This is a genomic window from Alteribacillus persepolensis, assembly GCF_900099605.1.
Taxonomy (GTDB): Bacteria; Bacillota; Bacilli; order Bacillales; family Marinococcaceae; genus Alteribacillus; species Alteribacillus persepolensis.
Genome location: NZ_FNDK01000004.1, coordinates 57,672 through 115,342, shown reverse-complemented (window position 1 = coordinate 115,342; position 57,671 = coordinate 57,672). Strand labels below are relative to the sequence as shown.

The window sequence follows — 57,671 nt, the reverse complement described above, 5'->3', positions numbered from 1 at the left end:
AAAGGAGCAAAAGCGAATACTTATTTATTTTAGCAAATTCAGGGAATTTTCTGCATTTACATAACCTGCTCCATAAATGTTGGGATTTTCATCTGACCACGTATCTGCTCCTTCCATTAACAATTTCTTTACGCGGTCTGGAGAGATGCTTGGGTCAGCTTCTAACAGCAAGGCACAAACTCCTGCAACAAGAGGACATGCCATCGAGGTTCCCGACATCGAAAAGTAATTCTTACCTACTCTATTTGTTTTCTGTAATTTATCCAGCGTGGAACGCGGAGAACGCAAAGAAATAATGTTCACACCTGGGGCAATAACATCTGGCTTTGTTTCTCCGTAAACAGTCGGACCTCTGCTTGAAAAATCAGCAGCCTCGTCGTCTTCTTTCACGGCCGTGTCTTGATCATCAAGAGCTCCTACCGTTATAATCTTTTCGCTAATACCTGGGCTGGCAATTGTTTGAGGCTCCGGCCCTTCATTTCCAGCAGCTGCGACGACGACAATTCCGTTTTCCCAGGCCTTTTCCACCATTTTGACCATCGGGTCATCCGTTGCTTCATCATATCGCTGTGCTGGATAACCTAGTGATAGATTAATAATGTCTATTTTATTTTCATGGTTATTATTGTATTCCATACACCACTGTAACCCTTGCATCATCGTTTCTAGCGTTCCTGCACCGTTTCTATCCAATACTTTTACTCCGACGATATTTGCTTTTGCTGCCGGACCTTGATATTGCCCAACGGAAGCCGCCCCGCTCCCTACCGCACAGCCAGCACAATGCGTGCCGTGGCCATTATCATCGTATGGGGCCGTTTTATTCTCAATAAAATCGACAAATCCTGCAATACGTCCTTGCAAATCTTCATGCGGATGAATACCTGTATCGACTACAGCAATTGTCACTCCTTTTCCCGTTAAATGATTATTGTTTCTTTGAAGATTATCTGCATTAACAGAAGGTACGGCTTTATCTAACAAGGCATGAACCGTACGATTTAAATAAACTTTTTTAATATGATTACATGAACGAAATACTTGATTTAAGGCATCCGGTGTAACATCAGCACTGCAGCAGGAAATAAGTGAAAATTGTTTACGCACACCACATTTTCTTTTGCCATTTATCACTTGGCATACTTGCCTGTATCCATCTTTATAATGATTCGGTTCGAATTCAATAACGACAGACAATTGCTTTGAACGCATCATACGATGTTCCATTGCTTTATGAAGAAAACAAGGTATTCGTGAAAATGATTTATTCAGCTGTAATATTTCATCCTTTAATGGTTTGTCAATATATGAACGGTATGATTGCACCATTTTTGTCATCGTTTGATGAAACATTCTACTCTTCCTTTCTCTACTAGATATGTCATACTCTATGAGAAAGAAAAGGTAGTAGAAACGGCAGTTTGTCTACTTCTTTGAAAAAAAGCTCATCGGGCTGACCTTCCCCGGTAAACTGAAAGCGCTGGCCGCAGCACATTCTCTTTAAGGTATATCCAGCCCAAAAGAATAGGTATAATGATAATCCCAACAAATATTGTAGAGCCAAAAAAAAGAATGCTCCAAAAGCGGAATAGTCTTTTAGAGCATTCTCATATTCCAGTATTAAGATGTTACTTTCTTAAATTCTTCTGTCAGTTTTGGAATGACGTCAAACAAATCTCCAACAATGCCGTAGTCCGCAACTTCAAAAATTGGTGCTTCAGGGTCCTTATTAATGGCGACAATAACCTTTGAATTAGACATGCCGGCTAAGTGTTGTATTGCCCCGGAAATACCTGCTGCTATATACAAATCAGGTGTGACAACTTTCCCTGTCTGCCCAATTTGCAGGGCGTAGTCACAATACTCTGCATCACAAGCACCTCGAGAAGCACCAACTGCTGCACCAAGCACTTCTGCTAATTCTTCTAATGGCTGAAACCCTTCTGCGCTTTTTACGCCGCGGCCGCCAGCAACAATAATTTTCGCTTCGGATAAGTCAACACCGCCGCTTGATTTTTTCACAACATCCTTTACAATACTGCGAAGGTCTTTGATATCGACATTCATAGAAGAGATATCTCCTGTTTTAGACGTATCTTCTTCTAATGGGGCGATGTTGTTCGGTCGTACGGTTGCAAAAATTCTGCCGTTTTCCATCACTTTCTTTTCAAATGCTTTCCCGGAATAAATCGGGCGCGTGAACACAGACTGTCCGTCTTCTATTTCTACCGTTACGGCATCTGTGACCAGTCCGCAGTCTAATTTCGCTGCAATGCGCGGCGCTAGGTCTTTTCCGCTGGATGTGTGACCCATTATGATGCCCTCCGGATTTTCCACATCACAAACTTGTAAAAGCGCCTGCTGATAAGCATCAGTGGTATATTGGCTAAGTTCTTCCTTTTCTGCAGTTATCACGCGATCTGCTCCGTAGTGCACCATTTTCTCAGCATGCTGCTGCAGGTTTTCACCAAACAATACTCCTACTACTTCGCCGCCATCAGCGACTGTTTTAGCAGCAGCTATTGCCTCAAACGTCACATTACGCAATTCGTTATCTTTCACTTCACCTAATACTAACATTTTCATTGCCATGCCAAAATCCCTCCATTATATGACTTTTGCTTCATTTCTCAATAGCTGGACCAATTCATCTACTTGTTCATCTACTTCGCCTTCTAATATCTTTCCTGCCTGCTTTTCAGGTGGAAGGAAGCGGTCTATTGTCTTCGTTTTTGCTTCCACATCCTCTTCTTCTAAATCCAAATCATCCAGGTCAATGGTATCAAGAGGTTTTTTCTTCGCCTTCATAATACCTGGAAGCGATGGATAACGCGGTTCATTTAATCCTTGCTGGCAAGTAACAAGCAGCGGAAGAGAGGTTTCAATTTTCTCGACATCTCCTTCCACATCTCTTTCGATGTTGACAGCTGTTCCATCTATTTCTAAGCTGGTAATCGTCGTTACTTGATTGATACCAAGCCCTTCAGCAACACGTGAAGCTACTTGGCCGGCACCATCATCAACAGCAACATTGCCCCCAAGAATAATGTCATATTCTTTCTTGCTGAAATATGCTGTCAATGCTTTGCTGATAGAGAAATGATCCAGTTCTTCATCAACATCTTCTACATCAATCAGTACTGCTTTGTCAGCCCCCATCGCTAGAGCTGTTCTTAATTCTTTTTCAGCATCTTCATCTCCTACGGTAACAACCGTAACTTCCCCTCCGTGTTCATCACGAAGTACAATAGCTTCTTCAATTGCATATTCATCGTACGGATTAATAATGAATTCTGCTCCATCCTCATCAATAACTCCATCATTAATAACAATCTTTTCTTCTGTGTCAAATGTTCTTTTCATAATGACATAAATGTTCATTGTTTTATAACCTCCTAGAGTATCCTTGTTTTCAGCTATTGTTCCAAAGAACAATCCCTTGTATCTAAAAATTAAAAATGTAGTACATACCAAGTTTTGAAGGTTTCAGTTATTCTGAAAATTAACAATTGTTTTTTGCCGCCCGGCAGGATGATAAGAAAATGAAAAACGGGCGGTATGAACATATACGATTTTAGTTATTCTCCCTTGTTTTAATGCCTAACAACAACATGTGATAAACTGGTTCTGCACAAGCAACTAAATCATGCTTGCAGTCGTTCATCACCCAATTTGTTATCACTTCATCCAATGCACCAAAAATCATTTGGCGGGCAATCTTCAAATGCAAATTCGAATCAAAAGCGCCGATGTCCACGCCTTCTTTAATAATGCCTTCAATCAAACGCAAATACTGCACCAATGATTCATTGATATGATAACGAAGTTCATTGCTCGACTGTCTTAGTTCAAGCTGAGTAACCACGGCGTATTCAGGATTGTTCGCCAGCTGCTTGAAATGAAGCGTCACCAATGTTTTTAGCTTTTCTTCCATTGTCTCCTGTTTTTCTAGTGCGTTCCGAATAATCTCAACGAAGACACTCATTTTTTCTTTAAATAAAGAAATGAGAATATCATCTTTATTTTTAAAATAAAGATAGATGGTCCCATCTGCTACACCAGCCTCTTTGGCTATTTGTGAGACTTTTGCATTATGGTAACCGTGTTGGGAAATCACTTTAATTGCTGCTTCGATGACTTGTTCATATTTTGCGCCTTTCTTTTTTCCCATTGTTCCCTTCCTTCCTTGAGCAATGAACCATAAATGAATGACCATTCATTCATATTATACATTCAGTGTATTCGAAACAATCATACCTGTCAATATGAATGTGGAAAAAAGATAACAAAACAGTACACAAAGAAAAGCGCAAGCATCGTGAAAGCCGGCACATGGAAAGCTGATCTTTGCTTTCCATGGACGGACCGAAGGAACCTCGAGCGAGCAGGTGCTTGCGCTGGACAATGAAAACGCCACGCTTTTATACTTTCTCACCTTATAAAAAAGCAGCATGCGCTGATTTTTGTCTTCCCTTCTGTTTTCATATCATTTATGGACTGAAACCTTTGAAATGCTGTATCATTACTATCCCATATTAATATACTGATCCTGTTATTGTGCTGGTGACGGTGCTGAAGCAGGGTCTTTGCAAACGCGGCATTTGGCAGCACTTGTAAATCATATATTTTCGATCAATGTAAAAAAACAGCACGTCATTGTGCTGCTTGGAAAAAGACGAATTACATGTGTTTATGCTCCATTACATTGTTTTGTTTGTTTTTTCTTCTGCTGCATTCTCTTCCTCGCTTAGTGTTCTTTTTAATACTTTGCCTATTATTGTTTTTGGCAGTTCTTTTCGATATTCAAACTGGTGCGGCACTTTATAGGCAGCTAAATACTTCCGGCAATGCTCTTCTAACTCCTCTTTCGTTACGTGTTGATGTTCTTTCAACACAATAAATGCTTTTACGGTTTCTCCACGGTACGGATCAGCTACTCCAATGACCGCTGTTTCTTGAACAGCCGGATGTTCATACAACACTTCTTCTACTTCCCTAGGATATATATTGAAACCTCCTGCGATAATCATATCTTTTTTACGATCGACAATGTAAAAATAGCCGTCTTCATCCATATACCCCATGTCTCCGGTTAACAACCATCCGTCTTTAAAAGCAGCTTTTGTATCCTGTTCTCTGCTCCAATACCCTTTCATCACTTGCGGCCCCTTTACGATAATCTCGCCAATTTCACCTGCTTCTGCGATGTTGCCGGTTTCTTGGGAAAGGATGGCAGCATCTGTATCAGGCCAAGGCAAGCCGATGCTTTTTGGCTTACGCTTTCCCCAGATTGGAGAACATATGACAACTGGTGAGGCTTCTGTCAGCCCATATCCTTCGACAATCTTTCCTTTTGTTAATTGTTCAAATTGCTCTTGTACTTCTAATGGCAGCGGAGCTGAGCCGCTTAAACATGCTTTGATTGATGATAAGTCATATTTTTTCAATTTTGGTTGGTGAGCCAATCCAACATACATGGTCGGTGCTCCGGGAAACAGCGTGACACGATGCTTTTGAATCGCTTTTAGCACTTGCAGGGGATCAAATTTTGGCAGGATAATCATCTTTGCGTCATGCATAACAGATACATTCATTACAGTTGTCATACCGTAGACATGAAAAAATGGAAGCGCAGCAAGCAGTACTTCTTTTCCTTTTTTCGTTTTTTCCATCCACGTCAAGCACTGCTTTGTGTTAGCTACTAAATTATAGTGTGTCAGCATAACTCCTTTCGCTCTGCCTGTTGTTCCGCCTGTATACTGCAGCAGAGCTAAATCTTCTTTTGGACGTATGTGATAGTCTTTAAGTTTCCCGGCCTTTGTGGACAATATCTCTTTCAGAGGATGTGTGATTTCATTATAGACAATATGAACGCGTAAGTTGTTTTTTCGCTTTTGTGTAAGAGGATAGATGAAATTTTTTGGAAAGGGGAGATAATCTTTGATACTTGTAACAATGACATGTTCTACATCCGTTTGTGCCCGTACTTTTTCTACACGAGGAAATAACAGATCGAGGCAGATCATTACTTTTGCTTGCGAGTCTTTTAACTGATGTTGAATTTCTTTTTCTACATATAGTGGATTAGTCTGTACTACCACTGCTCCTGCCATTAATACGCCGTAGTAACAAATAACAGACTGCGGAGTATTAGCAAGCATGACGGCGACGCGGTCTCCTTTTTTTACACCTAGCTGCTGCAGCCGGTACGCAAGTCTTCTTGCTTTTTCGTAAACGGTCTGATAGGTCATGTTTTTCCCCATAAAGTGAAGTGCTGTTTTGAAAGGATGTTTAGCGGCTGCTTCCTCTAAATACGAATGCAGTGATTTCTCTTCATAATGAAGGGACTTCGGAATGCCTTTTGGATAGTGCTGCAGCCAGACTTTCTCTTGTTTCATGGTTTTTCCTCCTTTAGAAAAACAATTCACCATCTTATGCGCCTACCCTATTTTATGCTTTTGTTTCCATATCATCCCTTCTGTGTTATTCTTTTCCTTTCCTTCTTTTTTTACAGCCGCATTCAAATATTTGAGGTTCCACCCCAACTGCCAGACTAAGTAAAAGAAAAAACATAGCGAATTCCACCAACGTTTACAAAAATATATATGGGTACGAAACATGGCTTCTCCTACGAATGTCAAGGTGAATAGATAGCACGAGCATGAAAGAATCACAAAAACGCAAGCAACCTGATAAGAGTCGGCTGGGAGGAGATGATGACTCTAATAAACGTTATAGAAAAAACAAAAAAACAGACAGCAAAACCTGCCGCCTGTTTCTATCTGTGTGATATATGCACTGCTGCTTTGAAAAGCTGCCTTACACAAAAAACAATAAATACACTGCTCCAGCTATAACAAATAAGATACAGCATGCAATTAAAATTTTAGCTAACCTCTCCACCCTTTTCGCTCCTTACGCCAATATTCCAGCTCCAATAACATATGATAAACCTATGGAAATAATAAACGAAATAAAACCAACTGCTCGATTATCCGCCGCCAGCTCTTCATCCACTTTAAACATCGGTGTTAGAAATTCAAACATCACATAACTTAACACTAATAGAAAAAAACCATATGCTCCCCATAAAATCACCGTTAAGATGGCATCGTTATGTTCAATCGAAAATCGAAGAATGTTGCTTACACCTAATAACTTACCGCCTGTAGCAAGGGCAACAGCGATGTTTCCATTCTTAATTTCTTCCCAATTTTTATAAGGAGTAATCGTTTCAAAGATTGCTAAAAAAACAATCAAAGACAAGACGGCTACACTAAAGTTCGCTGCCGTCTCAGCGAAAGTGTTTTGCATAATCACTTCCATATTTTCCTATTTCCCCTTCCATGACCCTCATTCACGCAGCTTTTACTTTAATTGCACCACGGTATTCCCCATGCCGCCTTCATTCATCCCGCCATCGCGCGTTTGATTGACACTAGGATGTTTTTTTAACAGCTCTTTAACACCTTTTCTCAGTGCTCCGGTGCCTTTTCCGTGAATAATATGAACTTGCGGATACCCTGCTAATACTGCGTCATCGAGATACTTTTCTACTTTATGCATCGCTTCTTCATAACGCATGCCGCGCAAATCAAGCTCTGGCTTCACATGAGTATTTCTAGAAACTGTTGTTACCGGCCGGGAAGGTTGTTTCACTGGCTCTGCCTTCACCTTTTCCATATCCTCTGCTTTTACATTGACTTTCATAATACCAAGCTGCACCTGATATTCTTTGTTGTTAACCTTTTCCAACACTTGTCCTTTTTGGCCAAAACTAAGTACACGCACTTCATCACCAGGGCTGAAGGACTGAGCTTTTTGCGCTTGTTTTTTAATTTGTTTTTGGCGTTTGGTGAGTTTAGGAGCCGCTTCATCTAGTCCTTTTTTCGCATCAATGAACTGGTGTTCTTTGACGTGGTATCCTTCTTTTTGCAGATCTCGCAAATCCCGGATAATGTCTTCTGCTTTCTGCTGCGCTTTTTTCACTTCCGCTTCTGCTTTTTCTTCCGCTTCTTTCATTAACTTTTCTTTTTGGTTATTCCACGCTTGTATTCTCTGCTCCAGTTCTTTATGAAGCTCTTCGGCCTGCTCTCTTATTTGTGCTGCTTCCGTCATTTCTTGTTCAGCGTCCCGGCGTTTTTCATCTAACGATGTAATCATTTTTTCCACTTGTCGGTTTTCTGCGTCAATCTCTTTTTCGGCATTTTGGATAATGTTTTCATCCAAGCCGAGACGGCGTGAAATCGCAAACGCATTACTGCGCCCTGGCACACCAATTAACAGACGGTATGTTGGACTGAGTGTATCGACATCAAATTCCACACTTGCATTCATTACACCTTCGCGATTATAAGCATACCCTTTTAGTTCACTGTAGTGAGTAGTAGCAATCAGTTTCGCACCGGTTTGGTACACGTAGTCAAGAATCGAAACAGCAAGCGCCGCTCCTTCTGTCGGGTCTGTTCCTGCTCCAATTTCATCAAACAAAACAAGACTTGTATGATTAATGTGCTGCAAAATATCAACAATGTTTGTCATATGGGAAGAAAATGTACTAAGATTTTGTTCAATCGACTGTTCATCTCCGATATCTGCAAACACATCGGTAAATACCGCTGCCTCTGAATCCTCGTCCACTGGCAGGAACAGGCCTGACTGTGCCATCATTGTCAACAGCCCCGCCGTTTTTAGCGTGACCGTCTTCCCGCCGGTATTTGGCCCCGTAATCACTAAGGAAGAAAAATCGTCTCCCAGTTCCACATCAATCGGAACGACTTCTTCTTGTGAAATAAGAGGGTGTCTGGCTTGTTTAAACCGAAACCGGCCTTCGTCGTTTAAACGAGGCTGCACGGCATCGATTGCTTTTGCGTAGTATGCTTTGCAAAAGAGAAAGTCCAGCTCGGCCAAATAGTCGCTGTTTTGGACTAGTTCGTCGGTATGTTCTTGTACATGAGCTGACAGCTCTTGTAATATTCTTTCGACTTCTTGGCGTTCTTTCACTCGTGCTTCTCTTAATTTATTGTTCATTTGTACAACCGATTGCGGCTCAATGAACAGCGTTGCTCCAGAAGAAGACTGATCATGGACAATACCGCCAAAGGAAGTTCGATATTCTTGTTTTACCGGAATCACATAGCGGTCATTTCGAATCGTCACGATGGCATCCGATAACTTCTTTTGCTGTCCAGACGAGCGAATCAGCTGTTCTAACTTAGAGCGTACCTCAGCTTCACTGGTTCGAATTTGCTGCCGAACACTTCGAAGAGCAGGACTGGCTCCATCCATCACCTCACCATGATCGTCAATGCATTGCTTGATGGCCCGCTCGAGATCTGTCAGCGGCACGATCTCTCTGACTAGTTCCAGCAAAAGTGGCAGCTCCACCTCTTCTTCGACCATTGTTTCAATAAAAGACTTCAATCGGCGGCTTGCATAAATGGTATCTGCTACCTCCATTAATTCATCAGGATGTAACATGCCGCCGATTTGGGCGCGCTTGACGTGGGCATAAATGCTCCGTATCCCCCCTAAAGGCGCCTGACCTTTTAGGCGGAGCACTTTTGTGCCTTCATATGTGCGCTCTTGTTCTTTTTTCGCAGCGGCTAAATCAGTATATGGTGTCAATGCATCAATTTTTTGCCGGCCTAACGAAGACGCTGCATGAGCTTTTAGCTGTTCTTTCATTTTGTCATATTCTAAAACACGTCTGACTCGTGCATTCATCCATTTCACCCTTTTTAAAAAAACTTGGCTTCTGCCAGCATCTCGTGACAAAAGCTTCGTCTTTCTATATCTTTCCTGTCTGTCATCATGTTCCTTTTTCTGCCAATGCCGATCTAGCTTGTATCACACTCTCCACCCGCCGGCAGACCGTTACGCTTTCAAGTGTGCTCGTTTCGTATGCAGAAAAGCAGCCAGATCTTCATACCGTTTCGTATTGATGATTTGTTCTTTTTTCAAGAGGGCTTTTCTAGCAATACCCGTCCCAACCTCCATGTCATCCAGCATTCCGGGGTGATGGGCATCCGTGTTAATTGTCACAAACGTCTCGTACTCTTGTGCTTTTCGCAGCCAACCGGCATTCAGATCAAGCCGGTTCGGATTCGCGTTTAATTCAACGGCTGTTTGTGTTTCACCTGCCCGTTTTAACAGCCAGTCTACGTTCACTTTATAACCTTCCCGCCTTCCAATCAGCCTTCCTGTAGGATGGGCGATGATATGGACATAAGGGCTGTTCAGTGCCGCCTCGAGACGCTGCATGATTTCCTCTTCGGTCTGTGAAAATGAAGAATGAATAGAAGCAATCACGACATCAAGCTCTTTTAATACGCTTTCTTCTAAATCAAGTACCGCATCCGGGCGGATATCCATCTCGATTCCCGCCAGCAGTTCCATGTCATCGAGAGATTCATTAACGCGGCGTATTTCTTCTATTTGACGAAGCACTCTTTCTTCATCAAGGCCGTGAGCTACTTGCAAAAACTTGGAATGATCCGTAACAGCCATCCACTCATAGCCGCGTTTTCTCCCCTCTTCGGCCATTTCCCGAATCGACACAGCCCCATCGCTCCATGTCGTGTGCATATGCAAGTCTCCGCGTATATCCGTTTTTTGAACGGTTTCAAACGGCTCTTTATACACATTGATCTCATCTCTGCCAATTCTCGCTTCGGGCGGAATGTAGTGCAAGCCGAAATGGTTATAAAAACCTTCTTCGCTTTCAAATGTAATCACATCACCCGTGTCTTGCTTTTCCACCCCGTACTCACTTACTTTTTCACCTTGTGCCTTCGCAAGTTGGCGCATCATAACATTATGTTCTTTCGAACCCGTAAAATGATGGAGCGTTGTAGCAAATGCAGCTTCTTCCACTAAGCGAAAATCTACCTGAATACTGTATTCAAAATCAAGTTCCACAGAGACTTTTGTTTCTCCATCTGCAACAATATCCGATATGAATGGCAGCTTTCGTAATTGGGCGCGTACAGCATCTCCTTTTTCGGTTGATATAATATAATCAAGATCTTTTACCGTCTCTTCCATCCGTCGTAAGCTGCCTGCTCTCGCATAGCGTTTCACATCTTCGAATTGATTTAATTCCGTTTCCACTTTTTGAGCCGCATCAAGCATATAACTGATTGGCAGCCTCTCGGGGCGTGTTCCTTGTTCTTGTACAGCTGCCAGTATCTTTTGTTCCGTTTTTGCTCCAAAACCAGGCAGCTGCTGTACTTGCTCTTGCTCACAAGCCTCTTTTAAAGAAGCAGCGTCTACAACATCTAACTCCTGATATAGTTTGGCTAGTTTCTTTCCGCCTAAACCAGGCAGCTTTAATAAAGGAATGAGTCCTGACGGAATTTCTTGTTTTAATGTTTCCAACAGTTCGGATTGACCTGTCTCACGCAATTCCTTTATAATCGCAGCCGTTCCTTTTCCAATGCCATTCAATGCCGCCGGATCATCAATTTCTCGTAAGGACCGCTCATCTTGCTCTAATGCTTGTGCGGCTTTACGGTATGCAGAAATTTTAAACGCATTTTCTCCTTTTAACTCGAGATACACCGCAATCGTTTCTAAATGTTTAATAAGCTCTTTCTTATTCATACAGGTTACCCCTTCCAACAAGATGCTTGTGCTGCAAAAGCAGAGCTGCCTGCCCAGCTGAATCTCATCTTGCCTGCAAATGTCTAAGCTGCCGGGCTCGATATAGACCATCGTGCCATCCATATGTATATTTTTTCTTGCCTGCCGACGAAAAAACTTCTCGATGATGAGAAGTTTTCCTTATACCCCTTCTGTCCATAAGGAATGCAGCCACTCAGACAAAAATGGAGTATGATAGATCATCAAGTTCGCAACCCAAGAACCTTCAAGCATCTGCTGAAGATTCTCAATCGGAATTAAAGCAGCCGTTATCAAAAAGACAACCAGCACAACGTATGTCTCCACAAACCCTAACAATCCGCCAAGCCATCTATTCACCATTTGCAGCACAGGAATGCGCGAAACAAAATCCAGCATTGATCCAATCATTTGCAGCAAGATTTTTGTCATAATAAACAGCAAGAAAAAAGAAATCCCTGCGTAATAAACGGCTTCATTGTTAAAAGACTCTACCATCATAGAAATGACCCCGTCTCCATCCGATTCTACTTTCGGATGAGGGAGCCACAATCGCAAATATTCCGCCGCCTCCCGATAAAAGAAAAAAGCAACAAACAGCGCGGCAAAAAAACTGACAAGATGAATAAGTTGTAAAATAAATCCCCGGCGCAAGCCGATGAAAAAACTCCCCAACAATATCACAATAATCAATAGACTAAGCATTTATCCTCGTTCCCCATCTACATCCGTTCGTCCTTCGTTTTCATAACGGTCTAATTTTTCCTGTAATTTAATATATTCGTCCACAACATTTAAAGCGGTTAACACAGCCAATCTTGTTGTATCTAAGTATGGATTATGCTCTTTGAACTCTTTCATTTTTTGATCAAGGTACTCGGCCACACCTAGCACGTGTTCTGGAGGTTCATCTCCTTTTATGGTGTATTGCTGGCCATATATTGTAACGGTTGTTCGTTTTTTATCGTTTTCCGCATCCACCAGACAAGCCCCTTTCATCTCCAAATACCTACCCATTATCATAACAAAATCACATCAGATTGGAAATCATTTTAATAAAAGCGTAACCGCCCACGTATTGCTCTGCATACTCTGCGTACTTGAAACGCTCATCCTGCTTCTCCACCTAAGCAGCAATATCACTACTTTCTTATACTATTTGCCAAAAAGGTAACAGCCATGCCTTATTGTGCAAAAAACATAAAAGCCAGCCAAGCCGCTCCGGGTATCTAGGGGCTCGTCTATGGAAAGCTGCCCTTTGCTTTCCATGAACAGACCGAAGGAACCTCGAGCAGCTAGGCGGTTGCACTGAACCATGAAAGTGCCAAACTTTTATACGTTCTTACCTTATAAAAAAGGCCGCCCGAAAGATCAACATTCACGACCTTTTGGACAGCCTCTTTCATCTATTATTGACGAAGAACCGCCTGAACTTTATCAGTCAACTCCGCAAGAACATGCTCGTGGGTTTTCGTTACTTCTTCATCGGTAAGCGTACGTTCCGGATCCAGATACACAAGGGAGAACGCTAATGATTTTTTACCTACTTCGAGGTTTTCCCCTTCATACACATCAAACAATGTTACTTGTTTTAACAATTCTCCACCAGCTTCTTCAATAACTTGTTTTACCTCACCTGCTGCCACATCTTCCCCAACGACCAATGCAATATCTCTCGAAATAGAAGGATACCTTGGCAGCGTTGCATAAGAGGTTGGTTCTTTGTCTGCAGATAGTAAAATGTCCAAGTCTAATTGAAAAACATACGTTTCTTTTATGCCCCATTCTTTTTCCACGTTCGGGTGAACTTGTCCGATAAACCCAAACGTTCTTCCATTAATGGATACATCAGCACTTCTTCCCGGGTGCAAGTCATTATGCCGCGACGGGGCGAACAATGCTTGATCACCAATGCCGACTTCCTTAAACAGCCCTTCAAGAATGCCTTTGACAACAAAGAAATCTGTCTTCTTCTTTTCTCCTTGCCATAAATGAACATCCCAAAGTCCTGTCACAGCACCTGCAAGCACCTTTTTCTCCTCAGGCTGCCTGCTTAAACTAGATTCCTCCCCGATAAATACAGAACCAAGCTCAAACAGTGCTGTATCGTTTATTTGGCGATTGCGATTATATTGCACAGTATCTAAAAGGTGAGGGATTAAACTTGTGCGCATCGTGCTGCGTTCTTCACTCATCGGCAATGAAACATCAACCGTTCCCGGCACATCAGACAACAAGAACCGTTTTACTCTATCAGGACTCGTTAAGGAGTAGGTAATAGCTTCGTGAAGCCCGCTTGTTTCTAAAAAGCGTCGAATCGTACGGCGGTCTTTTTGTTCTGTGCTCAAACCGCCCGGTGTTGTCGTTCCATGCGGAAGTGTCGTCGGAATATAATCATACCCGTACAACCTGGCCACTTCTTCTATTAAATCTTCTTCAATACGAAGATCCGGCCTTCGTGTGGATGCTTCTACTGCTATGTTCTCTCCGTCCACTTCGGTGTGCAAACGAAGACGGCGGAAAATGGACACGATATCATCCTGCGTGATGTCCATACCAAGCAATTGGTTCACACGGTTTGTGTCTGTTGTCATCACGTGTTTTTCCTGGACTCTGTGATCTTCTTCCACTGTTCCGTCAAGCACTTTGCCGCCTGCATAACGCTCCAGCAAATAAGCCGCACGCGCGGAAGCTTCTTCGACTCGATTTTGGTCGATTCCTTTTTCAAAGCGGATACTGGATTCACTGCGCAGCCCCGTATCCTTGGATGTTTTTCGGACACGTGCCGGGGTGAAATAAGCCGCTTCTAAGAGAATCGCTGTCGTATCTTCTTGCACTTCTGAGAAAGCACCGCCCATCACACCTGCGAGTGCCGTTGGCTCTTCTCCATTTGTAATAACCATATGTTCACTAGAAAGAGTGCGTACTTCCTCATCTAAAGTCGTTATCGTCTCTTCTTCTTGAGCACGCCTTACAACAATGCTCTCAGAACCAAACCGGTCCAAATCAAATGCATGAAGCGGCTGCCCATACTCGATAAGGACATAGTTGGTGATATCTACCACGTTGTTAATTGGACGAATACCAGCTGCTGTTAAGCGATTCTGCATCCATAACGGTGATGGTCCAATTGTTACTTCTTTAATAACCTTTGCACTGTAATACGGATTATCCTCTGGCACGTCCACACGTACAGACACTTTATTTGCTGCTGATTCACTCGCTGCTGTAAAGGATGCATCTGGCAGCTGTACACCTCGGTCCAACAGAGCAGCCATTTCATAAGCAATGCCAATCATACTCAAGCAGTCGGAGCGGTTCGGCGTCAGGTCCAACTCTAAAACCGTGTCGCGAAGACCAAGCTCATTCACTGCGTCCGCTCCTACTTCAGCATCTTCTGGAAAAACATAAATACCGTCCATAAATTCTTTGGCAACCAGCTTTTGTTCAATGCCAAGCTCTTGCAGCGAACAAATCATCCCTTCAGATGCTTCACCGCGAAGTTTTGCTTTCTTGATTTTCATCCCGCCCGGAAGAACTGCTCCCGGCTTGGCCACAGCCACTTTTTGGCCAGCTGCCACGTTGGGAGCTCCACAAATAATCTGTGCTGTCTCACTCCCAGTGTTCACCTGACAAATTCTCAATTTATCAGCATTTGGATGTTGTTCACACTCTTCAACAAAACCGACAACAATGTGATCGAGTCCTTCACTTCTCGGATGTAGCAAGTCTACTTCTACACCGCCGCGCGTTAATTTTTCTGCCGTTTCTTCCGCTGTTAAATCACTAATATCTACGTATTCTTTTAACCATTGATATGAAACAAGCATTCTTCAAGCCTCCTTAAACCCGTTTGAATTGTTCTAAAAAGCGGATGTCATTTGTATAAAAGTGACGAATATCATCAATGCCATATTTCAGCATCGCAAATCGTTCAACACCCATGCCAAATGCAAAGCCGCTGTATTTTTCCGGATCAAAACCGTTATATGTTAAAACATTCGGGTGCACCATGCCAGCTCCTAACACTTCAATCCATCCGGAATGTTTACAAATTCTGCAGCCATCTCCTCCGCAAATACCGCAAGACACATCTACTTCCACTGACGGCTCTGTGAATGGGAAAAAGCTTGGACGAAGACGGATGGTGCGATCCGGACCAAAGTATTCTTTTACAAAAGCTTCTAGCGTTCCTTTCAGATCGCTCATTCGCACGTTTTCATCTACATACAAACCTTCCATTTGCATAAACTGATGGGAATGTGTTGCATCGTCGTCATCACGGCGGTACACTTTCCCTGGACATACGATTTTTACAGGTCCTTTGCCTTTAAACTTTTCCATTGTTCTCGCTTGAACCGGCGATGTTTGCGTGCGAAGCAACATATCTGGAGTAACATAAAACGAATCCTGCATGTCTCTTGCCGGGTGATCAGGCGGTAAGTTTAACGCTTCAAAGTTATAATAATCTGTTTCCACCTCAGGTCCTTCCGTAACAGAAAAACCAAGTCCAATAAAAATGTCTTCCATTTCTTCGACCACTGCAGTCAGCGGATGACGAGCGCCACGTTTCACTTCTTTTCCAGGCAGCGTGACATCGATGCTTTCTTCCTGCAGCTTTTCTTCTAAAGCAATTTTTTCCAACTCTTCTGTTTTCTGCTCTAATTGCTGTTGAATTTCTTCTCGTACTTCATTTGCCTTCTGTCCTACTTTCGGGCGCTCTTCGGCGGACAATTTCCCCATGCCGCGCAGCACTTCTGTAATCGGGCCTTTCTTCCCAAGATATTTGACACGAACAGCATCTAACGCTTTTACGGTGTCTGCTTGTTTTATTTCTTCGAGTGCTTCTTTTCCTAACTCCTGAAGCCGATCAATCATGCGAAATCCTCCTTATTTTTTCATGTTAGCTGCCAAGTGTGAACGGCTGCCCTTGTACCGTGTATCATACGAAGTATCAAACACCTTGTTTTATATGTGACAACATAAAAAACCTCCGTCCAAAAAGGGACGAAGGTTCGCGGTACCACCCTTGTTAACGCCGCAAAATGCCGGCGTTCACTTCATTTCGGATAACGGACAAATCCGGAAACACCTTAACAATCATCCGTGACTGTTTTCCGGTGCCGGCTCCGGAGTGAATTCGACCAGTCCTGCCATAAGAATGCTTTCAGTCGGCGGCACTCCCTCCCTGTATGGTGGTATCTAGTGTACTACTCTCCTTCACAGCCTTTTGCTTTATTTTTATGGTTCACCTGCTTCAAGTTTGAAGCATTCACCTCTTAACCCTTTTAACGGTTTATTTGAAGCGGAAAGTTTTTAAAAACATATGAACGTTCTTCATCATCGTGTAGCCAGTTTATCTTGTCTTCGGTTAGACAATGGATGTTTATGTCTTCGGTTCATGATTTCTTCGCTTGCGGCAGACGACAGCCAAAAACAAGCTGCTATTTACGCAGCAGGCAATCATACTAGCATTTGCTCACAAATAGTTTAACACAAAATGCAAGCCCATGCCTAACCGACATTTACCTGTCCTCATCTCACTGAGATATCCACTTCCCATTTTTGAGAAATCTCCTCCGCTTGCAGGAAAAGTGAAAACATGCTGTCTGCTTTTCCCATCTCTTTTTTCTTTGCCAGGCCTTTAATGAGCTAACTTCAAATGATACAGCAAAATTCCGCTGGCAACGGATACATTCAATGATTCCGCATTTCCGTAAATGGGAACGTATACGTTTTGATCCGTTTGTTCAAGCCATTTTTCATCGACTCCCGCTCCTTCGTTTCCGACAATTAACGCAAACCCATCTTGCGCTTCAATCGCTGTATAGGTAGTTCCTTGCTGCAGCGATGTGCCAAATACGGGGATACGATTATCTTTACACGCTTGAATCCATTCTTCGAGATCTCCTTTTATTACCGGAAGATGAAACAAAGAACCTTGAGTCGCCCGAATTACTTTATCGTTATACACGTCTACGGTTCCTTCTCCTAAGATGACAGCTGTTACGCCGGCCGCATCCGCTGTTCGAATCATCGTCCCAAGATTACCCGGGTCTTGTACACCGTCAATCAGTAAATAACTGCCTTTCTTCGTTATCACGAAGCGTTCATCTTGAGGGAGGTGGCATAATGCAAATATACCTTGTGACGTTGCTGTTGTGCTGATTTCCTTTGCTACTTGGCTTGTGATGAGCGTCACATTTACTTTAGATACCCCTGTTGGAATGGACTTGCCATCTGTCACTAAGATATCCTGCACTTCCACCGCATGGTGCAGAGCTTCCTCAACCAAATGATAGCCTTCAATAACAAACAATCCTTCTTTTTCCCGTTGTTTTCGTTTTTGCAATCTTTTGATTTGTTTTATGAATGGATTTTTCACAGACTCGATTTTGTTCACGAACTTTCCCTTCCCTTATACATACCGTCCACATCGTTTGTTTTCTCCTGTCATCCCAACAGTATATAAATTCTTCAACTTCTCATACTACATATATCGACATATGTTGATATCACCATTTTAACACAAACAGGAGGGTACTTGAGATGTCATTTAATTTACGTGCAGCGATACTCGAAAATGTGTCTGGCCATAACGAAGAACAGGTAGAAGCTACCATTCAAGATGCCGTACAAAGCGGGGAAGAAAAAATGCTTCCAGGTTTGGGTGTATTGTTTGAAGTATTCTGGAATCACGCAGATGAACAAGAAAAAGAGCAAGTCATCTCCCAAATTGCTGAAGGGCTGAAATAATAAAGAAAACTGTCTTCTCCTTATCCGCTTTCACACAATCCGTTCCATATCCCTTCTTCGTATGAGACACAAGACAACGTACAGAAAAGGCTGTCTAAAGGGTAGCTCCCTTTTGAGACAGCCTCATTTTTTAGTCAAAAATAATTTTTTTCACTGTATCAGCATCGAGCCGTTTTGTTACTTCAACTATTAACTTGACCGCATTTTCAAAGTCATCACGGTGTAAAATAGCTGCGTGTGTATGAATGTAGCGGGTTGGAACCGTAACCGCTAAAGACGGCACACCATCTCCTGACAAGTGAATGGAACCAGCATCTGTTCCGCCGCCGCTCATCGCTTCATATTGGAAAGGAATATTATGTTCATGCGCGATGCCTGTGACGAAATCACGCAAGCCTTTGTGAGAAACCATGGACCGGTCAAATACTAACACTTGCGGGCCTTTTCCAATTTTGGCCCTTGCATCGTTATCTGATACGCCCGGCGTGTCACCTGCAATACCTACATCGACTGCAAACCCAATATCCGGCGCAATTTTGTGAGCTGCTGTCTTTGCTCCGCGCAAGCCTACTTCTTCTTGCACCGCCCCAACGCCGTACACTTCGTTCGGATGTTCTTCTCCTTGCAGGCGTTTAAGAGCCTCAATCGCAATTGCGCAGCCGATTCGGTTATCCCATGCCTTGGCCATCATAATTTTTTCATTGTTCATCACGGTAAAATCGCAAATAGGTACGACCGAATCCCCTGGCTTTACACCAAAGTTTTCTGCTTCTTCTTTGCTGGACGCACCGATATCGATAAACATGTCTTTAATCTCCACTGCTTTTTTACGCTGGTCAGCTGGAAGAATATGCGGAGGCTTTGAACCAATCACACCGACAATATTTCCTTGTTTTGTCATGACATTTACGCGCTGTGCCAGCATCACCTGGCTCCACCAGCCGCCAACCGTTTCAAACTTCAAAAAGCCATTGTCATCAATTTGTGTGACCATAAACCCAATTTCATCCAAATGGCCTGCAATCATAATCTTCGGTCCGCCGGCTTTGCCTGTCTTTTTCGCAATTAAACTGCCAAGGTGATCATAGCTGATGTCATCAGCATAGTCTGAAATATGCTTTTCCATCACTTGGCGGGGTTCTCTTTCGTTTCCCGGAATACCATTTGCATCCGTTAACTCTTTTAACATTTTTACAGTTTGATCCATTTCTGCCACCTATATTCCTCCTTCATATGTAATACCTTCATGTTTTTCCTTCTTTTAGTATATAAGTATCTGTTATTATACACAAATACTTCGTTTTTCGGTGTTAGTATCCTTCTGTTTGGCGCTTGTGATTCGTTTTGTTTTTCAAAAGATACGCTTCTTCAATTTCTTGTCTCGAAAAGCCAAGCAGCCCCCCTAGCTCTAAATATGCTCGAAATAAACGGATATATGTTTGCTTCTCCGAACACTTCGCTAAATCAGCTGCATATTGATAAACAGTTTGAAACTGAGCTGTCAACGATGAATCAGCATCTTCTATTTCCTCTGGTACTTCTTCCCATCCTTTATCAATACCTAGTGACAGAATAAAATGAAGGCCGTCAACATATTCTTCTAAAATGATGCTTCTCTCTGCACTTGGCTTTTTACTCCAATATTTAAAACAACGCGTTTCATTGGCCAGCTCCCCTACTTCTACCTGCAAGGCAAGCAGCTTGTCGGAAAAAATCATTTCTCTCTCCAGCTGATGTTCTTGTAAGATGCGCTCGTCCAAACGACGCTGGATAGAAAATAATTGTTTCATGCTATCTTTCCCTTCTGTATAAATTTCTATTAAAATGAAACGTATACACGTATCTGTTCGTACATGTATGATACGAACTCAGATGACATCACACCTGCTAGGAGGGAGACAAAGTGGCTCTTCTTATACGTGCTCTTATTGTGATCGCGCTTGTGATTCTTATTTATGCGGTCATTAAATATATTTTAAATCCAAAACGCAAGCTGGAAATAGCCCATGACAAGCGGAACTTCTATTTTCTCGATGAAAAAAAGAATGTACGCAAAAACTTTTTAATTACGTACAAAGGCGTCATGTTTGAAGGAGAAAAGTATTTAGGTACTACAGAACAAGCATTTGAAATTGTTTCGGTCTCTGTCTGGGTGAAAAATAAAGACAAATTACAAGGACTGCAGCACCAAGACTTCACTTTTTTAGAAAACGAAATCAAGCAACAATATCCACATGCAGACATTGACTGGAAAAGCCCGATTAAAGAGTTTATTCGGCAAGCGGAAAATGAGCAGGTTTAACCGGGAGGCTGCCGCTTCAATCAGTTCGCAAGAGCAATAAGCGGTGAGCAGTTCATCCAAGTATACCTAACCATATGAACAAGATGACATGGACACATAACAGCAGCGGGATGCCAATAAAGAACGCGGCATGCTGCGTTTTGTGCCGGCACGTATACATCGCTGTCCATGCCCCGGCACTCCCGCCAATAGCAGCAATGGATAACAACCGGCGCTCGCTGATCCGATATTTTCGGCGGCGGGCTCTTCGTTTATCCACACACATTAAGACAAACGACAATATATTAACAACCGTAAGATATAACAACAATACCGTATCCACAAACGTTCTCTCCTATTTTTTAAGTTCTCATACAAATTTGGAGTGAATTTATTGCGTGCTTTATTGTCTATTACCTGGTTAGCGGCAATCAGGAGAAATGCCTGCGGAAAAGCAAAAGCAGAAGGTCCATCGGGATAATATTCCTTGATAAATGTAAAGCTCTGCCCGCGGCAGGCGAGCCCGAAGAACCGCCCAGCCAGAAAAGGGGGAAGATGGTGATAACCCCAAAACACTTTATAGAATCCTTTTTATCGCATTCTAGTACATCATCTGTGCTTTTTCTTTGCTGTGCACGAAAAAAGGCCCGGGATATCCTGCGATTCCCAGACCTATGATACATTATTTCAAGTTAGCCTTTGCTTTTTCAGCAAGTTCAGCAAAACCTTTTTCATCATTAACAGCAAGGTCTGCAAGCATCTTACGATTTACTTGAATGTCTGCTTGCTTCAATCCATACATAAGACGGCTGTAAGAAAGTCCGTTTATGCGTGCTGCTGCATTGATACGCGTAATCCAGAGACGACGGAAATCGCGCTTACGCTGACGACGGTCGCGGTATGCATACTGCAAGGATTTCATTACTTGCTGGCGAGCTGTTTTAAACAAGCTGTGCTTGGATCCTCGATACCCTTTTGCTAGTTTTAGTACTTTATTACGACGACGACGCGTGGTATATCCACCTTTAACTCTTGGCATCGTCAATCCCTCCTTCAATCATGAATGTTTTCGTTTTATTTGTCGTATGGCAGTAAGTTTGCGATACGCTGTTGGTCAGATTTGTCTACAATACCTTGTTTGCTGAGACGACGCTTCTGTTTATTTGTTTTGTTGCGGAACAAGTGGCTTGTATATGCATGGCTGCGCTTCAGCTTGCCGCTACCTGTTTTTCTAAAACGTTTTGCTGCACCACTGTGCGTCTTCATTTTCGGCATAATGTTTTCCTCCTTGTCGTTTTAAAACCTATTTATTGTCTTTTTCTGATTTTGGAGCGAGCATAAGGAACATGCTGCGTCCTTCCATCTTCGGCTTTGTTTCTACAGAAGCTATATCTTTACACTCTTCGGCCATGCGCTCTAATACGTTTTTACCGATGTCAGAGTGTGTAATCATGCGTCCGCGGAAACGAATAGCCGCTTTTACTTTATCGCCTTTTTGCAAAAACTTGCGAGCGTTGCGCAGCTTCGTATTGAAATCGTGTTCTTCAATATTCGGGCTTAAGCGCACCTCTTTCACGTTAATGACTTTTTGCTTTTTGCGAGCCTCTTTCTCTTTCTTTTGCTGTTCAAAGCGGTATTTACCGTAGTCCATAATTCGGCATACGGGAGGCTTTGCATTTGGAGCTACAAGTACTAAATCAAGGTTAGCTTTATCAGCCAAATCCAGCGCTTCATTTTTTGATTTGACACCCAGCTGATCGCCATTCGCATCAATCAAACGTACCTCACGCGCACGGATTCCATCATTAACCTTCATATCATTACGAATAATGAGCCACCTCCAGAAATTTTACCAAGTAAAGCAGTCACAGCGCATTCGAAAAAACGCAGCTTACCGTAATAGAAGCCTCCGCTTTTTCTTATACTTTATACTTTAAAGAAAAGTTTTTCCTTTTAAAGTATAAAAAAAGCAGGCACACATACTGCGCCCACACGATGATCGTTTCTCACTATTCAGGAAATCACCATAACCTGTCAACAGCTTGCAGCGTCAATCAGGTGAGAAGCGGGCGCTTCTGCTTGTTTTGGTTTGTCATTTTTCAATTACTCATTAACGTTACCATATGCCTGTGATGATGTCAAACCTTCTTAGCACCACTTATTTATCCTAACGAAAATACAAAAAACATGCAACCTTTCTTCACATATTTTCTATCATATGATAAAGTGCCTGCTTGCTGGCAGCATCTATGCAGCAAGCAGGCTGTTCTCTTTTAATCAAGGCTGCGCGTATCAATTTGTTCTTTTATCTCTTTAACAAAATCAGTTAATCCATAAGAATGAGAATCATCTTGCCCATACCGGCGGATATTGACAGCTTCTGCATCTTTTTCTTTATCCCCCAGCACAATCATGTATGGAATTTTTTGCATTTGTGCTTCGCGGATTTTATAGCCGATTTTCTCATCACGTGTATCTACTTCTGCCCGCACACCTGCCTTGCGCAGCTCATCTTCTACCTTTCGGGCATATTCCAAGTGTACTTCTTGGGATACTGGAATAATTTCAGCTTGCACTGGAGCCAGCCACGTTGGAAATGCTCCTTTGTATTCTTCAAGCAAAAATGCGATAAAACGTTCCATGGTTGAAACGATACCACGGTGAATGACTACCGGGCGATGTTCTTGTCCGTCTTTTCCGATGTATGTTAAATCGAAACGCTCCGGCAAATGGAAATCCAGCTGAACCGTTGATAATGTTTCATCTTTTCCAAGCGCCGTTTTCACTTGCACGTCGAGTTTTGGTCCATAAAATGCTGCTTCTCCTTCGGCTTCGACGTACTCAACCCCCATATCATCCATCGCTTCTTTTAACATCGCTTGTGCTTTATCCCACATTGCATCGTTGTCTACATATTTTTCTTTGTCTTCTGGGTCGCGGTACGATAAACGGAAATAGTAATCGTTTAGGCCAAAGTCCTGATACACGTGTTGAATAAGTTCCACAACACGAACAAATTCCTCTTTCAATTGATCAGGACGCGCAAAAATGTGGGCATCATTTAACGTCATCGCCCGCACACGTTGCAAACCAGCAAGCGCCCCTGATTTCTCATAGCGGTGCATCATGCCAAGTTCAGCAATTCGAACCGGCAGGTCACGATAGCTGTGCAGCTCGTTTTTATATACCATCATGTGATGCGGACAGTTCATCGGGCGAATGACAAGCGTTTCATTATCCATTTCCATTGGCGGGAACATATCATCTTGATAATGGTCCCAATGCCCGGATGTCTTGTATAGCTCGGAACTTCCTAACACAGGAGTATACACGTGCTCATACCCAAGACGCTCTTCCATATCGACAATATAGCGCTCAATCGTACGGCGGATGGTTGCGCCTTTTGGAAGCCAAAGCGGAAGACCTTGTCCTACTTTTTGATTCACTGAAAAAATACCCAGCTCTTTCCCCAACTTGCGGTGGTCGCGTTCTTTTGCCTCTTCTAACATCTTCAAATGTTCATCTAACTCGGACTGTTTAAAAAAGGCGGTTCCATAAATGCGCTGTAACATTTTATTGTCACTGTCACCGCGCCAGTATGCACCAGAAATACTCATTAATTTGAATTTTTTCAGCTTCGATGTGCTCGGCACATGCACACCGCGGCAAAGGTCAAAAAACTCGCCCTGTTCGTAAATGGAAACCGTCTCTCCACTTGGAATATCATCAATTAACTCCAGCTTCAAATCATCACCGATTTCCCGGTATATTTCTTTCGCTTCTTCACGGCTTACTTCTTTCCGCACTATTTCATGGTTTTCATCGATAATTTTTTTCATTTCTTTTTCGATTTTTGGTAAATCTTCCGGCGTTAATTGATGCGGCATATCAATATCATAATAAAACCCATGTTCAATAACAGGGCCGACACCTAACTTGACGTCATCGTACAGCCGTTTAACAGCTTGTGCCATGAGATGGGCTGTACTGTGGCGAAGTATTTCCAAGCCCTCATCATTTTTTGAAGTAACAATTTCAATCTTCCCATCTGTATAAATCGGCGTGCGCAAATCAATTTCTTTTCCATCTAACTTTCCAGCTAATGCCTGCTTTTTCAACCCTGGACTAATGGATGCCGCGATTTCCTCAGTTGTGACACCCTCCTCAAACGACTTAACGTTACCATCTGGAAATGTTATCTGTACATTGTCTGCCATCCTAATACCTCCTGTCTTATCGTTTGGAAAAATTACCTGTCGTCGTGCCTGCTCTTACAGCGTACCGGAAGTACTGCAGCCTGACTTCGGGGAAGTTTACAGCATAAAAAAACACCCCTTCTTCACGAAGGGGCGAATAGACCGCGGTTCCACCCTTATTTACGGAAAAAAGCTGATTTTTCCGTTCTCATTGCCAGGTTAACGGCTGGTCCCGTCAGTGCTTAATAAACGAGGCATGTACTCGCTGTTCTGCCCTGCTGCTCCAAGGTGGTAAGAAACAAAGCCTTTATAGAAAGCTTTCAGCCGCGGCCTTCTTCTCTGTCATAAAGGAAATCATTGCTTCTCGTGTCCTTATCGCTGCATTATCTGCGTTTAATTCTTCCTGTTGTTATTATAGAGACACTCAAACGGAAAATCAACCTGTTTCCATCAAAGAAGCTGTTTCAAACCCGATGTATCACAGGCTCGAAACAGCTTCTTCTCTATTCCAAAATTTTTATATTTACATCTTTTCGTCCCCACTGTAGCGCTTCGCTGCGGCTAGGGAAAAAGACATCAATTTTATTTCCTTTGATTGCGCCGCCTGTGTCTCCAGCAACCGCCGTTCCATATCCTTCAACATGTACTTCTGTTCCGAGCGGAATCACGTTTGGGTCCACCGAAATCACTTTTTGGTCTGGATTTGCCTTTAAATTAATTCCGGTAGCTGTCACACCAGAACAGCCGCTGCAATTAGCTGTATAAGCCGTTGACGAGACAGTCATTTCACGAACTGCTTGTTTTTCTGTTTCTTGCCTGCTTGTCGATTGTGACGCTACATTTTTGTTTTCTTTTACATCAAGTGTCTGATTCGGATAAATCACATTGGACGAAAGATCATTCCATTCCTTTAGGTCAGCAACGGAAACCCCGTGGTTTAAAGAAATTCGATATAATGTGTCTCCGCTTTTTACTGTGTATGTATTCGAAGCTTCTGCACTTTGCACGGCTGTACCAACTAGAAAAGCCATAGCAATCGTTAAAGCACTTATCCATTTCTTCATAAAAAAATACACTCCCTTATATTTCCTGTATTGGTAAATATAACATAGTAATATTACAAACATATCTCGTCGACTTGTTGATTCTATTACACAATGATTACTTGTGTGACATATGCATGTTACGTTCCTCATGATATTTGTATCAAAGCGTTGAAAAAAGGCGGGATAAAAGAAGAGTACGAAAAGAAAAAGGAAGGTTTAGCCGGCAAGCATCTAAACGGGGCTACATTAAGTGAGAATGCAAGTCCGTTTGCCACAGGCACTCATATGTGCATCACTTGATGACAGTTTTCCAAACGATTATCATACGGTAAACAGACAAGGAAGTGAAACCAATGAAACCACTGCACTCTATGGAACAATTAGAAACATTCATCCATCAGTCCGGGCTTGCTTTTTTGTATGTATACCACCCGCAGTGAAGCGTATGTCACGATTTACTTCCTCAGGTGGAGGAAGTTCTTTCTGAATTCCCTTTTATTCACACAGCCTCTATTAATATGCAGAAAGTGCCTGAAACAGCCGGCCATTTGTCAGTATTCACTTTTCCATTCTTATCTATGTACGCAGATGGCAAAGAATTGTTTCGAGAAGCCCGGTTTGTCCGTGCAAACGAGCTGAAAGAAAACATTCGTCGCATATATGATGCTTTCTATTAACAAACAAAAAGCTCCTTAAGAGGAACTTTTTGCTTGCGGACCAAGCGGCCATTGTGTTGTGCTTTTCCTTACTAACTTCTCTTGAAAAATCATTTCAAACGTTTGGATCGTGCCGTTTTCTTCATCTGCATACACGTGCAGTTCATTCGGAGCAAGGCTCACAGCTGGACTGACAGCCATATATTCAAACGGCAGACTTTTTTCAAAAACCAAAGCAGGTTCTAGGTGATGAAGCCTCGTCCATTGGTCGACCGGGCGTAAATGTTCATCTAAAAAAACAGGCTTTTCTTTTAATAAAATGTGGAGAACCGTACACAGCGAAGCAGAATGCTTTAAATAATGGCGGCATGCTTCAATCATCGTTTGATACTCTTGCTCCCATTTGTATTCATCAATCGCAGCAGAAGCCGCTTTCATTAAAAGCTGCCGGTAATTGTGAAGTCGAAATGTCAGCACAGGTTCCCATTGAATGTAATCATTATTTTTGATTTCTTCTGCCAGTTCATGATACACAAAGTGTTTACGCTTTTGTAACAGGTTGGTTTCGGGCACTTCCTGCCGCTCTCCCTCTAAAAGCGAATGCGCGATATCGGTAATCGCTGCCGCTTCCTCCCGGTAAAAAAACGTGTGTTCAATATGCTCCTTTACCCAGTAAAGCTCTTTTTCTTTTATCAGATAATCACATAACGAAGCAGCTAAGTAGGGAACGATACTTTCCTGCAATTGATCGTTTTTCCCTTCAAACTCCCACACGATGGTTTCCTGTTTTTTATATAGATTGCCAGTAAAAATGCCGTTCTTCTCCCATTTTTGCTTGTCCCTTTCTAACAAATGATATACGATATCACTTTCTGTTTCACAAGTAAAATCGATTGAGAACAACCTTTCATTCCCCCCTGCACAAAAAGACATCTATTGTAGCCTGTATTTGTGAAACTTGTCTGTGATTACTGTCCATGCAGACATTGTTCGTCTCATTGGTTCATCGTTGGAAGAGTGCTTGTACCCGCTCTATTTTTATACCTATGGAACAGCGCAGAAAAACATGCCTACATTCACACAAAAAAACCTTCTAGAGATTTCTAGAAGGCTTTTAGCGGTTATTTCCGGGCATGTGTCTGGCATGTTGTATAAACGTGTTCTCATCTTCAATCAGTCCACAGGCTCCGCATTGAATCCGGTAAGCTGGTCCTTGGTATGTGACATGGTATACCTCAAGAGCATCATCTGTATATTCCTGTACCACTTCTCCCGATCGCGGGTCCAGCTTTACCGGTGTGACACTTTGTTCAATAATATTAAAACGCGAGCGGTTTGTTTTGCAGTTTGGGCAAAGATAAGCATGAGCCATTGTTGTAACACCTCCGCTTTTATAGTGCCCATTTATTGATTTGATATAAATCAGCATGTCATTACACGTACAAATCACAGACGCCCTGCACACAGCTTGAGCAGCTTACATAGCAGCTTACATGCTCAATCCCCCGTAAAAAAAACGCTTATCAGCGGACACACCGCCGATAAACGTTTTCGTTTCGTTATCTTAGTTCTGCATGACAAAATCTTTTTCAGCCGTTGTATTGCCATCAAAACGACGCAAAATATTGTATTTTGTATCGCGCTGTGCCGGTATTTTACCCGCTTCGCGAATCAGCTCTAAAATCTGGTTTGTGTTCACCTTATATGTTGTACCAGCTGCAGATACAACATTTTCTTCCATCATGGTGCTTCCAAAATCATTACATCCAAACTCTAAGGAGCGTTTACCCGTTTCCGGTCCCATCGTTACCCAGGAAGACTGGAAGTTTGGAATGTTATCCAAAAATAGTCTTGAGATTGCAACGTTGCGTAAATACCCTTCTGGAGAAATAATTTCCCCTTTCATATTAGTATTATCCGGCTGGAACGTCCAAGAAATAAACGCTAAGAAACAGTTGCTTTCATCTTGGGCATCTCGAATTTTTTGTAAGTGCAACGCACGCTCCTCGTTTGATTCGGTTAAACCAATGACCATCGTTGCTGTCCCGTGCATGCCAACTTTTTTCGCTGTTTTCATGCAGTCAATCCACTGCTCGCCTGTGCACTTTAAGCGGCTGACTTTTTTACGTGTTTCCTCGGTAAGAATTTCTGCTCCGCCGCCCGGCAGTGAATCAAGGCCTGCTTCGTGAAGCTGCCGCAGTACTTCTTCTAAGGAAAGACCGGAGACCTCCACCATTTTATAAATCTCTGCTGGTGAGAACGAATGCATGGTAATGCCGGGGAAGCGCTGTTTAATTTCACGCAGCAAATCCGTGTAATAACTAAATGGCAAATCCGGATTCGTTCCTCCCTGCATCAAAATTTCCGTTCCGTTCACGTCCGCCGTTTCTTGTATTTTTTTAAAGATCTCTTCATTGGATAAAACATACCCTTCATCCGACCCCGGTCTGCGATAAAATGCGCAAAAACGGCAGTATGTATCACAGAAATTCGTGTAGTTAACGTTTCGTCCAATCACAAACGTCGTGACAGGCTCAGGATGCCACTTTTTCATCACTTCGTTTGCAGCTGCACCCATTTTCTCAATTTCATCACTTTCATACAGACGCACCGCATCTTCCATCGTGAGACGCTCGCCGTTTAACGCTTTGTTTAGAATAGGATCTATGCTCATATTTTAAAACCCCCATATACAAAAAGTGGGAACAATTATTCCGTTACAAATCATTAATCATAATTAATGTATGCAAGACTATACTTATCCTATCATACAGAATAAAAGCTTTCCTAGTGATAAGCCTGAAATTTACATTTCCCGGCGGTTTTTCCCATCAATAAAAATGGGTGTTGTTAAATGTTTAATCCGCTCCATTATGCGTTTTGCTTTCATTTGTTCAATGCCGCCTTTTTGGGAATAAGCTAAATGTGTTTCTAATTCTTCATAGTCGTAATTGGATGTGTACAGGGTGGGCAGTTTTTCCATTAATCGATACTGTAAAATCACCCCAAGTACATCGTCTCTCACCCAAGCAGACGTCGTTTCTGCACCAATGTCATCTAAAATTAATACATCTACCGCTTTAACCTTGTCAATCTTTTCTTGTACGGAGCCATCCGATAAAGCTTGTTTCATTTCACGGAAAAAGTCCGGAACATATACCATCATCGATGAAATGCTGCGTTCTGCTAATTCATTTGCCACCGCTCCCATCATATATGTCTTGCCTACTCCAAATTTACCGTGAAGGTATAACCCCTTTGCATCTTCACCAGGTGCGGCCTGCAAGGCAAACTGTAAACATTGATTACTTGCTGACAAACGGCTGGCATGATCTTGTTCAATATCGTCAAAAGTGGCTTCTAAAATTTCTTTTGGAATATATAAACTCTTAATTAACGACTGCTGCTTTTTCCGTTCATCGGCCTGCTGTTTTAATCGACACGGATGATATGTCACCAGCGGCTGGCCTTTTTCCATTTTAAGTTGCGGCTGATAGCCTTGCATCATATTCGGACAATCAGCCAATCCTGGACAAGCATCACAGTTTTCTCTTTCTCGTTTGAATTCAAACAGCTTCATCATGTGCGTCTTTGTATCTTCATTTGTCCATTCCGGATATTCTTGTAAAAACTCTTGAACACGCGGGTAAGCTAATACCTCTTGTTTTAATTTAGCGTACCGCTGTTTCCAAGCACTGTTATCCATAAAATGTTCTAAAGACGACCGGATAGAGTCCATAATAGGTCACCTCATTTTTGCCGTATGCTCTTACGGCGCCTTAGCATTTCTTCAAATTGCTGCTTTTGTTCAAGCAGGTTATCATCAACAGATGATGCATCCACTGCCGCACGCTGGGTTTTGCTTTCTTGCTGTTGATTATCCTTTTCCAGCCACTTTGGCAGCTTATCTTTTCGTACATATGGCCGGGAATAATAACCTTGTCCTTTTTGGTTATTGCTTTTACTGTTATGCTGCTGTGTCTTTTTTGCCGCTCGATATTCTTTTTTCGCCAGCTCCATCGCTTCTTTGACAGTTTGGATTTGTTTTCTTGACCAATGGCCGGCTATTTTTTGAACAAGATTTTGATGCAGCTTCATATTGTTGGTTTTTAAGACATAATCAATTAAGACATTGACTACACCGGGCTGAAGCTGGTAATCAAAGATGAGCGTTTCAACCAGCTTGACATCAGCCATCGGTACTTTTGCTCCATCGGAAATCATTTCTAAAAAACGGATGGGCGATGTCTGCTCATAAAAGAATGCCATTTTTTCTGTTTCGGTGACCGGTTCTTTGTTTGTCATCGTTCGATATTGCTGCGGCTGTGTGCGCAGTCCCAGCGCTGGTGGTTCATTGCCGTGTTCAAACCGATACCACTCTTGGACTTTTTTGCGTAATTCTTGTTGGTTGAGTGTGTCATCGTTTGACAACGATTGCTGCACGACACGGCTCATTTCTAAAGGATCCAGTTGATAGACAAACGCCAAGCGCCGAATCACTGTTTTTATCTCATCATGTAATATTTTATCCGCATCGATAAAGACAGGGAGATCTGCCTTTAACAAATCAAAATCAAATGCTTCTTCGTTAAAAGAAAGATTCTCTTGTTTATCCACACCTGCCATGTCTTGGTCCGTGTCTTGCGGAACAAATCCGTTTTGGGGATGAATCTCTGAATACTGCAAAGAAGCGAATACATCGTCGAACGCAGCCGTTACTTCAGAATAAGCACTTGTATCAACCGTTTCAATAACAAAACGATTGCGAAGTTCAATATAGCGTTCTTTCCCTAATTTATTATACAAAAAAACACTTAACACATCATTTTGAAAAAACTGGGACGGGGTCATCGGCGGCTGCAATTCGTACACAAAAAAAGTAGAGGTTTCTTCTTTTCGACGAAATGTCCGCAGTAAACCAATTCCTTCTAGTACACGGCGCGCCTGAAAAATATCATCCAAAGGAAGATGAAGCATAGCCATCATTTCATGGTGTGTTGCTTCCCTGCTCCAATAACTGTCTTTTTCCAATTTGCTCCATAAATAGTTATATAAAGAAATCGCTTGTACACCAGTCAGCGGCTGATACAATAGCTGCAACACCTTATAATCACGATCGCCAAGCTGGTCTTTGGTCCGCACACAAAATCGGTCAATCGGCAGCAATTCTGTCCAGTGCAGTTTCATGGCAGCCTCCCTTCTTTGCCGAAAGTATAAGGAAAAAAAGAGCTCAGGTTAGTCTCCTTAAGCTCTCGTTACTTTTCATTTTCATTTTCTTTATTAATTAATTCTTTTAATTCACTAATAAATACATTAATATCTTTAAATTGCCGGTACACCGAAGCAAAGCGAACATAAGCCACATCATCGACGGAATGAAGGCGCTCCATCACCATTTCACCAATATCTTCGCTTTTAATTTCAGACTTTCCATCGCCGCGTAATTGCTGTTCAACATCATCAACGATTTCTTCCAGTGTTTCTAACGCAACCGGGCGTTTTTCACAAGCTCGAATAAGTCCACGCAATATCTTTTCTTTGCTGAACTCTTCTCTTGTTCCTTCTTTTTTGACAACAATAAGGGGGATTTCTTCCACCGTTTCAAATGTTGTGAAGCGGTGCTGGCAAGCATCACATTCCCGCCGCCGCCGAATCGACCGCCCTTCGTTGCTCGGCCTTGAATCCAAAACTCTTGTCGTTTGAGAGTGGCATGCCGGACAAAGCATTGTATCATCTCCATCAAAAGCCGCTATGGCTGTTGCATTCATTTTTCATATGTACTTATCATACCACTTCCTAACACCGATTGGAAAGATGCTTCCCCGCTCCAATATAAGATCTTTCCAAGAAAAGCTTAGACAATGGACAATAAAGCTTTCCTAAAACATAAACAAGAGGTTTCATAAGTCAAGCCTTTCTCTTTTCTGTCTCTTTTAACAAAACCCACTCATGTTCCATTTTTTCTATGAGTAAACGGCCAACCTTTATACTTTCCTATCCGCCATAGAAAAGGCTGCCTTAAAGGAGAATCCCCCCTTTGAGACAGCCTCTCATCCCGTATTATATTTTGGCATTACGCATTAACGACTGACTTTTTTTCAAGGCGTTTTCCTACATAGCGGACTAAATCAACCACACGGCAGGAATAACCCCACTCATTGTCGTACCAAGCTAAAACCTTTGCCTGTTTTTTGTTCATCACCATTGTCGACAACCCATCAATAATAGAAGAATTTTCATTTCCATTAAAGTCGATAGAAACGAGCGGATCATTTGTATATGCTAAAATGCCTTGCAAATCCGTCTTAGAAGCTTCTTGCAATGCTTCATTAATACTTTCTACCGTAACGGATTTTTTCGTATCAACTACTAAATCAACAAGCGACACATTTGGAGTTGGCACTCTCAGTGCCATGCCATTCATTTTTCCATCCAGGTTCGGAAGCACTTTTGATATAGCTTTTGCCGCCCCTGTAGATGTTGGAATAATCGATTGTCCGCATGCTCGTGCCCGGCGCAAATCTTTATGCGGATTATCGATATTCTTTTGGTCATTAGTGTACGAGTGCACTGTCGTCATCAAACCGCTTTCAATTCCAAACGAACGATCGAGAACTTTCACAACAGGAGCCAGACAATTTGTCGTACAAGATGCATTGGAAATAATATGATGTTCATCTGCATCGTAATCTTCTTCGTTTACTCCCATCACAATGGTCGCGTCTTCGTTTTTTCCGGGAGCTGTAATAACGACCTTTTTTGCTCCTGCTTCTATGTGTAAAGATGCACTTTCTTTTGTTTTAAATTTGCCTGTTGCTTCTATAACGATATCAACGCCCAGCTTTTCCCAGGGAAGGTTTTTTGGATCACGGTCGCTAAGCAGTTGAACTTTTTTGCCATCCACATACAAGGCATCATCCTTGCCCTCTACTTCTTTGTCATATAGACCGTGAATGGAATCATATTTAATTAAGTGAGCTAACGTTTCGGCAGGATAGCTTGCATTTACCGCAACAACATCCAAAGAATCGTCCATCATTGCCTTACGGAAAACCATCCGGCCAATCCGTCCAAATCCATTTACTGCTACTTTTGCTTTCATACAGAAAAGCCTCCCCGAAAATTTATGATATACTAATTAATCTCTTTTTCTAAAAATAGTATATCACATTAATCGGTTTTGGTACTATTTTTTTTGAAATTTTTTTAGAAAACCACGAATGTCCTGATGTTTAAAAATAAACGTACACACATTCGCTGTTCAAACAACTTTTTATATGAAAAATAAAGCTCCTCTAAAGCAAATTATGTCCAACCGAAACGGTACACGGAAAAAATGCCCCCATTATTCGATATAACGCATTCATATCATCTCATCATGCATCCTTCCCTCCAAAATGTGACATACTTTTACTCCCCCTGTGGTCACTTTTTCCAGCATGACCAAAAATCCCAGATTGTCATCAAGCGCTTGCAGCCAAAGCTGCGTTTCACTTGTGCAATAAGCCTTTCCATAATGCAAAAAGCTCCAGCAGCTGTCTGCTAGAGCTTTCTTTTATAAGATATTCCATTGTTTGAATATATCAACGAGCTGTTTTTGAGACGATTCACGTGTACCATTATTATCAATAACAGCATCTGCATGTACTTTTTTATCTTTTAACGGCATTTGCGAAGCAATACGGTTATCGGCATCTTCTTCTCCTGCTTGGTCTCTTTTTATTAAGCGGTCTTTCTGCGTCGCTGCGTCTACATAAATGAGCAGCACTTTGTCTACCATATGCTGCAGCTGGCTCTCAATAAGCAGCGGGATATCTAACACCACATGCTCATATCCTTGTGTTTGATAGTGCTTTTTCTTTTCTATCATGCGCTGTCTAATGGCCGGGTGCATAATTTGATTCAATATCTGCCGCTTCTTTTCATCTCCAAACACAAGCCGTCCCAATTCCTTGCGTGCGATAGTTCCATCTTTTTCTAAAATACCAACACCGAATTCTTCAACGACTTTTTCATACGCTGCTTCTCCTGGTTCGACCACTTCTTTTGCAATGTAATCAGCATCAATAACAGGGATATTGTATGCTTTTATTTCATTTGCAATCAAGCTTTTTCCGCTTGCAATACCTCCTGTTAACCCTATGATCATACCTTTCTCTCCTCTCTCAGTGAACAGTACATCTTAAAAACTGCGATGGTATTTTAATACAGGTTCCACAATCCAAGACAAATAAGAAGCACTCCTGGTACAAAAGACAGTTTTTGAACAACATCAAATGCTGCTAATTTTTTCCCGCCCTTCATACCAACTGCTAAAAACAAGGAGCACATAATAGTCACAGCACAAGCTAACCAAAAAGGGGATAAGCCGATAAGTGAAGCTCCCATACCAGCTCCAAAAGCATCTAAAGATAATGCGGCACCAAGAAATACAGCTTCTTTTGGATTAATGCTGCCAGACCGGTCTAAGTCCGCTTCATCAGGCTTTCTTATGATATGAACCAGCTGTACTACGAACCCTTTCCGATTTTCATTGGCAGATGCCTTCTGTTCTTTTTGCGATGCAGGATGACGACCATCTTTTAACACCTGCAAAAGCGCCCATACACCGATGAGTATTAATATACCGCCTCCAATGGCTTCTGTGACAAAGGAGGGCACGTATGCCGCCAGCACTGACGCTGTGCCGCCCCCAATCAGCACAGAAATACCTGAACAAAAGCCGATTAGCATAAGCGATTTAAATGGCAGTTCTAAACCGCGCAATCCATAAGCAAGCCCTGCCCCGAAACTGTCTACACTTACTGCAAATGCCAACAAACATAAAGAAACTAATTCTGTCATAGGAGATTGGCTCCTCCCTGTCTGCGTCTACGACAGTATATGGAAGGAGCCTATACGTTGTTACTACCCTTTCACTTTCGTAAGGATGGGCTGACAATTATTGCAATAATGCGTTCCTCTTCCAGCAACAACGGTCTTCTCAATTTCATTGCCGCATACCGTGCAAGCTTCGCCCTGCCTGTTGTAAACATGCAGCTCCAATTGAAACAACCCCATGTCCCCGTGGCCATTTACGTAGGAACGAACAGAACTTCCACCTTTTTCAACTGCGGTTTGTATCGTCTCCATAATCTTTTCATGTAAAAGCTCAATGGCTTGCTGCGGTAAATCTTGCGCTTTCGTATTCGGACGTATTCCCGCTTTAAATAACGCCTCATCCACATAAATATTACCTAAACCAGCAACTGCCCGCTGGTCAAGCAGAACGGTTTTTATATCTCTTGTTGTCTTATAAAATACTTCTTCTAGATACTGTTTCGTAAAGCTTGGATCTTCGTATGGCTCTGGTCCAAGCTGAACAAGCGGCATTTGGTCTTGTTCGCTGCCTTTTGGAAACAAATGCATCGTTCCGAACTTGCGAACGTCTTTATAGTAGAGCTCTGTGTTATCAAAGAAGAAAAAGCGTACATGTGTGTGCTTGTCCGGCTCTTTTCCGTCTGCCATCTCATATTTCCCTTCCATTCGCAGGTGAGAAACAAGAGCATAGTCATCCAAATAAAAAGTTAAGAATTTTCCGCGGCGCCCAATCTGCTGAATGGTCTGCCCTTGTAAAAGCGTCGCAAAAGCATCTTTATCATCAGGTCTTTTAATGATCCTGGGCCAATACACTTCTACGTGTTTAATCTGTTTTCCTTTTACTAATTCATGAAGCGTTCGACGAACCGTCTCCACCTCTGGAAGTTCCGGCATATTCTTTCTCTCCCTTACTTTGCATCATACCAAGTTGGTCCATAAGAAACTTCAACCTCTAACGGCACATCAAGCTGCATTGTTTTTTCCATCACAGAAGATACGAGCTCTTTCATTGTATCTATCTCTTCTTCAGGCACTTCAAAAATTAATTCGTCATGCACTTGCAGCAGTAAACGACTGTGTAAATTTTGATTGTTCAACGCTTCGTTCACATCAACCATGGCTTGCTTAATAATATCTGCTGCGGTTCCTTGAATTGGTGTATTCATCGCCGTACGCTCTGCAAACGAGCGGCGGTTAAAATTTTTGCTCGTTATTTCCGGAAGATAGCGCCTCCGGTTTAACAGCGTCGTCACATATCCTTTCTCTCTCGCTTCTTCTTTGATGTCATCCATGTATTCTTTTACGTTGGGATAACTCGCTAAATAGCGATCAATAAACTCTTGAGCCTCTTTTCTTGTAATGCCGAGGCTTTGTGACAATCCGTAATCAGAAATGCCATAAACGATACCAAAATTCACTGCTTTAGCCGTCCTTCTCATGTTTGATGTCACATCATCTTCGTCCACATGAAACACATCCATCGCCGTTTTCGTATGAACGTCCATGTTTTTTTGGAAAGCTTCCATCAAACCTTCATCTTTGGCGATATGAGCAAGGACACGCAGCTCAATTTGAGAATAGTCAGCTGCAAGAATAGACCAGCCCGGCTCTGCAGAAATAAATGCTTTTCTGATCCGGCGTCCTTCTTCTAAACGAATCGGGATATTTTGCAAATTAGGTTCGGTTGAACTTAAACGTCCTGTTTGCGTAATCGCTTGGTTAAACATCGTATGAATTTTATTCGTATCTGGATGAATCACCTTTAATAACCCTTCAATATAAGTGGATTTCAACTTTGACACTTGTCTGTACAACAGCAGCTTTGGAATAATGTCATGCTTGTCTTCTAGCTTTTCTAATACATCTGCCGACGTAGAGTATCCCGTTTTTGTTTTTTTAATAACAGGCAGATCGAGTTTTTCGAACAGAATCGGCCCAAGCTGTTTTGGAGAATTAATATTAAACTCGGTGCCTGCTAATTCATAAATGTCTGATTGTAATTGGTCCAGTTTTTCATCGAGCTCTGTCCCGATTTTCTCCAGCTGCTGTTTATCCACCTTGACGCCCGTCGTTTCCATTTCCCCGAGAATGAGAGTTAGAGGCATCTCTAACTCCGTAAACAGTTGAAACTGTTCATTGTTTTTCAACTCTTCTTCAAGCCGTGGTTTTAACGTAAATACTGCTTCGCCTTTTCGCACCAAATGCTCCGCCAAATCCGGATCTTCTGGTTTTTTCTGTTTAGCACCTTTTCCGTATACTGCTTCATCGCTGTGCACAATGTTTTTCTGCTGGCGGCTTGCAATGTCTGTGACACTGTGTGAAGAAACAGAAGGATCAATCAAGTAAGAGGCAATCAGTGCATCATGGGTTACCCCTTTTAACGTAATGCCGTGCCACCCTAAAGCAACCATGGCACGTTTGGTGTCAAATGTATATTTCTCTTTCGATGCATCTTGTGCCCATTTTCGAAAGGCGTCAGACTTCACTGCTGCTTCTAAAGGAAAATAGTAACGGCCATCCTCATGGACAACAGAAATCCCCCAAATATCAGCATGGTGATAATTTTCATGCGGAACTTCAACCATCAACGCAGATGGACTTTTCAACATGTCTTCGCTCAGCGTATCTACTGCTTCAAAGGAGATATCTTCCAGCGATTCTTTTTCGTTTTCTGCTCCATCGATGGAACCTAATAATGATTGAAACTCCAATTCTTTAAACAGCTCTGACAGCTGTTTCGTATCATATGAACGGCGTTTTATTTCTTCTATGGCAACTTGAAGCGGCACATCTCGATAAATTACCGCCAGCTCCTTGCTCATCAGTGCTTGCTTTTTATGTTCTGTCAGACGCTCCTTCATTTTCTTGCCGGAAATATGTTCGATGGAATCTAAAACATTTTCTACCGAATCATACTCTTTCAATAACTTCAGCGCCGTCTTCTCTCCAATACCCGGCACACCTGGAATATTATCAGAACTATCCCCCATCAGTCCTTTCATATCAACAATTTGTGCAGGTTTAATTCCATACTTTTCGTCAATGGCTGCGACATCATAAGACTCAATGTTTGTTACACCTTTTTTTGTAAGCGCCACTGTCGTTTTATCGGATACGAGCTGCAGCAAGTCTTTATCTCCAGTGTAAACCCGCACATCCCAGCCCTCTGCTTCCGCCTGCTTAGACAATGTGCCGATAATGTCATCAGCTTCATAATTGGCTAACTCCGTATGAGAAATTTGAAATGCATCTAATGTTTCACGAATTAGAGGAAGTTGTTCAGAAAGCTCTGAGGGTGTTTTTTGGCGTCCCGACTTATATTCATCAAACGTCTCATGCCGAAACGTTGTTTTGCCGGCGTCAAAAGCAACGAGTATATGAGAAGGGTCTTCTTCTTCTAACACTTTTAATAACATCGTTGTAAAACCATAAACAGCATTTGTGTAGACCCCTTTTTGGTTGTTTAATAAAGGCAGTGCAAAAAACGCACGATAGGCAATGCTGTTTCCGTCAATCAATACAAGCTTGCTCAATGAGAAAGCTCCTCTCTATTTAAAATAAATCATAAAACGTATTCTATCCTTCTACATTTTATCACACTCGCATTTTGCAGTTCTACTTAACAAAGAAAAGCGCAAGTGTCCTGAAAAATGAAGAAAGCAGCCCCTTTTTAGGACTGCTTGTACTCTTTAATCCACATACCCCATTAAAATACGAGCATAAGGAGAGTCGGACGGGAGAACAATAACCGTTTCATCATCAATCGTCGTTTCATATGTCTCCAGTGTCTTGTAGAGCTCATAGAATTCCGGGTCACGGCTGAATGCACTATTATATATTTCTGCAGCCTGCGCTTCCCCTTCCCCGATAATCTCTTCCGCATCCGCTTCTGCTTCAGAAAGCATTTCTGTTACTTCTTTATCAGTATTAGCACGAATGCGGTTTGCTTCAGCATCCCCTTCCGACAAGTATTCCTGGGCTGTCGATTCCCTCTCTGAGATCATCCGTCGATACACAGCTTTTTCGTTATCTTCTGGAAGGTCCGTTCGCTTCATGCGGACATCTGTTACAACAATTCCGTAATTTCCGTCTGCAAGCAGCTCATTAACACGGCTGCTTACCATCTCATTGACGTCGCCTCGGGCGGAATCTTCTTCATTAATAATTTGATCAAATTCCAACTGCCCCAGTTCTGAACGCATAACCGAATTAATGAAATTAGCCATAATGGATTCTGCGTTTTCAATTGTTCTCGCATTGGCTATCATCGCTTGCGGACTTTCCACGCGCCAGACAGCATAGTTGTCAACCAGTACTCTTTTTTTATCAAGTGTATTAATTTCAGCTGATGTAATATCGTAGTTCATTTGATACTTCGGCAGTGACTGAACTTGTTGGATAAATGGAACTTTAATGCTTAATCCAGGTTCGTTTTCAATGCGGACAACTTCTCCAAATTGGGTAACAACTTTATACTCGCCTTGTTGTACAATAAACACATTCATCAATCCAATAACGAGAACCGCTAATAAAACAACAATAATGACAGCTGTTTTAATCCATTTCGTCCAGCTTGTCTGGTGCTCTTGCATATCAAAGACATTGTTATCATCTGCCATCCGAATCGCCTCCCTCGCCGTTGTTTGCGTCCTCTTGAGCATTATCTGCTGCAGCACGACTGCTGGATCGATTTTCATCTAAAGGCCGTATTGGCAAATAATTCACTGTATCCTGCTGGCTGTCGATAATATAAAGCTCGGTGGATGGCAGCACATCTTGCAATGTTTCTAGAACGAGACGCTGTCTTGTTACTTCTGGGTCATTGATATACTCATCATACAGAGCATTAAACCTTGCTGTTTCCCCGCGAGCCTGTTCTGCTCTCTGTGCTCGCTGGCCTTCTGCTCTTGATATAACTGCATCTGCTTCCCCTTCTGCTTCATTCATTTCTTGATTGCGATATTTATTGGCTTCATTAATCTTCGTCAGCCGCTCTTCTCTTGCATCTGTTACCGCAGTAAACGCCTGGCGGACTTCTTCTGTCGGAAGCTCCACATCTTGCAATTTCACATCCATGACCGTAATGCCAATTTGATATTTATCGACTAGTTCTGTTAATGAATCCAATACGGTCGCTTCAATTTCAGCACGCTGGTCCGTTAATACATCATCTACTTCTGAACTACCAATCACGCCGCGAAGCGACGCAGACGATGCCTGATATAAGATGTTTTCCGGGTCACTGGCGTTAAATAAGTATTCTTCTGGATTCGTTATCCGCCACTGCACCACCAGGTCAACAAATAATATGTTCTCGTCACCTGTAATCATTTTCGCTTCATCGTTATAATCCGTGACTTCTCCGTCATCTGATGATTCATAACCGACCCGCAAAGAATTAGTCGATACGGACAAAATCTCTGCCCGCTGAATCGGCCAAGGTAATTTAAATTTCAAACCAGGCTCTGTGACTGTCTCATCTACGCGGCCAAATGTAATCAGTGCCGCCTGTTCCGATTCATCAACTGTATACCAGCCTGTAAATAAAAATAATGCTAAAATGACAATGCCTAAAAAAGAAAAGAACCCCAATATAATTTGCTTTAATGTCAGCACATGCTCATCCCCCTTTTTCTCTCTATGTGCGTATACGACAGACACAGCTATCCGGTTTCAGAAAAACTGAAAGGATATCGTAAGACGTATATGCATCACACATGCGGCATGGTTTTCATTATATTACAAATACTGTCATATTCCAGTAATAAAGTAAAAAAATTTAAACGCATCATACATTTACTTCCGCTCGCTTCACACCCTTCTAGCACAAAAAGACGAAAGCCAAGGGGAGGCTTTCGTCTCTCAAAGGGGATGTTTCAACCTGTCTGCTGCTTGAAGGGATGATAAAAAGCAGCATAACAGCTAAATGAAACCGTTCACCTTAAATGATAAAGTGATAACGTAAAGGAGTCATTTAATGGTTGTTAATTTTTTGTAAATTTTACACTATTCTTCTTCATTATGGTGCTTGGGAAAGCGAATGGTAAACGTTGTTCCTTTATGCTTCGTACTGTCCACCTCGATTTCTGCATGGTGTGCCTCAGCCAAGTGCTTGACAATGGCCAGTCCTAATCCCGTTCCTCCCGAATGTCTGCTTCTATCTTTATTGACACGATAAAAGCGCTCAAAAATTCTCGGCAGTTCTTGTTCATTCATGCCAATCCCCGTATCTTGCACTTTCACAATAACGGTATCGGGTTCTGCTTTCACACTAACATCAATTACCCCCTCTTCTGGTGTATACACAATTGCATTAGAAATGAGGTTTATCACTATTTGTTTAAACCTGGCGGCATCGCCATCCATATGAATTGTTTCAGGGGCGGTAAATGTCAAAGTGATGTTTTTTTCCTCCGCTTTTGGCTGCAATAAGTCCACCACGTCTTTGATTGACTGATTTACATGGACTTGCTGCCAGTTTAATTCGAAGTATTCTTGTTCTATTTTGGACAGCTCTAGTAAATCACTAATTAAGTCTTGTAAGCGGTCGCTTTCTTTCCAAATAATATCTAAAAACTGCTTCCTTGCATTTTTATCTTCCATTGCGCCATCCAATAATGTTTCGGTGAAGCCTTTTAAAGAAGTAACGGGTGTCTTTAGTTCATGAGACACATTGGCTACAAAATCCTTGCGCACTTGTTCTAACTTTTTCAGCTCGGTGATATCGTGCAATACAAGCACAATGCCGCGCAGCTTGTCTCTGTCTCCAACGATTGGTGCACCATACACGTCGTAATGCTGCACTTGAAGACGCGTTGTCAGCTGTACTTGATCTTTCACTTTTTCTTCAGTCAGAAAAATCTGCTGGATAAGCTGAATTAAATGTTTATCTTCAATCACTTGGTAATACAGCTTCTGCAGCCATTCATCTGTGTTTTCGTTGAAAATATCTTTACAGTACCTATTAACAAGTGAAATATCGCCTCGATCGTTAATAAAAATTAAGCCGCTGCCCATGTGATCAATTAATGCTTCTAATCTTTCCTGCTGAATTTTGTACTGCCTTGTTATTTGATCAAGATTGTAAGCAAGAATATTAATAGACCTTGTCAACTGGCCAACTTCATCTTTTGTTCCTTCATATGTTCTTGCTTTGAAATTGCCTTTGGCAAGCTCCTTGGCTACTTCCGTCACTTGTCCAATTGGTCGTGTTAATTGGTTAGCAATACGATAACTTAATGAAACAATGATAATAAATGCCAGCGAAAAACTCACACCTAAAAACATCCATATTTGCTGGTTCACTTCCCCTAAATGATCAACCGGCAGCGCTAGGCGAACATAAGCATTTTCATTTTCACCATAAGAAAAAGGATAAGCATAATAAAATAAATCTTCTCCTCTCGCTTCACTGTACCGGATCGTTGTTCCGCCATTTTCATCAGCTTGTTCGATTTCAGGATGTTGTAAATAATTTTCTGCAGCTTCGGCATCAGCTAATGTTTCTCCAGCTATCTCACCGTTTTCTTTAATAACTGTGACACGAACATCAAGGGCATCTCCCAACTCTTCTGCAAACGTTTGCCATTCGTTTTCATCTTTATCTTGAAAGGCCAAAGCGGCAAGAGAAGCTTCCTTGCCAAGCCTTTCTTCCAATTGATCCATGTATATGCCCTTTAAAATTTGACCGAGCAGAATACCAAGCGCAGCTAATACAAACAATATGGCAATCATTAAACCAAAGACGAGCCTGGTTCGGAACTTCATCATGTAACTGGCGGCTCCTCAAACTTATAACCGAGTCCCCGAACGGTTTTTATATATACTGGTTTTTTCGTGTTCGGCTCTATTTTTTCTCGTAAATGACTAATATGTACATCAACAATTCTCGTGTCACCGACAAACTCGTAATTCCATACAGCGTTTAAAAGCTGGTCTCTCGTCATTACCCGACCTTTATTATGTGATAAGTATAAAAGCAGCTCAAATTCCTTTGGTGTTAATTCCAGTTGTTCATCATTTACATACACCTCATAATTTTCCGGATAAATGGTTAAATGACCAATAAGCAGTTTTTTATCGGTTGTCATATTTTCTTCTTTTTGTACAGGAGCTTGATCCACTCTTCTTAAGATAGCTTTGACGCGAGCGACAAGCTCTCGTGGACTGAACGGTTTTGTCATGTAATCATCGGCACCAAGTTCCAAACCTAATACTTTATCAAACTCATCGTCCTTTGCAGTAAGCATAAGGATAGGAATGCTCACCTTATCTTGGCGCATTTGCCTGCATACTTCTAATCCGTCCATCTCCGGAAGCATTAAATCAAGTACCACTAGTTCATAAGAAGCATTTCTCACTTTTTCCATTGCTTCTTTCCCATCCATTGCCGTATCTACCTGAAACCCCGCTTGCTCCAAATTGTAAGAAAGAAGAGTAATGATTGATTCTTCATCGTCAACAACAAGCAATTTTTGCGGCATAAATTTTTTCCACCTTTTCACGCCGGTTTCCCCTTATTACCGGCAGAGATATTATTCCGGTTTCACTTCCATCCCCTTTGTGCTCTCTTTTTATCATACTATAACATGACAGGCTCCTACAATTGCCTATTTCTAGCCGGACCTTCACCGCACCGAGACAAACCACTTACTAGAATAAAACGTCCCTGACATACAAAAAAGCTGTCAAACGAGTGAAAAACCCATTTGACAGCCTTTTGATCAGCTTATTCCTTTGGAAGAGCTTCCATCACGTTACGTACCGACTCAACAGACTTTGCGAAGTCTGCCTTTTCTTCCTCTGTTAAATCAAGCTCAATGACTTTTTCAATACCGTCACCGCCAAGTACGGTAGGTACACCAACATATAAGTCTTTATAGCCATATTCGCCTTCAAGATAAGCAATCGTTGGCAGGACACGTTTCTTATCTTTCAAAATCGTTTCTATCATTTGTGTCAAAGAAGCCGCTGGCGCGTAATATGCACTGCCGTTCCCCAGCAGTCCTACAATTTCACCGCCGCCTTTTCTTGTTCGTTCTACAATCGCATCAATACGATCTTGAGACATCAATGCTGTTAGCGGAACACCGCCAGCGTTGGAATAACGGATGAGCGGCACCATGTCATCTCCGTGCCCGCCAAGCACAAAACCTTGAATATCTTCTACAGATAAACCAAGTTCCTGGGCAACAAACGTACGGAAACGTGCAGTATCAAGCACCCCGGATTGACCAATAACACGATTTTTCGGGAATCCAGACTCTTTATACACTGCATACGTCATGGCGTCTGCCGGATTGGTTAAAACAATAATATAGCAATCTGGAGAATGTTTTACCACTTCTTTTGTAACAGACTTCATAATGTTTGCATTTGTATTTACTAAGTCATCACGACTCATACCTGGTTTTCTTGCAATCCCTGCTGTAATGACAACAACGTCAGAACCAGCTGTATCGGCATAATCAGATGTTCCCGTAATGTTCACATCTGCTCCTTCTACTGGTGTTGCCTCAAGCATGTCTAGTGTCTTTCCTTTTGTCGGATCTTCCATGTCTGGAATATCAACAAGCACAACATCCCCGAGCTCTTTTTGTGCTGTCATTAGAGCCGTTGTCGCACCGGTAAACCCTGCACCAATTACAGAAATCTTCCTACGTTTAATTGCCATCATGGTCCCTCCTAGGGTAGGTTACATGTTTTTGATAAGCTCATCACCGAATTCAGAGCACTTCACTTCTGTTGCGCCGTCCATCAAGCGAGCAAAATCATACGTTACTACTTTGCTTCCGATAGTCTGATCCATCGATTGAAGAACAAGATCAGCCGCTTCATTCCAGCCTAAGTGACGAAGCATCAGCTCACCAGATAAAATAACAGAAGATGGATTTACTTTGTCCATTCCTGCATATTTCGGCGCTGTACCATGAGTTGCTTCAAAAATAGCATGTCCAGATTCATAGTTGATATTTGCACCCGGTGCAATACCGATACCGCCCACTTGTGCTGCCAGCGCATCAGAAACATAGTCTCCGTTTAAGTTCATTGTTGCAACAACATCAAATTCTTTTGGACGTGTAAGAATTTGCTGCAAGAAGATGTCAGCAATCGCATCTTTAATAATGATTTTGCCATCTTCTTCTGCTTTTTGCTGTGCAGCGTTTGCTGCTTCTTTTCCTTCTTTTTCTACGATTTCATCGTACTGGTCCCAAGTGAATACTTTATCACCGTATTCGCGCTCTGCCAGTTCATAACCCCAGGCTTTAAAAGCACCTTCTGTAAACTTCATAATGTTCCCTTTGTGTACAAGGGTAACACTTTTACGGCCTTCTTGAATAGCGTAATCAATAGCCGCACGCACGAGACGTTCTGTCCCTTCTTTAGAAACCGGCTTCACACCAATTCCAGAAGTTTCAGGGAAACGGATGTTTGTTGCTCCCATTTCATTTTGAAGGAAATCAACAACTTTTTTCGCTTCATCCGTTCCTTCTTTGAATTCGATACCAGCATAAATATCTTCTGTGTTCTCACGGAAGATAGCCATGTTTACATCTTCAGGGCGCTTAACTGGGGAAGGAACACCAGTGAAGTGGCGAACAGGACGAAGGCAGGTAAATAGGTCGAGCTTTTGGCGAAGCGCAACGTTCAATGAACGAATACCGCCTCCGATAGGTGTAGTCAATGGACCTTTAATCGCAATTAAATATTCACGAATGGTGTCTAGTGATTCCTCTGGAAGCCACTCACCTGTATTGTTATACGCTTTTTCCCCGACTAAAATTTCTTTCCAATGAATTTTCTTCTTGCCGTCGTATGCTTTTTCAACAGCTGCGTCGAGTACTCGGCTTGCTGCGGCCCAGATGTCAGGACCAATGCCGTCTCCTTCTATGTATGGGATTACTGGTTGATCAGGTACGTTCAACTTTCCATTTTGTGTAGTAATTTTTTCTCCATTAGCCATGATAAAACCTCCTGCTGAGTAATATTTGGATAAAAAGCGCAAGCGCCCTCTTTCATTGTAGACTGGACGCTTCAGCTAGACAACCTTTTCGTCATGATATTTATATGGCCCAGTTATATTATTTTATCTTTCGTCTACTGGTACATAGGTTTGTTTTTCTGGTCCAACATATTCTGCTCTTGGACGAATTAAGCGGTTGTTGCTGTATTGTTCAAGAATATGTGCAATCCATCCAGACACACGGCTGGTAGCAAAGATTGGTGTGAACAAGTCATGGTCAATACCAAGACTATGGTAAACAGACGCTGAATAAAAGTCTACGTTTGGCGGAAGTCCTTTTTCACTAGTGACCATTTCTTCAATCTTAATCGACATGTCATACCATTTTGATTCACCAGTAATGCCTGTTAGTTTTTTCGACATTTCGCGAAGATGTTTCGCACGCGGATCACCCTGCTTGTATACGCGGTGCCCAAATCCCATAATTTTTTCTTTGTTATCAATTGCTTTGCGGATATAAGGCTCAACATTGTCAGTATTACCAATTTCCATCAGCATAGCCATGACACGTTCATTCGCACCGCCATGCAACGGACCTTTCAACGCACCAATTGCCGCTGTAACACCGGAATAAATATCAGACAATGTAGCCACACATACACGTGCTGTAAAAGTAGAGGCATTCAGCTCATGGTCTGCGTGCAGTACAAGAGCTTTATTAAAAGCCGTTTCCGACGTTTCATCCGGTTCTTCCCCTTTTAGCATGTACAAAAAGTTTGCAGCAAAGCTCAATTCTTTTTTCGGTGCGATTGGTTCCTTCCCTTCACGAATACGGCTAAAGCCAGTCACGACCGCAGGGATTTTAGCTTGCAGACGAATTGCTTTTTGCTTGTTGGCTTCTTCTGTCATCTCATCAGCAGCTTCGTCATATAACCCCAGCTGTGATATGGCAGTTCTTAACGCAGCCATTGGATGAACCTTGTCCACTGGATATGCCTTCATATAATCAAAAACTTCTTTTGGCACTTCCATGTTTTCCGCTAATTGTTTTGTCAACTCATCCAGTTCACTTCTTTTTGGCAGACGGCCGTTCCAAAGCAAAAAGATAACTTCTTCAAAAGATGCATTTTCAGCCAAATCATCAATGTTATAGCCTTGGTACGTTAATACATCGTCAATAATAGAACTAACACTAGAGGATGTTGCCACTACACCTTCAAGACCACGAGTTGTGCTCATACCAACCTCTCCTTTTACACAAAATATGTTTGTTAAAATTATCCGAAAACCGCAAGTGCTTACATTTTTCGCGTTATATCAGCACCCTGCGCGCAAGGTAGAATGCTTAGTCTGTTTTAAGCATAAAGAAATTATATGTTTTCTTTCATCCTTAAAAACAGCTCGTTAAACACGCGATTTGTTTCGTCAGCTATGTAGAAGGAATATTGAAGCCCTTTTCATTATAAACATTTTTTACAGCTTTGTGAACGCAAAATAATTAAATAATACTTTTTCACCTAAAAAAATCATTAATTCTATTATTCAGACAAATTTCATCAGGCTGAAGAGAATCAGCCATTCATTCTCAACCGCCGGCGGAAGAAAACATTTCGACAAGCCTCATTGCTGTATATGCAATCCCTGCGCCTATTAAAGGACCGACCGCTACACCATTAAACAGCGCAACAGCTAAAATCGTACCAATAACAAGTGCAGCAGTAATATGCGGGTCATTTTGAAGCAGTATGACTCCACCTTTTGCGATTAGAGCTACAAATATTCCTGAAGCAAGTGCAATCCATGCATAATAAGATTTCACTGCTTCCCCAAGTTGTTTAAAACCAATTTCACCCGTTACGATGGGTACAAGAACCGCAATCGTAAGAATGGTAACTGCAATAGGTATCCCTTTTGCCTGGAGGAACGGAAATACTTTTCCGCCGAGTCCTGCCCACCGAACAAGCAGTAAAAACAACACAGCAATGATTAAGGATTGGTTTTTACCTAATACTCCAATCGCAAGCAAAATAAGCATGAATATAGATGCCTGCGATATCAACTGTTGTTCATCCTTCCACATAGTCTTCTCATCTATCCTACCATACATGTGCAGTGTCTGTCATGTGAGACAGAAGCAGCTTCTATTACCAGCGTCGAAAATAGATAATCTTTCCACTCTTAAGCAAAGATGCAAAGATTTTTTCTAATAATGCCTTTACGATATTTCTCGTATAAGGAAACAACAGGAAAAATCCAGCTGCATCTGTAATAAATCCTGGAGTCAGCAGCACCGCGCCTCCAACTAATATGCATATTCCATCTAAAACAAGTCCTCCCGGCACTTGCCCGTTTTGCAGCTGAAGCTGTGCTGCGCGAACTGTCTGCAGCCCTTCTCGCTTGGCCAGCCACGCTCCTATTATGCCGGTTAAAATAATAAGAAATATGGTTGGCCATATTCCCAATGTATTACCCGATAATATGAGCACTCCGATTTCAAGAGCCGGCACGACGATGATCAGTAATAGTAACCATCTCCCCATAGCGTCTTCCTCCTTTGCATAACATGGAAACAAAAGCTGCTCCGACAATCATCGGAACAGCTTCTCTGGTATTACAAGACACTGGCGTGGCCGCGGTAAAGGTCGCCGCGAGAGCTGTCCACCGTAATTTCCTCTCCATCTTCAAACAAGTCTACAGCTTCTTTTACTCCCACTACCACCGGAGTACCTAAATTTAATCCTACTACCGCTGCATGAGAAGTTAATCCACCTTCTTCTGTTACAACTGCTGCCGCTTTTTCAAATGCTGGCACCATGTCTTTATCCGTGCTGTACGTAATAAGAATGTTTCCCTCTTCTACTTTTTCAATGGCTTCTTCAGCTGAACGAGCTACAACAACTCTTCCTGTTGTCGTTGTTCTGCCGATGCCTTGTCCTTTGCCAACTACTTCCCCGATGACATGAACTTTCATAATATTTGTTGTTCCAGTCTCTCCTACCGGAACACCAGCAGTGATAACAACTAAATCACCATGGCCAATAAAGCCGGTTTTTAATGATTCACGCACCGTGCTGTCCAGCATTTCATCGGTTGTCTCTGCTCTTTGTCCCAATAGCGGAGATACACCCCACACAAGCGAAAGTCTGCGTACTACTTTTTCATTACTAGTAACCGCAATAATCGGTGATTCAGGCCTGTATTTTGACACAATCTTTGCTGTATAGCCGCTTTCTGTTGCCGTCAATATTGCTGCCGCATCCAAATTATAAGCGGTATGAGAGACGGACTGGCTGATTGAATTTGTAATGGAGCGGTTACTTTCTTTTGTGCGCTCATTTAATATATTTTTATATGTTAATGCTGACTCTGCTTTGTACGCAATATTGCTCATTGTTTGGACGGCTTCTACCGGGTAGTCTCCCGCTGCTGTTTCACCAGAAAGCATAATCGCATCCGTTCCATCAAAAATGGCATTGGCAACGTCACTTGCTTCTGCTCTAGTCGGGCGTGGATTGCGCTGCATGGAATCCAGCATCTGTGTTGCTGTGATAACAGGCTTTGCTAATGCATTACACTTTTTGATTAACGTTTTTTGTGCGAGCGGCACCTCTTCTGGCGGTATTTCTACCCCAAGATCACCGCGTGCGACCATAAGCCCGTCCGACACCTCAAGAATTTCCTCGATGTTCTCAATACCTTCTTGATTTTCGATTTTCGGGATAATTTGAATGTCTTCGGCTTGGTGATTTTCCAGTATTTCCCTGATTTCTAACACATCTGATGTTCGTCTGACAAACGAAGCAGCAACAAAATCTACATCGTTCTCGATGCCAAATTTAATATCATCTGCATCTTTTTCTGTAATACCAGGCAGGCTGACCTTTACGTTTGGAAGGTTGACTCCTTTTTTGTTTTTCAGCTCGCCGCTGTTCAACACTTTCGTCAGCACTTCTTTTTCTTTTGTTTCTATTACTTCAAGCTCAATCAAACCGTCATCTAACAAAATCTTTTTCCCAGGCTCTACATCATCTGCTAACCTGCTGTAAGTAACCGAAATTTTTTGTGGTGTTCCTTCGACTTCCTCAGATGAAACGACGAGTTCTTGCCCTTTTTCTAGTGTAATAGAACCACCTTTCATTGTATGTGTTCGGATTTCTGGTCCTTTTGTATCTAAAAGAATAGCTACATGCTTTCCTGTATCTTTTGCAGCTTCTCTAATTCTTTCAATGCGAGCTTTATGTTCATCATAATCGCCATGTGAAAAATTAAGGCGTGCGACATTCATCCCCGCTTCAATTAACTGCTTTAACGTTTGCGAAGACTCACTGGCGGGTCCTATTGTACAAACAATTTTCGTTTTTCTCATCATGGTCCTCCTCTTCTTTTCACATCGTTCTCTCATTGTAGCACAGCTTGTATCATGCCTAGCATTAAATAGATAATTCTTGTGAGAGACGATACATTTCTTGATCGATTTCGTGTGTTTCTGACAACACTTGTGTAATGTCCTTATGCACCAGCTTATTGTTTCTAATACCAACCGCACAGCCCTGTTTTCCATCAAGAAGAAGTTCGACAGCATGTGCCCCGAGCCGGCTTGCTAACACACGGTCGTAAGCAGTAGGGGATCCTCCACGCTGGATATGCCCTAACACAGTGACTCGCGTTTCTAAGTTAGTTTCTTCTTGGATTTTCTGGCCGAATTCTGGACCGCTTCCTACTCCTTCTGCAACGACAATGATGCTGTGTTTCTTTCCACGCTCATGTCCACGCCTAAGCTTCTTGACAATGTCTGTCATCGAATAAGATTCTTCAGGAATGATGATGGTTTCTGCTCCATCTGCAAGGCCGGACCAAAGTGCTAAATCTCCAGCATCCCTTCCCATCACTTCAATCACATAGGTGCGTTCGTGAGAAGTAGCTGTGTCACGGATTTTATCAATCGCGTCAATGACTGTATTCAAGGCTGTATCAAATCCAATAGTAAAATCGGTACCTGGAATGTCGTTATCGATTGTACCGGGAATACCTATTGTTGGAAATCCCAGCTCTGTTAGCTTTTCTGCCCCGCGAAAAGAGCCATCGCCTCCAATAACAACAAGCCCTTGAATACCAATTGCATTTAAATGATCAATGGCTGTTTGTCTGCCTTCCGGTGTTTTAAATTCTTCACAGCGAGCCGTATAGAGCATCGTGCCTCCTCTGTGAATAATGTCACCAACATCCCCAATTTCCAACTTGTGAATATCGTTATTTATTAAGCCAGCGTACCCATAATTTATGCCGTATACTTCTACACCGTGGTATATCGCTTTACGCACCACCGCTCGAATAGCAGCATTCATTCCTGGAGAATCTCCGCCGCTTGTTAATACTCCAATTTTTTTCATGGTTTTCACTCCTTCAATACATCATTATGACCGTTTCATTTTTCACTCATTACATTAAATCATGTTCCTTCTCTGTTTTCAAAATAAAAAACATGGAGCAGCGTGTTCACATTTTTTGATAAAGAACACTCAGCCAGCGCTAATCTTTTTACATGCAGACGCTGTTTCACAGCACATATACAGCTTTCTTCCACACGTTCATAACATCCATCACTCACCTGTGCCAGTATTTTATCCTTTCCTGCCGCGGCTTTAAAAAATCAGTTCTAATACAAATGTTGACGTAAATATCTTGCACGCTTTATTGTCTCCCCCTTTGATTGACAGCAATCAGCGGGAAGACACCAGCGGAAAAAGCAGCAGCTGAAAACCCCGCAGGCAGCGGTAAGCTGCCGGAAAAATGGAAGCATTGCCCGCCGCCAAGCAAATCTGAAGAGCCATCCAGCCAGAAAGAGGAAGATGCCGGCAACGCCTAACTAACTTTATAGAACGAAAACATCAGCTTGTCAGCAAATCCTTATGGCGGAAGCTGACGACCTCTATCTATTTAAAACACAAAGAAAAGTGCTCTCTGAAAATAATCAGAAAGCACTAATCTTGTTCACCGGAGACAACGCTTTCACCGGTTACTTCACCAATCTTTTTATACTTTTCATAGCGCTGCTCGACTAATTCTTCGTCCGACTGCTGTCTTAAACTATGTAAAGACTGCTCTAACACATCATCAATATAGCGAGCCTGCTCTTCAATGTTTTTATGAGCTCCGCCTCTTACCTCTGTGATCATTTCATCAATGACACCTAATTCTTTTAAATCTGGGGCTGTAATACGCATCGTTTGTGCAGCATGCTTGGCATAATTAGCGTCTTTCCATAATAAGGCAGCTGCACCTTCGGGAGAGATGACAGAATACGTGGAGTTCTCAAGCATATGGATATGATTTCCAACGCCAAGTGCAAGTGCTCCGCCGCTTCCGCCTTCTCCAATGACAACGCACACAACAGGAACACGCAACCCAGCCATTTCTAACAAATTGCGTGCAATCGCTTCACTCTGTCCTCTTTCTTCTGCTGCTTTTCCAGGATAGGCACCTTTTGTATCGATGAAACAAATAACAGGACGCAAGAACTTTTCTGCTTGTTTCATTAAACGTAATGCTTTACGATACCCTTCCGGATGCGGCATTCCAAAGTTACGGCGGATGTTTTCTTTCGTATCCTTCCCGCGTTGATGCCCGATAATGGTAATTGGTTCGCCTTTATATTTGGCAATGCCTCCTACAATAGCCTCATCATCCCCATACAGCCTGTCGCCATGAAGCTCGATAAAATCAGTAAACAAATGACCGATATAATCATACGTGGTTGGGCGCTCGGTATGTCTTGCAATCTGAACGCGCTGCCATGGTGTTAAGTTTCCATAGATGTCATCCTCCAGCTGTTTCAGCCGGTCTTCCAGCTTTGTTATTTCACCGCTTAAATCAATGCCTTTTTCGTCTGTAAACGACTTCAATTCATCTATTTTATCGCGAAGCTCCACGACTGGTTTTTCAAATGGCAAGTAACTGTGCATCCTTTTTCACCACCTTTGCTACTGTGACTTGTATCCATGCAAATCTAAAACAGTGGATAATGTCTGCTTCATTTCATCTCGAGGTACTACCCGGTCAAGCTGACCGTGCTTTAATAAAAACTCAGCTGTTTGGAAGTCTTCTGGTAATTCCTGGCGAATCGTTTGCTCAATAATTCTTCGGCCCGCGAAACCTATCAACGCTTTCGGTTCGGCAAAATTATAATCACCTAATGAAGCAAAACTAGCCGATACACCGCCAGTGGTCGGATGCGTCATTACCGATATAAACAATAGTCCTGCTTCCTCCAGCTTTTTCAGTGCAGCACTTGTTTTTGCCATTTGCATAAGGCTTAATACACCCTCTTGCATACGTGCACCGCCCGAAGCAGTAAATAAAATGAATGGCCGTTCTTTTTCTAGCGCTCGTTCAATAGCTCGTGTGATTTTTTCTCCTACAGCCGATCCCATACTGCCCATTCGAAAACGTTGGTCCATCACGCCAATCACTACCAATGATCCGTCCATTTCCCCTTCACCTGTTACGACAGCCTCATTTAATTGTGTTTTCTGGCGGTCTTTTTCCAGCTTTTGTTCGTACTCTGGAAAAGATAAAGGGTCTTGAGACGTTATGTCTGCATCGTATTCTACAAATGTTCCTTCTTCTATTAAGGAATGAATTCGTTCATATGCAGTCATAGGCAAGTGATGTCCGCAGTTAACACAAATCATTTGGTGTTTTTTTAACTCTTTTGTATAGACAATTGTCTTACACTGCGGGCACTTGGTCATTACACCTTGACTCATTGCAGGCGGCTGCTGGCGTTCGGATGGAACCTTCGCGTATTTTCTTTTTTTATTGAAGAAATCTTTTAACACGAGGACACCTTCTTTGCTAACTGTACTATTATTGTATTTCAACTGTTATCGATGTTGTGTTGCCTGTTTAGCTGAAACGCTTGTACCAATTTTATCATAAACATCTCTGCCTCAGGAGAATGAAAAGGCGTTGCTGTTATTCTATATGCATTATTGCCTCTTGACAAACATGTATACAAACAAAAACTTGCCGCTTTCCTTATTCTCTAGAGGAACATTGTATGCTTATACGGAACAGAGAAGCGACCGACTTAACGACGATCGCTCACTTCCGGATAAACGTTTATCAACTGTTTCTTTTTATTGCTCTGTCCGCTTTACTCCTTATCAATAATGGACAAGCGCGCTGTTTTCTCTGCCACTTCGTCCGGATTGACATTTTTGCGGGCTACTCCTGTTTCCATTGCCGCTTTGGCTACAGAAGCTGCCACCGCAGGTGCAACACGGGCATCAAATGGTGCTGGAATGACGTAATCAGCAGAAAGGCCGTCTTCGTCAATCAAATCCGCGATAGCATACACAGCCGCTTCTTTCATCTCTTCATTAATAATAGTAGCATTTACATCCAACGCTCCACGGAAGATTCCAGGGAAGGCAAGCACGTTGTTTACTTGGTTAGGAAAGTCCGAACGGCCAGTGCCAATCACTTTTGCTCCCGCTTCTTTGGCATCATCTGGCATAATTTCCGGATCTGGATTTGCCATTGCAAAAATAATTGGATCATCATTCATCGACTGCACCATTTCTTTCGTTAGGGCGCCGGCAACGGACACACCGATAAAGACATCTGTGTTTTGAATAACATCTTCCAAGTTTCCTTCTGCTTTATCTTTGTTTGTAAACTTCGCCACTTCATCTTTTACGTCATTCATGCCATACGTTCTGCCTTCATAAATAGCGCCTTTAGAATCACATAGAATGATGTCACGCACACCCATACGATCCAGCAGCTTAATAATCGCAATGCCAGCTGAACCTGCTCCATTGACAACTATTTTCATTTCCGAGAGCGACTTGCCATTTACTTTTAAAGCATTAATAAGTCCTGCCGCGGTTACAATTGCTGTACCATGCTGGTCATCATGAAAAACAGGAATGTTCGTTTCTTTCTTTAGTCTTTCTTCAATAATAAAGCAGTTCGGCGCTGCAATATCCTCCAAATTCACCCCGCCAAACGTAGGCTCCATCAACTTCACTGTTTCTACAATGCGGTCAACCTCTGTTGTATCCAGGCAAACAGGGAATGCATCTACACCTGCAAATGATTTGAACAGCACTGCTTTCCCTTCCATAACAGGCAGAGCCGCTTCCGGCCCAATGTTTCCAAGCCCAAGCACAGCAGTACCATCTGAAACAACAGCAACCATATTGCCTTTCATTGTATAGTCAAATACTTTTTGTTTGTCATCAAAAATAGCTTTACAAGGTTCAGCGACCCCAGGAGAATATGCTAAACTTAAATCTTTTGCATTTCTAACCGGGACTTTTGACTTTGATTCAAGTTTTCCTTGGTTCTCCTTATGGACATGTAAGGCTTCTTCTCTAGTCGTTGGCAAAATCTCCACTCTCCTTATTTCTTCATCCGTACAAATTCTTCGTTACTATAAAATAAACATATTATCAGAACTAATGCAAAACTTATCTTATTATAACAGATGAAATAGACATGTTCACCCTTTGCTTTCCTTTAAAACGACAAATTCTGCGCCTAATACACTTTCTAACTCTCGTAAACAGCCTTCTCCTCCATTCGTGCGAAACGAGTCATTCAATTTAATGACTTTCTGATTTGTTTCATAAACGAGATATACCTGTACTCCGCCAGGATGCCTCTTTAATATACTTTTTACTGCCCCGGCAGTACTTCTTGCATCTTTATCTTCTGTTATTTTCAAGAATAACACGAGGTTTTCCTGCTTTTGCAGCTCTTCTAAGCTGACAAACTCGTTAGCAATCATCTTATTATAGCGGCTGTGGCGATCTTGTCTCCCATACACTAAAATGGATGTGGACTCATCCAGCTTCCCTTTTAATGTTCGATACACACTTGGAAACACAACAATGTCCACATCCCCCGTTCCATCTGTCACTGTGAGAAACGCCATTGATTGTCCGGTTTTTGTTCGTACTTGCTTATATTCTTCCACTACCCCGGCAATCCAGAAAAAACCTGCCGGCAGAAAGCGTTCATATAAAGGAACAACTTGAAACGGAGCGAGCACTCTTTTATACCGGTTTAATGGATGACCGCTTAAATAAAATCCAGTCGCGTCTTTTTCTGCTTCAAGTGCTTCTATTTCCGTAAACGGCTCCGTTTGCACGTAACGAAAATCATAATCTCCGTCTGTAATAAGCTCACCAAGATCTTTTTGAAACTCTGTAAATTCTAACGCGCGGTCGATAGAGGCAAGCATCATTGCACGGTGTTCTCGAAAATCGTCAAAAGCCCCTGCTTTAATTAACGATTCTAGTGCTCCTCGATTTACAACGCTTCGATCTATCCGCATGAGAAAATCCACCATGTCTGTAAAGCGTCCATTTTTTCTTTCTTCTGCGATGGCACGCACCAAGCGGCTGTTTACTTGTTTCACCGCGAGCAGACCAAAGTAAATGCAGTGATGATCCGCATAAAATCCCGCTTCACTTTTATGAATCGAAGGTCGTTCAATTGTAAGTCCCTGCTGTTTTGCTTCCCTTATATACATAGACAGTTTCGTTTGCTGTGTCATGTTTATAGACAACAAGGAGGCGTAAAAGTACGAAGAGTAATGGGCTTTTAAGTAAGCGAGCTGATAGGCGATAAAGCTGTAAGCAACAGCATGGGACCGGTTAAATCCATAATCGGCAAAACGGACAATGACGTCATATACTCGGGCGGCATCTTGTTTGGAAAAACCGTTTTGCAAAGCACCTTTTACAAAACGCTGCCGTTCTTCTTCGAGCACTTCACGCTTCTTCTTGCTTACTGCTCTTCTTAGCAAATCCGCTTCTCCAAATGAATAACCAGCCATCACAGATGCTATTTGCATAATTTGTTCTTGATAGATAATGACTCCGTATGTTGAAGACAAAATAGGCTGTAAACTTTCATGCGGATACGTCGGATGCGCACTGCCGTTTTTTCTTTCAGCATAAACAGAAATGTTTTCCATAGGTCCCGGCCGGTATAAAGCATTTACAGCCGCAATATCTTCAAGTGTCTCCGGCTGAATCGTCCGAAGCGCATTACGCATGCCATCAGACTCCAGCTGAAACACACCGCTTGTATCTCCTCTAGCAAGCATTGCATAAGTTTTCTCATCATCCATCGGGAGCTCACGCAAGTCAATCTGTACACGCTCTTGATAGCGAATCGTTTTCGTAATACGTTCAAGCAAACTTAAATTTTTCAAACCAAGAAAATCCATTTTCAGTAATCCAATACCTTCTAAGTCTTCCATTGGATATTGGGTTA

Annotated in this window: 49 protein-coding genes and 2 other annotated features (1 of these 51 only partly in view); of the genes, 2 read left to right on the top strand and 47 right to left on the bottom strand. The window is 42.3% G+C overall.

Annotated features, from left to right (window positions below):
- Positions 1 to 24: 24 nt before the first annotated feature.
- From BLT18_RS05520 to BLT18_RS05455, 13 genes are all read right to left on the bottom strand, one after another.
- Positions 25 to 1,353 carry a S8 family peptidase gene (locus tag BLT18_RS05520; protein WP_091271975.1) on the bottom strand — a complete coding sequence of 443 codons (1,329 nt, stop codon included), beginning with the start codon at positions 1,351 to 1,353 and terminating at the stop codon, positions 25 to 27.
- Between the two features lie 267 nt (positions 1,354 to 1,620).
- Entirely contained in the window at positions 1,621 to 2,592 is a 972-nt protein-coding gene (locus BLT18_RS05515) for an electron transfer flavoprotein subunit alpha/FixB family protein (RefSeq protein ID WP_091271974.1), read from the bottom strand.
- A gap of 15 nt (positions 2,593 to 2,607) precedes the next feature.
- Positions 2,608 to 3,381, bottom strand: coding sequence for an electron transfer flavoprotein subunit beta/FixA family protein (locus BLT18_RS05510; protein ID WP_091271972.1), 774 nt, complete (start codon positions 3,379 to 3,381; stop codon positions 2,608 to 2,610).
- Between the two features lie 193 nt (positions 3,382 to 3,574).
- Positions 3,575 to 4,171, bottom strand: coding sequence for a TetR/AcrR family transcriptional regulator (locus tag BLT18_RS05505; RefSeq protein ID WP_139184711.1), 597 nt, complete (start codon positions 4,169 to 4,171; stop codon positions 3,575 to 3,577).
- A 529-nt stretch (positions 4,172 to 4,700) separates the two neighbouring features.
- On the bottom strand, positions 4,701 to 6,398 hold the full coding sequence (locus BLT18_RS05500) for a long-chain-fatty-acid--CoA ligase (RefSeq protein WP_091271971.1): 1,698 nt from the start codon (positions 6,396 to 6,398) through the stop codon (positions 4,701 to 4,703).
- Positions 6,399 to 6,915: 517 nt separating this feature from the next.
- The gene (locus BLT18_RS05490; RefSeq protein WP_091271968.1) at positions 6,916 to 7,326 is read right to left on the bottom strand and encodes a DUF350 domain-containing protein; all 411 of its coding nucleotides are present in this window, start codon (positions 7,324 to 7,326) and stop codon (positions 6,916 to 6,918) included.
- A gap of 42 nt (positions 7,327 to 7,368) precedes the next feature.
- Positions 7,369 to 9,726: an endonuclease MutS2 gene (locus BLT18_RS05485; protein WP_091271966.1), complete on the bottom strand. Its 2,358-nt coding sequence runs from the start codon at positions 9,724 to 9,726 to the stop codon at positions 7,369 to 7,371.
- A 150-nt stretch (positions 9,727 to 9,876) separates the two neighbouring features.
- Entirely contained in the window at positions 9,877 to 11,604 is a 1,728-nt protein-coding gene (gene polX, locus BLT18_RS05480; RefSeq protein WP_091271965.1) for a DNA polymerase/3'-5' exonuclease PolX, read from the bottom strand.
- Positions 11,605 to 11,784: 180 nt separating this feature from the next.
- Entirely contained in the window at positions 11,785 to 12,327 is a 543-nt protein-coding gene (locus BLT18_RS05475; RefSeq protein ID WP_091271963.1) for a CvpA family protein, read from the bottom strand.
- Positions 12,328 to 12,621, bottom strand: a complete 294-nt coding sequence (gene zapA / locus BLT18_RS05470; protein WP_091271961.1) for a cell division protein ZapA — start codon at positions 12,619 to 12,621, stop codon at positions 12,328 to 12,330.
- A 410-nt stretch (positions 12,622 to 13,031) separates the two neighbouring features.
- The gene (pheT, locus tag BLT18_RS05465; RefSeq protein WP_091271959.1) at positions 13,032 to 15,452 is read right to left on the bottom strand and encodes a phenylalanine--tRNA ligase subunit beta; all 2,421 of its coding nucleotides are present in this window, start codon (positions 15,450 to 15,452) and stop codon (positions 13,032 to 13,034) included.
- 13 nt (positions 15,453 to 15,465) lie between these two features.
- Positions 15,466 to 16,500, bottom strand: a complete 1,035-nt coding sequence (gene pheS / locus BLT18_RS05460; protein WP_091271958.1) for a phenylalanine--tRNA ligase subunit alpha — start codon at positions 16,498 to 16,500, stop codon at positions 15,466 to 15,468.
- 122 nt (positions 16,501 to 16,622) lie between these two features.
- Positions 16,623 to 16,855 (bottom strand) — a binding site (T-box leader).
- Positions 16,856 to 17,266: 411 nt separating this feature from the next.
- Positions 17,267 to 18,025 carry a TrmH family RNA methyltransferase gene (locus BLT18_RS05455; RefSeq protein ID WP_091271956.1) on the bottom strand — a complete coding sequence of 253 codons (759 nt, stop codon included), beginning with the start codon at positions 18,023 to 18,025 and terminating at the stop codon, positions 17,267 to 17,269.
- 146 nt (positions 18,026 to 18,171) lie between these two features.
- Between BLT18_RS05455 and sspI the strand changes: the two genes are divergently transcribed.
- A complete protein-coding gene (gene sspI, locus BLT18_RS05450) occupies positions 18,172 to 18,378 on the top strand; it encodes a small acid-soluble spore protein SspI (protein WP_091271955.1) in 207 nt (68 codons plus the stop codon).
- Positions 18,379 to 18,508: 130 nt separating this feature from the next.
- Here sspI and BLT18_RS05445 read toward each other — a convergent pair whose 3' ends face one another.
- Complete coding sequence (locus BLT18_RS05445; protein ID WP_407639918.1) at positions 18,509 to 19,585, bottom strand: M42 family metallopeptidase; 1,077 nt, start codon at positions 19,583 to 19,585, stop codon at positions 18,509 to 18,511.
- Between the two features lie 103 nt (positions 19,586 to 19,688).
- Complete coding sequence (locus BLT18_RS05440) at positions 19,689 to 20,168, bottom strand: dUTP diphosphatase (protein ID WP_091271953.1); 480 nt, start codon at positions 20,166 to 20,168, stop codon at positions 19,689 to 19,691.
- A 113-nt stretch (positions 20,169 to 20,281) separates the two neighbouring features.
- On the opposite strand from BLT18_RS05440, the gene BLT18_RS05435 reads away from it, so the two are divergent.
- The gene (locus tag BLT18_RS05435; RefSeq protein WP_091271951.1) at positions 20,282 to 20,680 is read left to right on the top strand and encodes a sigma-w pathway protein ysdB; all 399 of its coding nucleotides are present in this window, start codon (positions 20,282 to 20,284) and stop codon (positions 20,678 to 20,680) included.
- 52 nt (positions 20,681 to 20,732) lie between these two features.
- Here the strand turns inward: BLT18_RS05435 and BLT18_RS05430 are convergent, their stop codons facing one another.
- From BLT18_RS05430 to dnaE, 32 genes are all read right to left on the bottom strand, one after another.
- Positions 20,733 to 21,002 (bottom strand): DUF1294 domain-containing protein, encoded by a 270-nt coding sequence (locus BLT18_RS05430; RefSeq protein WP_091271950.1) that lies wholly within the window; start codon positions 21,000 to 21,002, stop codon positions 20,733 to 20,735.
- A 339-nt stretch (positions 21,003 to 21,341) separates the two neighbouring features.
- Positions 21,342 to 21,698 carry a 50S ribosomal protein L20 gene (rplT, locus tag BLT18_RS05425; protein ID WP_091271949.1) on the bottom strand — a complete coding sequence of 119 codons (357 nt, stop codon included), beginning with the start codon at positions 21,696 to 21,698 and terminating at the stop codon, positions 21,342 to 21,344.
- A 35-nt stretch (positions 21,699 to 21,733) separates the two neighbouring features.
- Positions 21,734 to 21,934 carry a 50S ribosomal protein L35 gene (gene rpmI / locus BLT18_RS05420; protein ID WP_091271947.1) on the bottom strand — a complete coding sequence of 67 codons (201 nt, stop codon included), beginning with the start codon at positions 21,932 to 21,934 and terminating at the stop codon, positions 21,734 to 21,736.
- A gap of 28 nt (positions 21,935 to 21,962) precedes the next feature.
- Positions 21,963 to 22,475 (bottom strand): translation initiation factor IF-3, encoded by a 513-nt coding sequence (gene infC, locus BLT18_RS05415; protein WP_091271946.1) that lies wholly within the window; start codon positions 22,473 to 22,475, stop codon positions 21,963 to 21,965.
- Positions 22,476 to 22,614: 139 nt separating this feature from the next.
- Positions 22,615 to 22,746: a sequence feature (ribosomal protein L20 leader region), on the bottom strand.
- A gap of 186 nt (positions 22,747 to 22,932) precedes the next feature.
- Positions 22,933 to 24,876, bottom strand: a complete 1,944-nt coding sequence (gene thrS / locus BLT18_RS05410; RefSeq protein ID WP_091271944.1) for a threonine--tRNA ligase — start codon at positions 24,874 to 24,876, stop codon at positions 22,933 to 22,935.
- 482 nt (positions 24,877 to 25,358) lie between these two features.
- Positions 25,359 to 25,919 (bottom strand): 3D domain-containing protein, encoded by a 561-nt coding sequence (locus BLT18_RS05405; RefSeq protein WP_091271942.1) that lies wholly within the window; start codon positions 25,917 to 25,919, stop codon positions 25,359 to 25,361.
- Between the two features lie 674 nt (positions 25,920 to 26,593).
- Positions 26,594 to 27,460, bottom strand: a complete 867-nt coding sequence (gene ytxC, locus BLT18_RS05395; RefSeq protein WP_175487383.1) for a putative sporulation protein YtxC — start codon at positions 27,458 to 27,460, stop codon at positions 26,594 to 26,596.
- A gap of 211 nt (positions 27,461 to 27,671) precedes the next feature.
- A complete protein-coding gene (locus BLT18_RS05390) occupies positions 27,672 to 27,929 on the bottom strand; it encodes a DNA alkylation repair protein (protein WP_091271937.1) in 258 nt (85 codons plus the stop codon).
- Positions 27,930 to 28,121: 192 nt separating this feature from the next.
- Entirely contained in the window at positions 28,122 to 29,231 is a 1,110-nt protein-coding gene (gene mqnC, locus BLT18_RS05385) for a cyclic dehypoxanthinyl futalosine synthase (RefSeq protein ID WP_091271935.1), read from the bottom strand.
- Positions 29,232 to 29,363: 132 nt separating this feature from the next.
- Positions 29,364 to 30,296, bottom strand: coding sequence for a primosomal protein DnaI (gene dnaI / locus BLT18_RS05380; protein WP_091271933.1), 933 nt, complete (start codon positions 30,294 to 30,296; stop codon positions 29,364 to 29,366).
- Positions 30,297 to 30,307: 11 nt separating this feature from the next.
- Positions 30,308 to 31,744: a replication initiation and membrane attachment family protein gene (locus tag BLT18_RS05375; RefSeq protein ID WP_091271928.1), complete on the bottom strand. Its 1,437-nt coding sequence runs from the start codon at positions 31,742 to 31,744 to the stop codon at positions 30,308 to 30,310.
- A gap of 68 nt (positions 31,745 to 31,812) precedes the next feature.
- Positions 31,813 to 32,283: a transcriptional regulator NrdR gene (gene nrdR, locus BLT18_RS05370; protein ID WP_091272050.1), complete on the bottom strand. Its 471-nt coding sequence runs from the start codon at positions 32,281 to 32,283 to the stop codon at positions 31,813 to 31,815.
- A 347-nt stretch (positions 32,284 to 32,630) separates the two neighbouring features.
- Complete coding sequence (locus BLT18_RS05365) at positions 32,631 to 33,659, bottom strand: glyceraldehyde-3-phosphate dehydrogenase (RefSeq protein ID WP_091271926.1); 1,029 nt, start codon at positions 33,657 to 33,659, stop codon at positions 32,631 to 32,633.
- Positions 33,660 to 34,112: 453 nt separating this feature from the next.
- Positions 34,113 to 34,706: a dephospho-CoA kinase gene (gene coaE, locus BLT18_RS05360; RefSeq protein ID WP_091271924.1), complete on the bottom strand. Its 594-nt coding sequence runs from the start codon at positions 34,704 to 34,706 to the stop codon at positions 34,113 to 34,115.
- A gap of 53 nt (positions 34,707 to 34,759) precedes the next feature.
- The gene (gene ytaF / locus BLT18_RS05355) at positions 34,760 to 35,401 is read right to left on the bottom strand and encodes a sporulation membrane protein YtaF (protein ID WP_091271922.1); all 642 of its coding nucleotides are present in this window, start codon (positions 35,399 to 35,401) and stop codon (positions 34,760 to 34,762) included.
- A gap of 63 nt (positions 35,402 to 35,464) precedes the next feature.
- Complete coding sequence (mutM, locus tag BLT18_RS05350; protein WP_091271920.1) at positions 35,465 to 36,310, bottom strand: DNA-formamidopyrimidine glycosylase; 846 nt, start codon at positions 36,308 to 36,310, stop codon at positions 35,465 to 35,467.
- Positions 36,311 to 36,324: 14 nt separating this feature from the next.
- On the bottom strand, positions 36,325 to 38,949 hold the full coding sequence (polA, locus tag BLT18_RS05345; protein ID WP_091271919.1) for a DNA polymerase I: 2,625 nt from the start codon (positions 38,947 to 38,949) through the stop codon (positions 36,325 to 36,327).
- Between the two features lie 156 nt (positions 38,950 to 39,105).
- A complete protein-coding gene (gene hflC, locus BLT18_RS05340) occupies positions 39,106 to 40,035 on the bottom strand; it encodes a protease modulator HflC (RefSeq protein ID WP_091271918.1) in 930 nt (309 codons plus the stop codon).
- Positions 40,025 to 41,029: an FtsH protease activity modulator HflK gene (hflK, locus tag BLT18_RS05335; RefSeq protein ID WP_175487385.1), complete on the bottom strand. Its 1,005-nt coding sequence runs from the start codon at positions 41,027 to 41,029 to the stop codon at positions 40,025 to 40,027. Before hflK ends, hflC begins: the two co-directional genes overlap by 11 nt.
- A gap of 393 nt (positions 41,030 to 41,422) precedes the next feature.
- Positions 41,423 to 43,186, bottom strand: coding sequence for a two-component system histidine kinase PnpS (pnpS, locus tag BLT18_RS05330; protein WP_091271914.1), 1,764 nt, complete (start codon positions 43,184 to 43,186; stop codon positions 41,423 to 41,425).
- Entirely contained in the window at positions 43,183 to 43,899 is a 717-nt protein-coding gene (locus BLT18_RS05325) for a response regulator transcription factor (RefSeq protein ID WP_091271912.1), read from the bottom strand. Before BLT18_RS05325 ends, pnpS begins: the two co-directional genes overlap by 4 nt.
- 245 nt (positions 43,900 to 44,144) lie before the next feature.
- Positions 44,145 to 45,089: a malate dehydrogenase gene (gene mdh / locus BLT18_RS05320; RefSeq protein WP_091271910.1), complete on the bottom strand. Its 945-nt coding sequence runs from the start codon at positions 45,087 to 45,089 to the stop codon at positions 44,145 to 44,147.
- Positions 45,090 to 45,110: 21 nt separating this feature from the next.
- The gene (gene icd / locus BLT18_RS05315; RefSeq protein ID WP_091271909.1) at positions 45,111 to 46,379 is read right to left on the bottom strand and encodes an NADP-dependent isocitrate dehydrogenase; all 1,269 of its coding nucleotides are present in this window, start codon (positions 46,377 to 46,379) and stop codon (positions 45,111 to 45,113) included.
- A gap of 123 nt (positions 46,380 to 46,502) precedes the next feature.
- Entirely contained in the window at positions 46,503 to 47,618 is a 1,116-nt protein-coding gene (gene citZ, locus BLT18_RS05310; protein ID WP_091271907.1) for a citrate synthase, read from the bottom strand.
- A gap of 346 nt (positions 47,619 to 47,964) precedes the next feature.
- Positions 47,965 to 48,459, bottom strand: coding sequence for a DUF441 domain-containing protein (locus tag BLT18_RS05305; RefSeq protein WP_407639917.1), 495 nt, complete (start codon positions 48,457 to 48,459; stop codon positions 47,965 to 47,967).
- Between the two features lie 64 nt (positions 48,460 to 48,523).
- Positions 48,524 to 48,919: an FxsA family protein gene (locus BLT18_RS05300; RefSeq protein ID WP_091271905.1), complete on the bottom strand. Its 396-nt coding sequence runs from the start codon at positions 48,917 to 48,919 to the stop codon at positions 48,524 to 48,526.
- 71 nt (positions 48,920 to 48,990) lie between these two features.
- Complete coding sequence (gene pyk / locus BLT18_RS05295; protein WP_091271904.1) at positions 48,991 to 50,745, bottom strand: pyruvate kinase; 1,755 nt, start codon at positions 50,743 to 50,745, stop codon at positions 48,991 to 48,993.
- Between the two features lie 64 nt (positions 50,746 to 50,809).
- The gene (pfkA, locus tag BLT18_RS05290) at positions 50,810 to 51,769 is read right to left on the bottom strand and encodes a 6-phosphofructokinase (RefSeq protein ID WP_091271902.1); all 960 of its coding nucleotides are present in this window, start codon (positions 51,767 to 51,769) and stop codon (positions 50,810 to 50,812) included.
- A gap of 591 nt (positions 51,770 to 52,360) precedes the next feature.
- The gene (gene accA, locus BLT18_RS05285) at positions 52,361 to 53,341 is read right to left on the bottom strand and encodes an acetyl-CoA carboxylase carboxyl transferase subunit alpha (RefSeq protein WP_091271901.1); all 981 of its coding nucleotides are present in this window, start codon (positions 53,339 to 53,341) and stop codon (positions 52,361 to 52,363) included.
- An 18-nt stretch (positions 53,342 to 53,359) separates the two neighbouring features.
- Entirely contained in the window at positions 53,360 to 54,217 is an 858-nt protein-coding gene (gene accD / locus BLT18_RS05280; protein WP_091271900.1) for an acetyl-CoA carboxylase, carboxyltransferase subunit beta, read from the bottom strand.
- 317 nt (positions 54,218 to 54,534) lie between these two features.
- Positions 54,535 to 55,773: an NAD(P)-dependent malic enzyme gene (locus BLT18_RS05275; RefSeq protein ID WP_091271898.1), complete on the bottom strand. Its 1,239-nt coding sequence runs from the start codon at positions 55,771 to 55,773 to the stop codon at positions 54,535 to 54,537.
- Between the two features lie 114 nt (positions 55,774 to 55,887).
- Positions 55,888 to 57,671, bottom strand: the 3' portion of a protein-coding gene (dnaE, locus tag BLT18_RS05270) for a DNA polymerase III subunit alpha (RefSeq protein ID WP_091271897.1). The gene runs 1,552 nt beyond the window's last position; only the last 1,784 of its 3,336 coding nucleotides appear in the window; the start codon falls outside the window, past its right edge — the gene reads right to left on this strand; its stop codon occupies positions 55,888 to 55,890.

Coding starts and splice junctions, on each gene's coding strand:
- dnaI (WP_091271933.1), bottom strand. CDS start 30,296: ATGGACTCTATCCGGTCGTCTTTAGAACATTTTATGGATAACAGTGCT.
- BLT18_RS05405 (WP_091271942.1), bottom strand. CDS start 25,919: ATGAAGAAATGGATAAGTGCTTTAACGATTGCTATGGCTTTTCTAGTT.
- BLT18_RS05500 (WP_091271971.1), bottom strand. CDS start 6,398: ATGAAACAAGAGAAAGTCTGGCTGCAGCACTATCCAAAAGGCATTCCG.
- pheS (WP_091271958.1), bottom strand. CDS start 16,500: ATGATTGATCGGCTTCAGGAGTTAGGAAAAGAAGCACTCGAAGAAATA.
- BLT18_RS05365 (WP_091271926.1), bottom strand. CDS start 33,659: ATGAAAGCAAAAGTAGCAGTAAATGGATTTGGACGGATTGGCCGGATG.
- BLT18_RS05515 (WP_091271974.1), bottom strand. CDS start 2,592: ATGGCAATGAAAATGTTAGTATTAGGTGAAGTGAAAGATAACGAATTG.
- BLT18_RS05520 (WP_091271975.1), bottom strand. CDS start 1,353: ATGTTTCATCAAACGATGACAAAAATGGTGCAATCATACCGTTCATAT.
- thrS (WP_091271944.1), bottom strand. CDS start 24,876: ATGGCAGACAATGTACAGATAACATTTCCAGATGGTAACGTTAAGTCG.
- BLT18_RS05445 (WP_407639918.1), bottom strand. CDS start 19,585: ATGGATCAAACTGTAAAAATGTTAAAAGAGTTAACGGATGCAAATGGT.
- BLT18_RS05300 (WP_091271905.1), bottom strand. CDS start 48,919: ATGGGGAGATGGTTACTATTACTGATCATCGTCGTGCCGGCTCTTGAA.
- pheT (WP_091271959.1), bottom strand. CDS start 15,452: ATGCTTGTTTCATATCAATGGTTAAAAGAATACGTAGATATTAGTGAT.
- polX (WP_091271965.1), bottom strand. CDS start 11,604: ATGAATAAGAAAGAGCTTATTAAACATTTAGAAACGATTGCGGTGTAT.
- icd (WP_091271909.1), bottom strand. CDS start 46,379: ATGGCTAATGGAGAAAAAATTACTACACAAAATGGAAAGTTGAACGTA.
- BLT18_RS05305 (WP_407639917.1), bottom strand. CDS start 48,459: ATGTGGAAGGATGAACAACAGTTGATATCGCAGGCATCTATATTCATG.
- BLT18_RS05490 (WP_091271968.1), bottom strand. CDS start 7,326: ATGGAAGTGATTATGCAAAACACTTTCGCTGAGACGGCAGCGAACTTT.
- rplT (WP_091271949.1), bottom strand. CDS start 21,698: ATGCCAAGAGTTAAAGGTGGATATACCACGCGTCGTCGTCGTAATAAA.
- BLT18_RS05485 (WP_091271966.1), bottom strand. CDS start 9,726: ATGAATGCACGAGTCAGACGTGTTTTAGAATATGACAAAATGAAAGAA.
- mutM (WP_091271920.1), bottom strand. CDS start 36,310: ATGCCGGAACTTCCAGAGGTGGAGACGGTTCGTCGAACGCTTCATGAA.
- BLT18_RS05475 (WP_091271963.1), bottom strand. CDS start 12,327: ATGCTTAGTCTATTGATTATTGTGATATTGTTGGGGAGTTTTTTCATC.
- rpmI (WP_091271947.1), bottom strand. CDS start 21,934: ATGCCGAAAATGAAGACGCACAGTGGTGCAGCAAAACGTTTTAGAAAA.
- pyk (WP_091271904.1), bottom strand. CDS start 50,745: ATGAGAAAAACGAAAATTGTTTGTACAATAGGACCCGCCAGTGAGTCT.
- BLT18_RS05505 (WP_139184711.1), bottom strand. CDS start 4,171: ATGGGAAAAAAGAAAGGCGCAAAATATGAACAAGTCATCGAAGCAGCA.
- BLT18_RS05510 (WP_091271972.1), bottom strand. CDS start 3,381: ATGAACATTTATGTCATTATGAAAAGAACATTTGACACAGAAGAAAAG.
- mqnC (WP_091271935.1), bottom strand. CDS start 29,231: ATGAGCATAGATCCTATTCTAAACAAAGCGTTAAACGGCGAGCGTCTC.
- ytaF (WP_091271922.1), bottom strand. CDS start 35,401: ATGACAGAATTAGTTTCTTTATGTTTGTTGGCATTTGCAGTAAGTGTA.
- pfkA (WP_091271902.1), bottom strand. CDS start 51,769: ATGAAAAAAATTGGAGTATTAACAAGCGGCGGAGATTCTCCAGGAATG.
- accA (WP_091271901.1), bottom strand. CDS start 53,341: ATGCACAGTTACTTGCCATTTGAAAAACCAGTCGTGGAGCTTCGCGAT.
- BLT18_RS05390 (WP_091271937.1), bottom strand. CDS start 27,929: ATGGCTCATGCTTATCTTTGCCCAAACTGCAAAACAAACCGCTCGCGT.
- BLT18_RS05325 (WP_091271912.1), bottom strand. CDS start 43,899: ATGCCGCAAAAATTGCTTGTTGTTGACGATGAAGAATCAATCATTACT.
- hflC (WP_091271918.1), bottom strand. CDS start 40,035: ATGGCAGATGATAACAATGTCTTTGATATGCAAGAGCACCAGACAAGC.
- coaE (WP_091271924.1), bottom strand. CDS start 34,706: ATGATCATAGGGTTAACAGGAGGTATTGCAAGCGGAAAAAGCTTGATT.
- mdh (WP_091271910.1), bottom strand. CDS start 45,089: ATGGCAATTAAACGTAGGAAGATTTCTGTAATTGGTGCAGGGTTTACC.
- pnpS (WP_091271914.1), bottom strand. CDS start 43,186: ATGATGAAGTTCCGAACCAGGCTCGTCTTTGGTTTAATGATTGCCATA.
- sspI (WP_091271955.1), top strand. CDS start 18,172: ATGTCATTTAATTTACGTGCAGCGATACTCGAAAATGTGTCTGGCCAT.
- nrdR (WP_091272050.1), bottom strand. CDS start 32,283: ATGCTTTGTCCGGCATGCCACTCTCAAACGACAAGAGTTTTGGATTCA.
- BLT18_RS05375 (WP_091271928.1), bottom strand. CDS start 31,744: ATGAAACTGCACTGGACAGAATTGCTGCCGATTGACCGATTTTGTGTG.
- citZ (WP_091271907.1), bottom strand. CDS start 47,618: ATGAGCACAACTCGTGGTCTTGAAGGTGTAGTGGCAACATCCTCTAGT.
- infC (WP_091271946.1), bottom strand. CDS start 22,475: ATGAAGGTTAATGATGGAATCCGTGCGCGTGAGGTACGTTTGATTGAT.
- zapA (WP_091271961.1), bottom strand. CDS start 12,621: ATGAAAGGGGCTTGTCTGGTGGATGCGGAAAACGATAAAAAACGAACA.
- BLT18_RS05440 (WP_091271953.1), bottom strand. CDS start 20,168: ATGAAACAATTATTTTCTATCCAGCGTCGTTTGGACGAGCGCATCTTA.